Below are 57,671 nucleotides of genomic sequence, written 5' to 3' on the forward strand. Positions count from 1 at the left end.
AGAGAACCACAAAACGAAACAAAGTATACAGGATCAATTCCTTTTTATAATTGGCTGGAAAAATAAAGCGAGGACATGCTCCTCGCTTTTGTTTAGTAAGGAGTGTTTTGAGATGTTAAATAAACAACAAATAAATGAGGTTCTAAATATAATTGGTGATATGTTCCCCGATGCACATTGTGAATTAAACCATAAGAATCCGTTTGAATTAGTAATAGCGGTTGCTTTATCCGCTCAATGTACTGATGTTTTAGTAAATAAAGTGACAAAAAATCTATTTGAAAAATATAAAGAACCTCAGGATTATTTAAATGTTTCTTTAGAGGAATTACAAAATGATATTCGCTCAATCGGACTTTTCAGGAACAAAGCAAAAAATATCCAAAAATTAAGTGAAATGATTATAAATGAATTTAATGGAGAAGTTCCACGTACTAGAGAAGAGCTCGTAAAATTACCTGGAGTTGGTAGAAAGACAGCTAATGTAGTAATGTCAGTCGCATTTAATATTCCAGCAATCGCAGTAGATACTCATGTTGAGAGAGTTTCAAAAAGATTAGCTATATGCCGTTGGAAAGATTCTGTTTTAGAAGTAGAAGAGACCTTAATGAAAAAAGTTCCGATCGAAGACTGGGGAGTAACTCATCATCGACTCATATTTTTTGGTAGATACCATTGTAAAGCTCAAAGGCCGAGTTGTGAGGTATGTCCTTTACTTGATATGTGTAGAGAAGGAAAAAAACGAATGAAAGTGAAGAAAGTAAATGACAAATAGTATTTATAAGGATTTTATCGTTACGCCATTTTATAAAGACAATGCCAATGAACAAATAATCAATGAAGAAATTAAAATTAAAAATAAACCGTTTTTTTATGAAAGCAATCAGATTCTAGTTAATCAGAGCACTAACATTCCGAATGAAAGTGATGAAATTATTAAAGAGATGATTAATGAATGGAAAGAGGAATCTGAACATATTTCTAACTACTTTAAACAACGTAATCGAAAACTTGCGTGCGAGCCGATGATTAGAGGCTTAGCTAATTTTATATCAATACTTACATGGATAAATGGCCAAATGCTGCTTAATTTAAATAATTTATTACTTGAGTTAGATAAATTAAAGATTAAGCCAATCAATTTAGATGAACGTATTAGTTTTGTATTAAATCAACCAGATCACTATCACTCATTCATTCAACTTTCTGGCTTATATACGGAGTTGGAAAAACTTTATTATAAGCAAAAAATAACCTCCTCAAAATGAGGAGGCTTATTTAATACTTAGAGTAAATCCGTTATTCTTATGCTCAATGTTTAGATTAATTACATAGAAAAACCTCCTCAAAATAGAGGAGGTTTTTAATTTATGCAATAATATTACGTTCCAACTTATTAAATCGATTAGTAGAGTATGAATCTGTGTTATACGAAGTTGGATTCGTATTAGTTGGTTTTGATGGTTTAGTTGGTTTAGTTGGATCTGGCGTAGTAGGAGGTGTAGTTGGATTTGTATTACCATCTCCAGTTCCGCCACCATTGCCATCACCTGTTCCAGTACCCGTGCCGTCACCTGTTCCAGTACCCGTGCCGTCACCTGTTCCAGTACCCGTACCGTCACTTCCAGTACCCGTACCGTCACCGTTTCCAGTACCCGTACCGTCACCGTTACCGTTACCGTTACCATTACCGTTACCATTACCGTTACCGTTACCATTACCGTTACCATTACCATTACCGTTACCATTACCATTACCATTGCCATTATTATCAGCTGGTGGGGTAGTAGGCTCTTTGGTAGTAGTTAAATCGACTGTAACAGTAACCGCAGCACTCTTAGTTTCGCCATTAGTTGCCACGATTGTAATTTTTACTTTGTTTCCAGCTACGATACCATTAATTTTTGCTGATGTTCCATTTATTTTTTGAGTTTGGCCTTTAACACCGTTTATATCATAGTTTACTTCAAAAGTAGTAGAAGCAAGTAAATCAGAAGGATACTGCCAATTTAGCGAAACACTGCTCGTTTTTTCATCATATTTGGCTGTAACACTTTTAGCTGGATCTAATGTATCTGGTGTAGGTAGATCATCCATTTTTTCACCTTTAATATATAATTCGTCTTGTACTTTTACAACTGAACTTGGTTTATGGAACTCAGATGAAGGATCAGCTGTTGCTGCTAACATATCTCTAGCAATATATTTAGCTATATTTGTTGATGTTTTACTTAAATAATGACCTTGTTTATTTGTCTCATATCCAGTCCAAACCGAAATAGTTACATCTGGAGTATAACCAACAAACCAACTATCTCGAGTTGCGTTTGAAGGGAAGCCATATTTGTCTTTTACTTCTTGTGGGTAGTTTGTCGTACCAGTTTTACCTGCCATATCAAGACCAGGTACATTAGCTCTACCGCCCGTACCGCCTGGAGCCTTAACAACATCACGTAGCATATCTGTAATCATATATGCAGTGTAATCGCTCATTGCTTGTTTTGGTTCAGGAGCTAATACTTTTTCAGTTTTATCTTGGTAGATAATTTTTGTAACAGCATGTGGTTTTATATATACACCGCCATTACCGAAGGCTGCATATGCACCTGCCATATCCATTGCAGATACACCTGTAAATCCGCCGATTGCATGAGATTCATAAAAACTGTTTTTTTGGAAGTTAAATCCAAGTCCGTTACCAAATTCACGTGATTTATCTAATCCAACTTGCTGCATTGTTTTTAATGCAGGAATATTTCTTGATCCGATTAACGCCTTACGAATTGATAATTTACCTTTATATGATTTATCAGCGTTTCGAATAGGGGTCCCATCAGAATATTGATATGGCTCATCAACAAGTTGATGATTAGTAGACCATTTTAAATATTGTATCGCAGGACCGTAGTCTAGGATTGGTTTAATAGTTGATCCAGGTTGTCTTTTAATATCTGTTGCAAAATTTAGACCACCACTTGTTGTGTTTCTTCCAGCACCTACAGCTTTAATTTCACCTGTTTTAGTGTCAGTTAATACAAAACCAGTTTGGAAATCATCACTTGGATAAAAATCAGATCCACGATTAATAATTTCATCTGCTTTTGCTTGTGCTTTTGGATCTAAAGTTGTTTCAATTGTTAATCCATCTGTATTTATATCTGCATCACCGTATTTTTTTACCTCATCCATTACGACATCAATGAATGCTTGATACTTTGTCTGACCACTTTCATGAACTTTTACTAATGATTTTTCTGGAATTGCTTTTGCATTAGCATATTGTTCATTCGTTATAAATCCATACTTTTTCATCTGGCTTAATACAACATTTCTTCTAGCTTCTGATTCAGCTGGATGTTTTGCTGGATTGTAGTTGTTTGGACTTTGTACCATACCAGCAAGTGTAGCTGCTTCAGGTAATGTAATTTTCGATAAATCTTTACTAAAATATGTTTCACTTGCTTTTGCTACACCATAAACTCCTCGGCCTTTTAAACCATTTGAGAAGTAAACTTTATTTAAATACATTTCTAAAATTTGTTGTTTAGAATATTTTTGTTCAAGCTGGAATGATAAATACCATTCTTGTACTTTACGTTTAATTGTTTTTTGTGGAGACAAAAATGAGTTTTTAACAACTTGTTGAGTAATCGTACTACCACCTTGTGATCCAAATCCACCAGTAATATTAGCTAAAACTGCGCCAAGCACACGGCGAATATCAACACCTTTATGCTTATAAAAACGTACGTCCTCAGTAGCAATAAATGCATCTTCTACTACTTTAGGAATCTCGTTATATGAGATTTTCGTTCTTTGTTCAGTTCCTAGCTCAGCAATAACATTCCCATTTTTATCTAGAATCGTAGACGATAAAGGTACTTTAAGCTTTGATTCATCAAGTTTAGGTGCATCACTTACTAAATAATAGAAAGTTCCAACTCCTCCAAGAATACAAAGTACCGCTAATGTTAGTATTGATAAAGTAATCTTTTTCCATAAACCTTCACGTTTTTTTGGTTTGACATTTGAAGGCTTTTCCATTTCCATTTGTTTTCGTTCTTGTCGTGAACTATACTCTTTTGCCATTTTTTTGTTTCTCCTGCCTTTCAAATGAACTTAATGAAATTATTAAAATATTAAATTACAAAAAGTTCATCGATACATTTTAAGTAAGGAACTATTATTGGATAACTTGGTTTTAGTAACGTTCCATACTCTTTGCATTCTTCTCTAGAAATTGATTTTCTTCCACCATCTGTTTGCCTTTTCCAAAAGGTAAGAATATCAGTTGCTTTCATAAAATAAATTTCATTATATAATGAAAATTTTAATATGACAAACGATATTCCACCGTGATTCAGTACATTTTCCATATGCTCTATTTGGTGTAAATGGAAGTTTTGTAAAGGAAAACTAGTCTTATTATTGGTTTCCTTAGCTTCAAAATCAATATACTTCCCTTTATAGATGCCATTATAGTCGGTAGTTGATGGTTGCTTAAAATAGGCTTCTCTAATCACTGCAGCACTTCTTTTTGGGTAGTCTACTTTTACGATTTGTACAGGTGTTGGTTTTTTATGTATGTTTGCGATGTTATTTGATAAATAATACGTATTAGTAGCATTTAAATCATCTTCAAGGGACATTCCGCGATTACTATAAGTATTATTTGATTTTACTTGTATTTCGTTATTTTTTTGATTTTTTTGAACTACATTATTTCTTCGATTTGGGTAACTTATTGTCATAAAACCAACTCCACATTAATTTACATACAACTCGTATTATAGCACTAAAACAGATGTTCGTGTAAAAAAATACCAGATTGCTTGGGGTGAGTCAATGAATGCAAACCATGAAAGCTGGAAAGGTTTCATAAAAAAAAGAAGAGAAGATCATAATTTATCACATGAAGAAGCAAAACTTATTGATTTAATAAAGAAAGAAGCAGTTAAATATAATGCAGATAATATTTCCAGAACGATTGCATACCAAGAATATTTCTTAAGACAAAGTGAAATAGAGTGGTCTTTTCTTGCAAGTATGGTGTCACGTAATGCAGGCTACAACATGACTGATCTGGAAAACCCACTATTCGTGAATGGACTAAGTGAAAAACAAAGAAAACAGCTTTTTATGACCTATGAACGGGCAAATTGGATTATTTTTTTAGATGCATTTCCACAGTTGCTTCTTTTTGAATATTCAAAAGTGAAAAATAAGCCATTATTTTATTTATTGAAATATTTTTCAGTATCTAGTTTTATGGAAATTGAATGGGAGAAATATTGGACTGATCGTGATAAGAAAAGACTAGTCTATTCATTGATTATTAACGAACAAAATATGATAGAAAGACCAGTCATTCAAAATAAATTTTTTAAAAGTGAAGTTTTTAATTCTTTAGCATTTAAACTTCAGGAACAATTAAAACTTAGTTATGTTATATTTCCAACAAGAAATGGTGAACTATATGGACTTGGAGTTTATCAATTTGAGGATTTAACAAAAAGGATTCAAATTGGTAAACAATTATATTCAATTTTATTTCATGAAGATTTGCAAAATGAATTTATTGATTTTGCTGTGCAAACTATTCACACAGGCAGTAGAAGTGATTATGAAGGGTTAGTTGGAATTACAAGTTCAAATAATCCGAAATTAAGAGATGTTTATCCAATAATTCCTCATACACGAACTGTAGAGGATGATTGGTATATAGATAGTAAAATTTTAAATGAGTGGTATGAATATGAGGAAATTATTAATGGAGATAGTTTTAAGCAATCTTTTTTAATAAAGCAGGAGTTGCTTGGTTCATTGTTAAAATTGAAATCGATTTTTCAATAAAATGAGTCATAAAGTGAAAATCAACATCACTCTACTCCTTTTACGAAAATTTGGTAATTTAATTGACGAGGATGTTTTTCATCAGCGTGAAAAAAGCTAGCACAAAAATGCTAGCTTTTTTCTTTTTAATCGATTTTCATTAGAAAGGATGTCAATCAAAATCGAGTGGTTCCCAATATTTATGTAGCAGGGAAATTAGGTCCATCTAATTTTGGATTACCAGTTTGTTGACTTTTACTTTTTTCTTGTTTTTTCTTTTTTTCATTTTTGTTTTTTGCCATTTGAAACACCTCCATGTAATATACCTTTCCCAATTCTGTTCCACGTTACAAGTTTTTTTGTCGAAATTATAGATGAAAATACCTTTATTCACTTTGTTTAGCGAAATAGTTCTAGTTTTGTCACTAGGGAAGGAGGAAGGTGAACGGTTGTTGAATTTATTTTGTAAAGAAATTTAGAAAATTAGAAAGAGGAGTTGAACTGTATGGAGTTAATTCAAAGAGATGATTTTTTTCGAGCAATTGATGAATTTTTAAATGAGGTTGAATTTATTGAGCACTCCTTAGCTTTAAGAATTGATCAAAAATGTGATGAAGAAAAGAATTTACTTTTAAATAAGATCCAGTCAACAACAGTGCATCTTCATCATTTTGAAAAGAAAGTAAGCCAAGCAAAAGAGGGTGGTAGTTGGATCTCAACACCATTTTTAGGAAGACAGTTAGCATTTACTATTTAATAAATAGATAAGTTAAACATATTTGTTTTGAATGAAGGGATACGAGAATAATGGTATGAAATAAGCGATACACTTTTACAATTTAGTAAATGTGTATCGCTTTATTTCTTATAATATTATATATTCCCGATTACTAAATTGGCTTATAAGCACCAAATAGTTCAAGTTCTTTAACTAATTCTCTGTAATGTTGAATAGTAACCTCACCATTTAGGTAATTTTGTTGTAAAAAGTCCATTAATTGATTAAAGTCAGTTGGTTCGAAACTTTTTGATGAAATAAACTTGCTCTTTAGTTCTTGTAAAGTCATTATTACCCCTCCAACATTAAAATTTAATTAACAACTTGTATAACTAAATAAAATGTACCATAAATATTTAAGATTTAAATTTTTTTAAAAATTTAAACTTCCGACATATTATGACAATTAGCGTATAAGATAATAGAAGTAACAGAATAGGCTTATGTAACATATTTATAAATGAGAAAACTTATAATGGATGTGAGAAAATGAGATCTCAAATGTTTCCTCCAAATCATTCAGATAACAGCTTTGAATGGTTTAGAAAGCAAAATCAAATGATTGATGAGAATTTTAATTTTCCAGAAATGAATCAACTATCTAATGAAAATCAGCGTTATTATGGAAATACAATTCAACCTTTTTCCCAAAACCCTACTATGAATACACTACAACCGCCAGTTCAATCGCAACAAGCACAATCGACTCAAATAACACAACCAGTTCAAACAACACAATCAACTCAGCCAATCCAACAATCACAGATGATTGAGCCATCTCCTTATGGGGGGGCATCAATACAAGCTAGTAGTTATGATCAAAGTCAAATGCAGTATGCAGCACCACAACACTTTTCGATGCAGCATGCTACTGTTCCATATAACCAAGGGTATCAATACGATCCTAATTATTATGGAATGATGCAAAACCAAAATCCATATATGCCAATGTATCCTTCCCAATTTGGTAATCAAACGAACTATTTAAGCAGCCCTCAAAATCACCAGTATTCAATGCAACCTCAACATGCTCAAATGTTACAACAAGGTCCATTTACAACTCCACCAATGTTTGCGCCTAGTACTCCATATCCAACTCAACCAAAAAAATTAAACCAGCAAAATAATAATGGCCAATCTTTTCAGTTTTCATCAATATTAAATCAATTTAAAAATGGTTCAGGTTCATACGATGTCCCAAAAATGATGTCTACTGCAGGTCAAATGATGAATACGATGAATCAAGTAGGTGGACTTTTTAAACAAATAGGGGTTTTATTCAAATAAAAAAGCCAGGGTTGGTCTCCTGGCTTTTTTAAATCGTATAAAGAATTTACTTTCTATACGATTAATCATTTCTAGATAAAGAATGTACAAGCTTGTAGCGGTCTGCTCTATATACAGTCAGTTCGTATTCTAAAACTTTACCACTTCTTAAATAGGTTGTTCGATAAATTGCTAATACGGGACAATTCGGTGGAATTTGTAATAACTGAGCTTCTTCTTCAGAAGGCATTCTAGCTTGAATCGATTGATCTGCATATTGAATAGGATCTGGAATATTGGCATTTACATAATCAAAGAATGATTTTTCTAAAACACTTTGATTTAGGTTTGGAGCAATATCACATGACACGTGGATACTTTCAATCGACATAGGAATTGAGTCTGCTAAACGGACCCGTTTTATAAAATAAATAGGATCGTTTTCTTTTATCTTTAGTATATTGGATAGTGCTTTATCAGAATTTAAAATATCAAATTGAATTAATCTACTACTCGGTTTTAAACCTCTCTCAACCATTTCTTCAGTGTAACTATTTAATCTACTAATTTTTTTTTCAACTTTTTGACGACTAACAAATGTACCTTTACCTTTTTGCCTGTAAACAATTCCTTCTTGCACTAAATTATTTAATGCTTGTCGAACGGTCATACGAGATATTTGGAATTTCTCTGAAAACTCTCTTTCTGATGGAATCAATTCATCAGCAGGGTATTCACCTGAAGCGATTTTACATTTTATGTATTCTAATAATTGATGATAAATTGGTATTGGGGAATTTTTGTTAATCATTTTTTACTCCTTGAATTGCATTAATTATCTATATTTAAAACGATTTCATAACTCATTTTAAAGGAATAAAATGCTTTCGGCAATCATTGTGTATCCTCTCAAAAATCAGAATATTTAAACTTTTAATCATTATTAATTTTATTGTTGTGAAATATGTTCAAACCTAATAAAATAAAAAAGTTGACATTAAAGTATATTTAGGATATTGGAGAGGATAATTTTGAACAAAATACTTTTTTTATTTTTTTTCACAATTACATTAACATTAATTATTTTTACGAGTTTTAAACAAGCTTTGTATGTAATTTTATCATAAAATTTCGACGAAAAGATTTTAACAATAATATTCCTATCACAATAACTAATCTAAAGGGAATAAAATATCCTCTATTAGCAGCAATCAAGTATTGAAATATTGATCTTAATAGTTGATTTCCACTAAGCTTATGACTACTATGTAAAGTTAAATATTAGATTCCCTCAATATAAATTTCTACATTTGAATATTATTTAAATTAATGGTTTTTGCGAGATAAATTTATACTTACAATATTTATTTGTTTACGAAATAATTGAAATAAAGCAGAGTATTTAATAAAATAAAATTTAATTTGTGGAAGAACTTTTAGTTCTTCCTAATTTATTATTGTGAGGTAATATGAAGATACTACTTATATCTGGTTATAAGTCATTTGAATTAGGAATTTTTTCGAATAAACACGATGCAGTTAAGTACATAAAAAAAGCAATAAAAAATAAAATACTTTTATTTATAGATGAACTAGAATGGATTATTATTTCAGGGCAAATGGGTACTGAATTATGGACCGCAGAAGTAGTATTCGAACTTCAGCTTGATTATCCTGAATTAAAGTTAGGTATTTTTACACCCTACGAAGAACAAGAAAAAAATTGGAATGAAGCAAATAAAGAATATTATAATGAAATCTTAATTGGGGCAGATCACGTCGACTCAATTTCAAGAAAACCATACGAATCTCCTGTACAGTTAAAAGCAAAAAATGAGTTTTTAGTTCGTAAAAGTGACGGGTGTATTTTATTTTACGATAATGAAAAAGAAGGTAGTCCTAGATATTTATATGATTTAGCATACAAGAAAAATGAACTATATAATTATCCTGTAGAAATCATCACATTTGATGATTTACAAGTGATTGCAGAAGAGTCATTTGAGAATGATGACAATAAATATAGGGAATTATAGAATAGATAATTGACAATTTATGAAGAGTTTGAAAAAATAGAAGGTAAATATTTCTAAATGTTTTGGGGTGACACACATGGAATCAACAAAAATAAAACTAAGTATAAAAGATATCCTAAATAAAGAGTTTAAAGTTTCAATGCGAGGATATAATCAAGAGGAAGTGGATCAATACTTAGACACTATCATTAAAGATTATGAATCGTTTCAAAATCAAATCGTAGCCCTACAACAAGAAAATGCAAAGTATAAAAAATTGTTGGAGGACCAAAAGAATACTGCTACACCTCCACCATCACCTTTTAATAATACGAATACTGATGTTCTAAAAAGGTTATCAAATTTAGAGAAGCATGTTTTTGGTAGTAAACTATTCGAATAATTTTAACTTAATTTATATTTTAAGAAAGCATTGCAAATTTAAGTATAATTTACTATACTAATAAATGTTCGTTTCAATATGTTCGGGTAATCGCTGCAACGCTTGACGTTGTTGAGGAAAGTCCATGCTCGCACAGTCCTGCGATGGCTGTAGTGTTCGTGCCTATCGAAGTCATAAGATAGGGTAGCTGTGATAACAGCTAACGGCAGGGAACGGACCTAAGTCCTTTATGGATATGGTTCTACTACCTTTAAAGTGCCACAGTGACGTAGTCCTCGAAGAAATGAGAGGAGTGGAACGCGGTAAACCCCACGAGTGAGAAACCCAAATTATGGTAGGGGAATCCTTTCAAAGGAATTGAACAGAGAAAGGGACAGATTATTCTGTAGATAGATGATTACCACCTTGTAGTACGAGGCGAGAGCCGCTTGTAGTACGAATGGTACAGAACATGGCTTACAGAACATATGAAATGATGAAACTGTTTAAAAACTCTTCATTCTATGGAGAGTTTTTTGTAATTTCGACATAAATTGTTCATAATGAAAATAGGAATCAAAATGAAAATATGAAAAGAAAAGTTCATTCTTAGTTTGAATGAGATAGGTGGTTAAATTGGCGAAATATACATTAATTGCTACTGCTGCAATGGGAATCGAAGCACTAGTCGCTAGAGAAATAAAAAGCCTAGGGTTTGAAGATGTAGTAGTTGAAAATAGTCGAGTATTATTTAAAGCGGACGAAGCTGGAATTGTGAAAGCGAATTTGTGGCTTAGAACAGCTGACCGAGTAAAACTACGTGTTGGTGAATTTAAGGCAACCTCATTTGATGAATTATTTGAAAAAACAAAAGCCTTACCTTGGCATATGTTTATACCAAGAAACGGTCAATTTCCTGTGTCAGGAAAATCACATAAATCAAAATTATTTTCAGTATCAGATTGCCAAGCAATCGTCAAAAAAGCAATTGTTGATAAATTAAAAACAATCCAAAATATTCAAGGAATGTTAATTGAAGATGGTCCATTATTTCGAGTGGAAGTTTCTATTTTAAAAGATATCGTAACATTAACGATTGATACTACTGGTCGTGAAGGATTACATAAAAGAGGGTATCGCGTTGATCAAGGTGAAGCACCATTAAAAGAAACACTTGCCGCTTCATTAGTATTACTAACGAATTGGAATGCTGATTTACCTTTTGTTGATCCATTTTGTGGATCTGGTACGATTCCAATTGAGGCTGCATTAATTGGACATAATATCGCTCCAGGATCGTTTAGAAGCTTTGCGTCTGAAGATTGGCATTGGATCGGTAAAAAAAGATGGAATGAAGCAAGACAAGAAGCAGAAGACTTAGCAAATTATGATCAAAAACTTGAAATAATCGGATCTGATATTGATCATCGAATGATTAATGTTTCAAAAGAGAATGCTGATGAAGTTGGGCTATCAGATTCAATTGCTTTTAAACAAATGCAAGTAAAAGACTTTACTACTAGATCTGAGTATGGGTATGTTGTTACCAACCCACCATATGGTGAGCGATTAAACGATCGACCTTACGTTGAAAAGTTATATTCAGATATGGGGAATGTATTTACAAAATTAGATACATGGTCAGTGTATGTACTAACTAGTCATGAGGGATTTGAGCAATTTTACGGTAAACCAGCAACAAAAAAACGTAAATTATTTAATGGTTTCATTAAAACGGACTATTATCAATACTTTGGAAAAAGACCTCCAAGAAGAATCGAAGAGTAAAAAGTTAAAAGGGTGTTCCCAATTGTCTATTCAGACGATTGGGGCACCTTTTTATTTATATTAAGTTATTTCATAAAAGTTTTACGAACAAAAATTGTATTCGTTTTGTTAACATTATAAATTTATTGCAGGTACAATTCTAAATCCGTGATTTTTTTCGAGTAAATGTGCAACATGCCAATTCGTTTCTGCAGTACTTTTATATTGAGTGACTAAATCATGGAATTCATCATTAGAGAAACTCTTTTCATGCTGAAGTAAATAAAGGTCTCTTACAACACTTATATCATCATTTGTATCAAAATTAGTCTGAATTAAAGAATATAAGTACAAATAAACACCTCCAAACAACCATTTTTATCATTTTTTTAGATTTCCCGATAATTCGAATGTTATTGCCATTAGATTATTATGAAATAAAATCATTTTTCTTTTAAATGAAGAATGATAATTTGTTACAATAAATCTAGAAAAATAAGCCAATTTAAAGGACTGATCAAAAATGAAAAAACCACGTATTGGAATGGTAGGATTAGGCAATATTGCACAAAAAGCATATCTACCAATTCTTACAAAAGAAGAAAACTGGGATTTTATCGGTGCATATTCACCAAATAAAGAAAAACGTAAGAAAATATGCTCACAATACCGAATTCAAGATTTTGAAAGTTTGGAATTACTTGCAGAACAAAGTGACGCAGTATTTGTACATAGCTCAACTAGTTCACATTTTGAGGTAGTATCGTATTTATTAAATAAAGGTAAAGATGTATATGTTGATAAACCACTAGCAGCTACATTGCCAGAGTCAGAAAAATTAACTGAATTAAGTATGAAACTAAATCGAAAACTTATGGTTGGATTCAACCGTCGATTTTGTCCAATGTATGTGCAGGCAAAAGAACAGGCAAAGAATATAGCTGTAATTAGATTTGAAAAACATCGAGAGAATAAAATTGGCTCTAATTCATTCGAGTTTACGATGCTGGATGATTATTTACATTTAGTTGATACCATTAGATGGTTTGTAGATGGAGAAGTTAACCTTTTTAATGGTAGAGTCAAACTTACTCATACTAATCAATTAGAGTATGCTACTCACCAATATGAATCGTTTAAAGGAACAACTATTAATACAGTAATGCACCGAATGGCAGGAACAAATCTTGAGCGCTTAGAATTAATTACTGAAGGTTCGATTATAAGAGTAAAAAATATGAACAACTTTGAGGTAGAAAAAAATAATACAATAAATAATTCGTTTTCGTCATCATGGGACACAACATTAAAACAAAGAGGCTTTGAGGATTGTATTAACCATTTTATCAATTGTATATACTTTGACGAAAATCCAGCGATCAATGGAGAAGAAGCATTAAAATCTCAAATGATTGTTGAAGAAATGATAAAACAAGCAAAAGGCTGGTAAAGTTAACTAAGGAGAGATTAGGAGTATTAAGAATTGAAAGCTGGAACATTCAATTCGTTCCAATTTAAATTTCCCTTATTCTTTAAGTGATCATGCCTTATTTCCCTTGCCTTTCCCTCACATTTTTTGTATGATAGCGGGTAGAGACAATTTTTAAATAATATAATGGATCGAATAAATTTGCAAAATTAAAGTTCTCAAAAGAGGACTTTTTCTTTTTAATTTACATTTTGGGGGTAGCAATGAGTCATTCAACTAAATTACCTTTTGAGGTAGGAAAGCAAGACCAATTCATTGAAAAGTTAGGGGAATGGATTGGGGACGTTTTTTACGATTTATTACCAGATGCAGGCTATGAATTAAGAGATGAGCAAATCTTTATGGCTTATCAGGTTGAAAGAGCGTTTAAAGAAAAGAAAGTTATTTTTGCTGAAGCAGGTGTTGGTACAGGTAAAACGTTTGTCTATTTGCTATATTGTTTATGCTATGCAAGATATACAGGTAAGCCAGCTATTATCGCATGTGCTGATGAATCTTTAATCGAACAGCTTGTAAAGAAAAATGGGGACATTGAAAAATTATCGAATGCTTTAAATTTGTCAATTGATGTTAGATTAGCAAAATCAACTACAAACTATTTATGTTTAAAAAAATTAGATTTACAGCGCTCAGAAATTGATGTATCGGATGCTGTTTTAGGAGTTTATGAAAATTTACCAAGCTTTGTAAATGATTATGGAACACTCCAAAAATTTACTCCATATGGAGACCGTACTGAATATAAAGACTTAACAGATGAAGAATGGGATACAATTTCATATGATTATTTCCAGGACTGCTCTACTTGTGAACAAAGACATAGATGTGGACAAACTCTATCAAGAGAGCATTATCGTAAAGCAACCGACCTAATTGTATGCTCACAAGAATTTTATATGGAGCATATTTGGACGGTAGAATCTAGAAAACGTGAAGGTCAATTGCCATTACTACCTAATCCAAGCTGTGTAGTATTTGATGAAGGACATTTACTTGAATTTGCAAGTCAAAAATCGTTAACATATCGACTGCAACAAGAGACATTAAATACATTTTTATCATTTTTAATGCAATCAGGTACGCGTGAAAGCTTCCAACAGTTACTCGAAGATACATTAGAAACATACGATCAATTCTTTTTTGAATTAGATAATAATACTGAAGAAGTTGAAGGATCAAGACGTTTTAAACTGAATATGAATGATAGATTAATTAAGTTAGCAAGGAGATTAAAGTCTCAAATTAGTAGCATTGGTGATGAATTAGTCTTTGAAAGTGAAATGTATACGATTGATGAATATCAGCTAAATATTGTTGATGAGCATTTAGATGATGTTGAGCGTTGCTTAAATTTATTTATTAATGAAATTACTGCGATTCAATGGATTGAGTATAATCAAAGTGAATTAACATTAGTCATCATGCCAAAGGCTGTAAATGAGCTTTTACAAGAAAAAGTATTTAATCAAAAAATGCCGATTGTATTTTCATCTGCAACTCTTTCTCAAAATAGTTCTTTTGATTATATCGCAGGTAGTTTAGGGATTAAAGATTACTTATCATTTTCAGTTAATTCTCCGTTTGATTATGATGAACAGATGAAAATTGAGTTAAATCAAGTTGACCCAACCAAAATTAAGGAAAAAAATGAAAAAATTATTGAGAAGTTAAAGGATAATAACGGAAGTACATTAATTCTCTTCAATTCAACTCAAGAAATGAAAAAATTTAAACTGCAAGTTGAAAAAGAAAAATTAGACTTCAATTTATATTTTGAAGGTGAAGAAGAAATTAGTTCAATTGTACAAAAATTCCAAGAAGATATTAACGCGTCTTTATGTGCTGTTCATTTATGGGAAGGATTAGATATTCAAGGCATGTCACTAAGTCAAGTGATTATTCATGCGCTACCATTCCCGCCAAATGATCCTGTATTCCAGTCAAAACGTCAAAATTCACAAAACCCTTACTTCGAGATCGATGAGCCGTATATGTTATTAAGATTACGCCAAGGTATTGGTCGACTAATCCGTAGTCATGAAGATAAAGGAAAAATCGTTTTATTTATTGAGAATGATCTAAACAAAGAAACGAAAGAAAAAATCTTAAACAGTTTGCCTGTTAATCCATCATAAAAAGCTAGCATTCGCTAGCTTTTTTAATTACAAATTCCAACCCTAGATTTACTAAAATTGCATTCGAAAAATTCCTTAAATGCGAAAAAAGCAGTATCTCCAGTCGTAATTCGATGGCCATCAATTGGTAAATAATTCTTTTCAGCACGAATATTTTTAGATATTGGACCATCAGGTAAGTAAGTTGGGCAAACAATTGTCCAATTTAATTGACTTTCATTTAATATGTCATAAGCTTTTTCATGATCGGTTGCTGCAGTTGTTGATTTTCGTTTTGATTCAGAGCTTTTATAACGTAAAATGGTTGGATCTACTCTTGATTGTAAAATACCAGCAGTTCCAATTGTAACGATCCTACCTATTTGTTTCTTTTCAAGAAGAGGGATTAGTAGTCCCATCGTTTTTGATAAACTATTCTCACCACCAGTATTTAAGGCAGAAATTACTCCCTCAACTTTTTCTACAGCTAAAATTAAATCTTTTTCATTTAACGTATTTCCTTTTAATACTGTAAGAGCTTCATGATGAATCGTTATTTTTTGTTCATCTCTAACTAAAGCGATTACTTCACATTTAGCCTCTAATAATAATTCCACTAAAAAAGAACCGACTCTTCCAGTAGCTCCTAATAATAATATTTTCATAACATCACCTTGCTGTATTGTACAATATTTTTATTAATTATGTCTCTTATATAAACTTAAACATATGATTTCTGATAATGTAAGTGCTTTTTAAGCTTAATATTAATTCAATATAAAAGTTATGATAGAATGAAATGAACATCCTAAAATATAGAAATGAGGGGTAAATATGGCAATGACTAACATACAAGAACAATTTACTGACTATTTAAAGAAGATCGAAAATTATAATGAAGCAATTAATGTTATGTATTGGGACCTAAGAACGGGAGCGCCTAAAAATGGAGCTGAACAAAGATCAAATGTCATCAGTCAGCTTTCTGCAGAAGTATTTGAAATGACAACATCAAGAACGATGGAAAACTATTTAAATTTATTGGAAAAAGAAATAGGCACAGGAAACTTAAATGAAATCATTGAAAAATCGGTTAAGGAATGTAGAAAAAATTATGATTTAAATTGTAAAATCCCAAAAAATGAATATGCAGAATATGTAAAACTGTGTTCTTTAAGTGAAAATGCTTGGGAAGATGCTAAAAATGAAGGTGACTTTAGTAAGTTCCAACCATATTTAGAAAAAATTGTAGCAATGAAAAAGAAATTCATTGAATATTGGGGTTACAAGGATAAGAAATATGATACTTTATTAAGCTTTTATGAGCCTGGTATGACAACTGCGAAGCTTGATGAAGTTTTTGGTAAAGTAAGAGAAAGTCTTGTACCATTAGTTGCGAAAATTTCAAATTCGCAAACTAAATTAATTCGCGAAGAATTGACACAACCGATCTCAATTGATCTTCAAAAAGAAGTTAGTGAAGAGATACTTGTAAAATTAGGTTATAATTTCGATTCAGGTCGTTTAGATGAAACAGTTCATCCATTTCAGATTACATTAAATCCTGGTGATGTTCGTGTAACAACGAAATATATTGAAGATAATTTTATGAGTGCGCTTTTTGGAACCATTCACGAGTGTGGACATGCACTTTATGAGCAAAATATATCATCGAATATAATTGGGACACCATTATGTGAAGGTGCATCGATGGGAATTCACGAATCTCAATCACTATTCTTTGAAAATATGATTGGAAGGAGTAAAGAGTTTTGGGAAGCTCAGTATGAAAATTTAATTGCAAAAACTGGTGATTATTTTAAAAATTTATCGGTAGAAGAATTTTATAAAGCAATTAACCATAGTGAGCCTTCGTTAATTCGAATTGAAGCGGACGAATGTACATACCCATTACATATAATGGTTCGATATGAAATTGAGAAAGAACTGTTTGACGGTGATTTACAAGTAAAGGATTTGCCGAAAGTATGGAATGATAAAATGGAAGAATACTTAGGTATCGTTCCATCAAACGATCGAGAGGGCGTTCTTCAAGATGTTCACTGGGCAGGAGGAGATTTTGGTTATTTTCCTTCGTATGCATTAGGTGCGATGTACGCTGCACAGTTTAAGCATAAAATGAAACAGGATTTAAGCGATTATGAAACGATTTTAAAAAGCGGTGAAATTCATCAAATTGTTAATTGGCTAACCCTTAATATTCACCAATATGGAAAACTAAAAGAACCGAAAGAATTATTAGTAGATGTTACTGGTGAAGATTTAAATGTAAAATACTTTATTGAATACTTGGAAGATAAATACTCTAAATTGTATAATTTAGTATAATCTAATTCGTGTGGATGGAGGTTGTTAAGAACCTCCCCATACTCATTATTAAAGAAAACATAAATAAATGATTAATTCTAAGTTATTATTTTTTATGTTTTTTTAATAAGTTCAAAGAATAGACATATTTAGATATTTAATAAAATACTTTTTTATAGTATTATAGATAAAAATGAAAGCGTGTTCACAATTGCTTATTAAGATTAGTTGAATTTAATTAGGTGAAAGATTGAAGATCTAACGGAACTAAAATTAAGTTCGAAATTTATTCGCATTTAGAAAGTCTTAAGTTATTTTTTTATAGTATTATAGATAAAAATGAAAGCGTGTTCATACTTTTTTTGAAAAGGAGGTAATTTGAATGTTTTTTAGGACAGCCAGATATTTAGAACGAAATATTGAAGAAAAACGAATCAAGTTGCAAGAAGCTCAAAATCAAAATAATGACAATCATCAAGAAGTAGTAAAGATTCGTCATCAGTTGGACACTGATTTAAGAGAACTACAGAAATTATTGAAAACGGTTACAGTTAAACAATCAAAAATTAATATTAAACCAATATGAAACAATCGTAATAAGACCACAAATTATTTTTTGTGGTCTTATTTTTTTCTTAGGGGCTATTAGTAAACAAATACCTAAATTTATTTTTTATTAATAAGGTTTAAAGTTCTTTAATAAAAAATATTATTTATAGATTCTATTATAAAAATGGCTAGAACAAGGGTGGTTAGTACATATGAAGGAAGTTCATCGTTTGTTTGTAAACTGATCTTAAAAAATTAACAAACGATTTGTAGTGAAAAATGCTAATTATGTAGCTTGTTTAAAAAATTAAACCAACTAGTTAAAAATCACTAATCAAAATTAAAATCTCCTAAATATAATAGAGTATATCGATTAATATCCATTTTTTTATAAAAATGTGGAATGAGGTTCTAGATGGATTTCGAACTGGCAAGTCGTATTAGAAGATTGTTTGCAGCTTGGATCGATGGCTCATTAAATCTTTTATTTTCTAAACTAGGGTTACTAATACTTGGGTTAGAAAGTAAAGACATTTTAGATTTATTTATGTTTAGTAGTAAGCAACTGTTTTTATATTCAATTTGGTCGCTATTATATATTTTCCTATTTTATGTCATTGTACCTACTTATATTTGGAACGGACAAACAATAGGAAAAAGATTATTAAGTATTATGGTTGTGAGGGATACAGATGACTTAGTTGATTTTAAAACAATGACATACCGTTCGATATTTGCTTTTGGTTGTCAGCTGAATTTCCCAATATTTATAGAAGCAATTGGAATTTTGTATCTAATTGATCTATTTTATATCTTCCGAAAAGATCGGAAAACATTGCATGATTTAATCGCTAAAACGAAGGTTGTCTATTATTAATAGCATAAAAAAATACCCTTTAAAGCTATTTACAAGCTTTAAAGGGTATTTAACTATTTATCTTATAATGATGCTAAATATTCATCTAGTTGGTCAAACGTACCAGTAAAGCCTTGTTGCATAGAATCTTTATTTGCAATAAATGCAGCAACTTCTTCATCAGTAGCATTGATTGGAAAACCTTTTAATGTAATAGTTGTTTTACCATCATTTTCTTCTAAAGTTAAAGTGTTTTGAATTTCTAATGGCCAAACTTCAAAGAATGGAGCGCGAACCATATTACCCTCTTGATCGGAGAATGAATTAATAAATACAATTTTCTCAGGTTCAATAATTTCACCAAAAACAAATAATCCCCACATAACGAATCCTTCTGGTGATGCCATTTTATAGTGGAATTTACCTCCTGGTCTAAATTCTAACGTTGCTACATCCATTTCAAAGCCTTTTGGACCCCACCAGTTTTTAAGGTGTTCTGCTTCTGACCAAACCTTGAATACTAATTCACGAGGCGCATCAACAACCCTTGTTAAAACTAATCCTTGCTCATCGACATTAAACGTATTTTTGCTCATTATTAATTCCTCCATTTATTTTATTATTTAGAAAATTAGACATTATTTCCTCCTTTAAAATCTAGATACTTCTCCTTTCACTAATAGTTAGTACTAATTAAATTGTGTGCACTGAATTTGTTAAGATTATTTGCCTTGTAATTTTTTTAAATAATCGTCCAATTGATCGAATCTCTGTTCCCAGACGTGACGGAATGACTTAATCCACGAATCCATTTCTTTTAGCGGCTGGGGTCTTAGTTTATAAATTCTTTTATTGGCGATTGGTTGAACTTCGACAAGCCCAGCTTCACTTAGAACGCGAAGATGCTTTGAAACCTGTGGTTGTTTAAGTCCTAAGCTTTCAGCAATTTCACCGACAGATAGAGGACCGTCACGTAAGAGTTCGACAATCTGTAACCGGTTCGGCTCTGCAAGAGCAATTAAAGTCGAATTCATAAATTGAATATACCTCATGATGAATATTCCTGTCAAGGAATATTCGAATTGTAAATTTTTGTTGTCTAAAAAATACCTGAGTAGTATTAACGAAGTGATTAGACAATATTCAATTTGTCGAGAAATATTATTTGAAAAGTAAGATAATTCTTATTTATCCACATATTTTTTATGTTACTATTTAGCTGACTTATAAATTTGTTTTTAAAAGGTGGGAGTTTTGATGAGCTTAAAAGATTATGAGGCTTCGTTTTTAGGTTATGTAAGAAAAATGTTAAACATTGAAGAAGCAATTAGTGTTTTATATTGGGATCTTCGAACAGGTGCACCTAAAAATGCTGTAAGTCAGCGTTCAAATGTAATTAGTCAATTATCAGCTGATGTTTTTAAAATGAGTACTTCAAAAGATATGGCTCATTATTTAATAACAATGGAAGAAGCCATTAGTGCAGGTAAATGTTCACTAGAAGTTGAAAAAACTGTAAAATACTTAAGGAAGCAGTACGATCGAAATACGAAAATACCAGTTGATGAGTTTGAAGCTTTTATAAAATGCCAAGCAATTTCTGAGCGTGTTTGGGCAGAAGCGAAGGAAGAAAATAATTTTGCTAAATTTGAACCTTATTTAACTGAAATAATTGAGTATAAACGTAAGTTCGTTGAATATTTAGGATATAAAGACTGTAAATATGATACATATTTAGATCAATATGAACCTGGAATGACTGTAAATAAACTGGACGAAGTATTTTCAGAAGTAAGAAATAAATTAGTACCGATTGTAAAAGCTATATCGAATAGCGGGAAAAATTTTGAAAAAGAAGAGATGAAAGCATTCGTTTCGACGCAAAAACAAAAAGAAATATGTGAAAAACTATTAGCATCTCTTGGTTATAATTTTGATGCAGGAAGATTAGATCCAACTCCACATCCTTTTGCTACTGCTCTTAATTTAGGTGATGTTCGAGTTACAACGAAATATCATGAAAATAATTTTGAAAAAGCCATTTTTAGTACAATTCATGAATGTGGTCATGCACTATATGAGCAAAACATTTCCAAAGATTTGGAATGTTTACCAATCGCTCAAGGAGCGTCGTTAGGTATTCATGAATCTCAGTCACTTTTATATGAAAAGATAATTGGACAAAGCTATGAATTCTGGAAATCGAATTATCCAAAGTTAAAAGAGCAACTTAATGGAGTGTTAGATAATATTTCTCTAGATGAATTTTATAAAGTGATAAATAATAGTAAGCCTTCATTTATTCGTATTGAAGCTGATGAATTAACTTATCCTTTACATGTAATGATTCGTTATGAAATTGAAAAGGATTTATTAGATGGGAAAATTCAAGTTTCTGAGCTTCCTTCAATTTGGAATCAAAAAATGGAGGAGTATTTAGGAATAATTCCTGAAACTGATCGAGAAGGTGTTTTACAGGACGTACATTGGTCAATGGGGCATTTTGGATACTTTCCAACTTATGCATTAGGAGCAATGTATGCTGCTCAAATTAAAGCAACAATGGACAAAGAATTACCAAATTTTAGTGAATTAGTTGAAACGAATGATTTTCAAACAATTCTTGATTGGTTAAAAGTGAATATTCATCAATATGGTGCAATGAAGGAACCCCAACAAATTTTAAAGGATGTTACTGGTGAAGAATTAAATGTGAAATATTTTGTTGATTATTTAGAATCAAAATATACAAAATTGTATGAACTGGAAGAAGTAAATAAATCATAATTGTGAGTTAGAAATGTTGTGTGGTTTATTTTAGAAGCATTTTATTGGAAATAATTGCGAATGTAGATTTGAGTTAAATGAGATATACTAAAACTGCACAACAGAAAGAAACTCCTTTAAAACGATTAGACAATTCTTATTATTTGTTCATGGTCCTTGAATGAATAGTGAATTGTCTTTTTTTTGATTAAATTTTGGTGCAAATTTAATCTTACAAATTTGAGGATAAAATGTCAGTTTACTTCCACTATAGTATTTTTCATGTATTAAAGAATAATTTTCCAATTTAATACAAAAGGTAATGAATATAAGGAGTGGAAAATTATGCCTTTAATTCTATCTGTTGGGAAAGCTGTACCAAAATATAAAATCGATCAGGAAAATATTGTGCCTTTTATTCGAGAGCTTTTTTTGAAAAGATACCCTTCAATCGATCGCTTATTATCTGTATTTCAAAATGGTGAGATACAAAGTCGATATATTTCTAAGGAGCTTACTTGGTATAGCGAAGAGCATAGCTTTGAGCAAAAAATTCAGGCTTACACTGAAATCTCAATTGAATTATCAATTGAAGCTATTAAAAATTGTTTGACAAGTAATGAATTTCTATCTTCGGAAATTCAATATGACAAAATTGATGGAATTATTTTTGTCTCTTCAACTGGTATTTCAACCCCTACAATTGATGCTCATATCGCAAATATCCTGTCATTTAATTCTTCGATTAAAAGAATTCCCATTTGGGGCTTAGGCTGTGCTGGTGGTGCGAGTGGTATTTCTAGAGCATTTGATTATTGTAAAGCCCATCCAAAGTCAAATATTTTATTAGTTGCAGTTGAATTATGTAGTTTAACTTTTCAAAAAGAAGATCTTTCCAAAAGTAATATAATAGGAACTTCATTATTTGCTGATGGAGCAGCAGCGGTACTAGTTATTGGCGATGAGAGTGATTTGAAAAATCGAACGATACATAAATCTTTACCGTCAATTGAAGAAACTAATTCAACTCTAATGCCAAATTCATTAGACGTAATGGGATGGGATGTTCGGAATGATGGTTTATTTGTCATTTTTTCAAGGGATATACCATCAATCGTTAAAAATTGGTTACAACCAGTTGTTTCAAATTTTTTAACGGAAAATGAACTAACAATAAGGGATGTAACTCATTTCATTGCTCATCCTGGTGGAAAAAAAGTATTGGATGCTTATATCGATTCTTTAGAACTTTCCGTAGAGAAAATCGGAATTTCCTTAAATATTTTAAAATCATATGGAAATATGTCATCTTGTACTGTGTTATTTGTGTTAAGTGAGTATATGAAGTTAGGAAAAACGAATGAGTACGGTCTTCTTTGTGCTTTAGGTCCAGGATTTAGTTCAGAGTTATCTTTGTTAAAGTGGGTAGAATGCTAATGTTAAAGATTATTTTTTTATTCATCGTCATACAAAGAGTGATTGAGCTAGGTATAGCAAAGAATAATGAAAAAAAATTAAAAATGCGGGGCGCACTTGAATTTGGCCAAGAACATTATAAATTTTTTATCATCTTACATAGCATGTTTTTTATATCAATTCTAATTGAGAATTATTTCATTCATTATATAGAAATTAGATTTTTTACTTTTCTCCTAATCGTTTTTATCATCTTACAATTAGCAAGGGTTTGGGTTATTTCAACGTTAGGGGAAAGATGGAATACAAAAATCATTATTTTACCTAATGAAAAATTAGTAAAACGTGGGCTTTATAAATATATCAAGCATCCAAATTACATCATTGTTACAATTGAATTATTAGTAATACCTATTATGTTTCATGCGTATATTACAACTGTAATCTTTTCTGTTTGTAATTTAATTTTATTAAAAGTAAGAATCCGAGAAGAAAATAAAGCGCTCTTACAATCAATCGAATAGTTATTGACAAATGGAAAATAACTGATTATGATTACTGTAGAATGAAAATCATTATCAACTTCGAAAGGTTGTGCGTCAAATGGTTCTTGGATTTGTGTCAGCTACAATTCTTTTATACTTTTTATTAACTAAATATGTACTTAAACAAGTTCAAAACTAGGTGATGTTACCTAGTTTTTTTTATTTTATATGTATATGCCTATACATTCTTCTTCCAAATTAATATATATGGGGATAAAATAATGCTAGGGAAAATATTTGAGTATGAAATGAAATGGGGAAATCACGTTGCAAAACACTAAGATTAACAGAGGGGAATTACTGAATAAGGTTTCTTCAGGTATCAATTTACTTTCTGAACAAGGAAATTCGAAGGAATTATTTCAATTAAAAAAATTAGCATACAAAATACAAAATAAGGAAAGTTATTACGTATTTTGTGGGCATTTTTCTGCTGGTAAGTCATCTTTATTAAATGATCTTTTACAAGTAGAAAAACTACCTACAAGCCCAATTCCTACAAGTGCAAACGTTGTAAAATTAAAAAATGGCGAAAGTAAAATGTTAATTACTCTTAAAGATGGTGAAATGTATCAGATTCAAGAGGATATTCAAGTAGATGAACTAAAAAAATTAGCTTCTGATAGTGGTTCAATTATTGAGCTCGAGTGGGCACAAGAACTATTTAAAATTCCAACTGGATCTGTCTTAATTGATACTCCTGGAATCGACTCAACAGATATGGATCATTTAGAGGCCACAAACTCAGTCATTCATCTAGCGGATAGTATTTTTTATTTAATGGATTATCAACATGTTCATTCGAAAACTAATATTGATTTTATTCATAATTTAGTTGAAAAAAATAATAAAGTTTGTTTAGTTATTACATGTATTGATAAACACGATGAAACAGAATTGACGTTTGAACAATTTAAACATGGTGTAATTAGCAACTTGAAAAAACAAGGATTAGGCAACTTACAAGTTTTTTATATATCTACAAGAGATAAATCTGTAGATAATAACGAATATAACCAGTTTATTAATTATTTAAATGATTTATACAGTCATCAAGATGTAGTGCAAATTGAAAATGACTATGCAAGCTTTTTAACAATTATGAATGAACAAATACAACAACTTGAGAACGATTACATTGATCTCGATCAAAATGCTGATGAGATTAGATCGAAATATAACGATTTAAATAATGAAATTGAAGTTATTGAAACATCAGTTTCAACATTTGAGGAAAATTGTTTGCAATCTACGCAACAAGTTCTTACTAATTCAAACATTACACCATTTGAAATGAGAGAATTAGCATCAAAATATTTAGAATCAGAAAAGGCATTGCAAAATAAAGGATTATTTCAATCTAGAAAAAAACTTGAAAATGCTTTACATGAGTCTAAAAGTCAATTTATTCAAAAGGTAAAAGAACTAACAAATAAACAAATTGAGTATTTTGTAAAAGAAGCAGCAATTCGAGCTGTAAAACAAATTGAAAATAATAAAATTGATAGTAGTGATTTTGATAAAATCTTAGAACCGAATTTGAGTGAAGATGTAATTTGTCCAAAGCCATCTCATTTGATTGATACAGGTGGTAACTATTTATTACAGTATACGAAGGAAGTCAGTGAAGGAATTAAGGCGGTATATCGTAAAAGTATTGCTGAATTTATTTATACACTTTCAAAGGAACTTAAAGTACAAAATGAATCAACTATCCTAAAATTAATAAATCAAAAGAATGATTTACAATCGAAAATAGATGGATTTGCTGAATTAGAGTTTAATAATCAAAAAATTTCACATATGGTTTCACAAATTAAGACGATCTTAAATAATGATCAAGAAATGAATCAAGACCTACCAGAAATTAAGCCTACTTTAATATCAGTAAGTGAATTAATTAATCACAAAATCTTAACTGTTCAAGCTCCGGAAATAAAAGAAGAATTTAATACTGATATTGAACAAACTAATTCAAAGAAATATTCAAACGAAGAAATTCAATCTAAATATGAAGTTGCAGATTTTATATTAGACGAATTAACTTCAAATAAATTTATCCAGAGTAAAATCGGTATTTTAAAAGAAAAAAGAGAACAAATAAAATCAAACGAATACACAATTGCATTATTCGGAGCATTTAGTTCTGGAAAAACATCGTATATAAATACTTTACTTGGCGATCGTGTACTACCTGTTTCTCCGCACCCAACGACAGCGGCAATTTGTAAGATCAAACGCTCAACAGCTGAATCTGGTAATAAAAAAGCTGATGTGAGTTATAAATCAGAAGAATCTTTAAAAGAAGAATTTCTTGATTTCTTCAAAAAATGGGGTGTGGAAGCAAATGAAAAAGAGTGGTTTAGTACCCTTCAAAATTTAATTAAGAAACAAAAGGATAAAATTCCTACTGATGCTTTCGTTTATGCAGAAAGCGTATGTCAAAATTATGAAGAAATGAGAAGCCTACTAGGTACAACTAAGCGATATGACTTAAGTGAGTATGTAAGTGTTATAAGTGAAGAAAATAGAGCGTGTTTTGTCAAAGAAAGTACAGTTTATTTTGATTGTGAGATCACGTTAAGTGGAATCGTATTAGTGGATACGCCAGGGGGAAATAGTATCCATTCAAGACATACTGAACTAGCATTCGACTATTTGAAAAAGGCTGATTTAATTTTATATGTTGCACATTATCAACATGCCTTTACCCGTCAAGATGAGTCATTCTTAATGCAAATCGGACGTATGAGAGAAAGCTTTGATAGTGATAAAGTTTACTTTGTGTTAAATGCTACGGATTTAGCAAAGGATCAAAACGAAATCGAAATCGTACAAAATTTCTTTGTAAACCAATTAACGAAACTAGGAGTTCGTTTCCCATCTGTATTTGCTATTTCAAGTATGCTTCAGATGAAGGGATACGGTGATTCAGAGTTAAATTTAGAAATCCAGAATAATTATATGAAATTAAATACGAAAATCCAAAATTTCTTCCAATTTGAGATTGCGAATGAAGTCTTTAAAACATTCATTAATGACCTATTAACAATTGAAAAAATCTTACGTGATACCATTAATCGTTTTGAAAGAATAAAAAGTGAAAAAGATCAATTCTTCAACGAACTTGAACAAATTCAGAAAAAAGTTAAAGAAGCGATTAAAAATGCAGAACCTACTAATTTACCAAGAGCATTTATGAAAGAAAACGAACAATTAATTTTCTTTATCGAAAAGCGTATCGAATTAAGGATGCGAGATTTATTCCCTTATTTCTTTAATCCAAGTATTTTTAATAATACAACGAAAAATATTAAACAATTATTTGTAACGAAAATTCGTGAATTTATTTATGAAGTATTGGAAGAGATTTTAAAGGAATTAAGAGTAACTGGATTTAGATTAGAGAAGTTTTTAACGAATGAAATTTCAATGTCGCAAGATCGAGTAATAGGTGAAATACATTCGATTCAATCTGAATTTATCGTTCAAAAAAGTGAAATTAATGAGATTTTACCTGTTTCGATAAAAAATCCTGATCAATTTATTAATGTAGATCGTTTTGAGAGTTTAAAGAATTACTTCAAAAATCCAAAAAGCTTTTTTGTTGAAAACATGAAAGAAACGATGATTGATGAATGCATTAATGAGTTGAGAACACCATTAAAAGACTATTTAGCAAATATGAATAGCTTATTTACAGAGCATTATCACATTCAATATGTTAATGCATTAAATTCGGTATTGCACAACTGTAGCAATCAAATCGAAAATGATGTTCAACAAACAATTAAAGCAACTGAAAACTTAAATGAAGTAGTAGTAGATGAAAAAGTATTAAACTTATTCAAAAAATTAATTTAATATGAGGGTGGACAATTAAAATTGAAAAATATTATTGATGTAAACATTGCACATAAATTGCGCTTAAATAAAAATGTTGTATTTTTAGATTGTCGATTTCAATTGTCAAATCCTGAATATGGTTTAAATGAGTATCAGAAAAATCATATTCCGCTTTCTCGTTATGTTGATTTAAATAATGATTTATCTAGTCCAGTGCAAAAGCATGGAGGCAGACATCCGTTTCCTAATTTAAGTGATTTTGGAAATCTTTTAGGAAATCTAGGGATCGATCATGATACGATTGTTATTTGTTATGACGATGGTACGAATGATAATGCCGCAAGATGTTGGTTTTTATGTAATTTAGTAGGGCACCAGTTTACTTTTGTATTAAATGGTGGTTATAAAAAATGGTTGGAAAATGATTTTGAAGTAACTACTAAAATTGAAGAAGTTTTACCTAAAAAATTCGAGATTAGTGTTCAAGAGTATATGATTACTTCGATGGATGAAGTTAAAAAGAATGGTAAAAAAGAGGATTTCAATTGCATTGATTCTAGAGAATCTATTCGATATATTGGTGAATTTGAACCAATTGATCGAATTGCTGGCCATATACCTGGAGCCAAAAATTCATTTTGGAAAGATGTTTTAAATGAAGCGGGAGAATTTAAATCAAAAGAAGAATTACAAACTCTTTTTAAACCATTTAACTATAACAAAGAAACTGTTGTTTATTGCGGTTCAGGTGTCACTGGCTGTGTTAATTATTTAGGGTTAATTGAAGCTGGATATACAAATGTAAAACTCTATCCTGGAAGTTATAGTGACTGGATTTCTTATGAAGAAAATGTTGTGAATAAGAAAATATAATTATAGTTGCAAATTAGATTTAATTGGTATAGAATGAGAATACAAATTAACAAAACCTGCTGTGTGCGTTGTCAGTTTATGTCTTAAACCAATGATTTGTATACCGGAAGACCGATATTTAAGTAACAACATCGTGCCTACATATTGGAGGATGAGCGTTACTTGTGAGGACATCCACCTTGGAGTTCGGTTTACTTAGACATAAAAGGAATAACGGCATTTGCGGGAAAAAAAACCATTCACATTTTGTGAATGGTTTTTTCTTCTTTATATAATTGCTTTTTACTTTTGTTCTTTCTAATTTGAGTTACGATTGTAGAAACTAAAATCAAGCTACATCCGAATAAACCAATTTCTTGTAATCTTTCTCCACCATAATAATACCCAGTAATCGCTGCAAAAACTGGTTCAGTAGCGAGAATAATCCCTACTTCAGTCGCACTTATTGTACGTTGGGCAAACATTTGGATAAAGAAAGCTGCAGCGGTACAAAAAATGGCAGTAAATAATATTGAAAAAACAAAATATTTATTTGTCCATAATGCATGGTTGAAAATGACTTGCCAATCCTCAAAGATTAAAGCAAATGTCCATGAGGCTAAACCTACAAAAGTTATTTGTACAGTTGCCAGTTGTAATGAATTATAACTAGGTGAGTAGATCGTTGAATAAATAATATGAAGAGCAAACGCAATCGCACTGAAAAAGGAAATAATATCACCAGAATTAAACTTGGAATTTGTTGATAGTGTTAACAAAAATAATCCGATAAAGGCAATAATTGCACATACATTTTCCCGTAAAGTAAGTTTTTTCTTATATTTAAAGAATAAAAGAAAAGGAACAATCGCAACACTAATACCTATAATAAAACCTGATTTGGATATAGACGTGTAATGTAATCCAAATGTTTGAAATACGAAACCTAGAAATAAAAATAATCCTATAACGATTCCGGGGAAAATAAAACCAGCTTTACCGCGATATCTTTTATTATTTTTTCGATTTAATAAAGTTTGAACTGTAAATAATACAATTGCTGCTACAATAAATCGTAATGCATTAAATGTAAATGGTTGGACAAACTTAAGTGTTTCTTTAACAATGAAAAGCGAAGAACCCCAAATGAAGGACACAAAGAGTAAAGAAGAAAAAGCGATTAATTTATTTTTCATATCGTCCATTCCTTTTTTATTTTATAGCTTTTCGAGCAAGTTCATCTGCAACCTTATTTGCGCTTGATGGAATCCATTTTATAAAGAAAAGTTCAAGTTGATTAATCAACTTGAATGATTTCTCTAATAAAGGAATAAAGAGATCGTTTTTCGAATATTTCTTATCAATACTTTCTTCAACGATTTTTGAATCTGTACGGAATGAAACAATTGTTAAATTATTTTTGACACAATAATCTAGTGCAAGTAGCAATGCATGAAACTCAGCTTCATGATTAGACATCGAATCTAATGGAATACTTAAAAAAACAGGTTCTTTAATTCCTTTTATGAAAATACCTGCACCTGAGGGCCCGGGATTTCCTTTGGAAGCTCCGTCAATATAAACTTCAATCATAGCAAACCTCCAAAACTTATATATGTACCATTTTAGTATATATTCAAAAAAATGAAAACTTAAAATATGAAATGAAGTAATTTATATAAAAGCATAACAAGTCTAAAATTAACAATAGAAGAGGTGTGTCGGATGAAGCTAAAGATTAGTTGGAAGTATCAAACCAAAAAGAAATATCAAATTACACTTGAAACTGAATGGTTAGAAATAAAAGAAGCACTACTTTTAGCAGAAGATTTTGAAAGTACAGGTAGAACAAGAGAAATCATCTTTTTAGATCAATTCGACACAGAGTGGACTAAAAAACAAGTAATAAAATACTTAAAAGAACTCGAAGAAGAACCTCATAATATCTCAATATTTTTTGACGGTGGATTTGATCTAGCAACATCTATATCTGGAATTGGCGTATGCTTATACTTTAGTCAAAATGGTAAAAACTATCGAAAAAGGTTTAATGAAAAATTAGATGGGTTATTGACAAATAATGAAGCGGAGTTTGCTGCGATTGAAAATGCAATCTTACTGTTAGAGGAAATGAATATAACAGGACAAACAATTGTAATTAAAGGGGATTCACAAGTAGTGATTAATCAATTAAATGGAGATTGGCCTTGTTATGAAGAACAACATGAACGATTTATCAATCGAATTGAAAGAAAATGTAAAAACTTAAAATTAACCTTACAATTAGAACTTATTAAACGTAATGATAATAAAGAAGCTCATAATCTAGCAACGCAAGCACTTAAAGGGAATAAGATAATAAGTACGATTGAAGTTACATAAAGAGGTGAATTATGATATGGAACGTAAAGAAATCTTGGAGGAAATAGATACTTTAATAAAGACTTATTGCGATGGCTGTTTTGTCTATAAGCATTTTAGGAAAGACCATAGTCAAAAATTCGCACAATCATTTTGTATTAATAAATGTACAATTGGAGAAAAAATAAAAACAATCGGTAAGAAATTAACTTCAGACTGCTAACTAGCACTAACTTAATGAAAAAGAAGGTACTAATAAAAGTACCTTCTTTTTCATTATATCTGAGCTTCTCTTATTTGTTGCTCAATTTGCATTAAGTCTTCTTCTTGTTTCTTTAAAAACTCATCATCTAAATCAGTAGCAAGGCCTTTCATTTTTTCAAGCTGTTCTCTTGCTTGATTAACAGCTGTGGTTGCATCTGTTAATTGTTGCTCATCCATGCTCATTGTTGCATAGCCTACAAGTTTTTGAGCAGCTTTAACTTTCATTTCAACATCCTCAAAATTATTAAAGTTTGACATAAACACCCTCCTTATTTCACTTCGTAGTATTCCCAAATAAAATAGGAATCATGAAAAGCGATAGGATTTTTTTTTGTCTATGTATACTGAATAATTCCTAGTATGATCTTTTAGGAAAAAATAAAAAGGACTGATGGATCAGTCCTTTATGTAGTCAAGTTTATATTATAGCTTTACTACGTTAGCAGCTTGAGGTCCACGGTTACCTTCAACAATGTCAAAAGAAACTTCAGCACCTTCTTCTAAAGATTTGAATCCTTCAGTTTGGATTGCTGAGAAATGTACGAATACATCGTCTCCACCTTCAACTTCGATGAATCCAAAACCTTTTTCATTGTTGAACCATTTTACTTTTCCTTGCATTTTTCTTTTCCTCCTAAAACATTGCACATGAAGCGCGAAAGAATTTCCATTTATTAATATTTTTAATAAATGTTGAAATTAATATACAACTATTGAGATTATAAGTCAAGTAAGCGCTTAATATCAAAATATACATTCAATTGACTTAAAAATTTCATAAATAAAAAAAAAGTTAATACGAACTTGTGAAATAATTCACAAGTTGGGAAGTACATGATATACTACAACCATAGTAAGTAATTTAAATTACTAGTAAGAATCAATCTTGATTTCACTTTATAAAGAGACGGAGTGATGAAAATGATTCATTGTGAATGGATTGAATTTAATATTGAAAATGATTTAATCACAGAGGAAAAATTTGAAGAAATGATGAATGATACATTTCAAGCTATGATGGTTGATGAAAATAACTTTCCTCAATATATATGGACAGCTAACTATGTTGTCATTGTAACAAAACGAATTAAAATATTAGAAGAAGTAGAATTTATACAAATACCGCGTAATCCAGCGTGTAGTTAAGATTGTAAAATCAAGAAGAGAAGTAAAGGCAGTTCAAGAGAATGAATTCTTTTGGCACTGCCTTTTTCTGTTTCTTCCTGCTTTCCCTACCATTACATAAGTTATATAATAACTATATCTAACAAAAAACAAGAAACAAAAATTAGATTAAATTGTGAGGAAGAAAATGAAATTAATTATTGCCGAAAAGCCTGATCAAGGTTTAAAGCTTGCAGCCCCTTTTAAATTTCAAAAGAAAAAAGGGTTCTTAGTCATTCAACCTAACGAGTTTTTTCCAAAAGGTGCTTATTTAACTTGGGCAATTGGCCATTTATGTGAGTTATTATCACCTGAAGAATATGATGAAAAATGGAAAAAGTGGTCATTAAATACTTTGCCAATTATACCTAATCGCTTTGGGCATAAAGTATCAAAAGGAAAATGGGATCAATTTTCAATCATTAAGAATTTAGTCCATTTAGATGAGGTTAGTGAAATAATTCTTGCAGGTGACTGTGAACGGGAAGGAGAACATATCGTTCGCCTTATTTTAAATTTAGCTGGAAATAAAAAACCAATGAGAAGACTTTGGATTTCGTCATTAACAGAAAATGCTGTTAAAAAAGGATTTAGTCAACTATTGGATGAAAGTGAAACAAAAAGCTTATTCTTTGAGGCGTATAGCCGTGCATGTGCAGATTGGTTAGTTGGGATGAATGCATCAAGAGTATATTCATTACATTTACAAAAAAAAGGAATCCAGGATGTATTTTCGTTAGGAAGAGTTCAAACACCTACATTAGCACTTATTGTTAAAAGAGAACTTGAAATTGAAAGGTTTAATTCCGAACCTTATTGGGAGGTTTTTGCTACTTTTCAGTTTGATAAGCAAAAATTTTTTGGAAAATGGCATAACGAATTAGAATCTAAAATTATGTCAAAGGAATTAGCTGAAAAAATTGCTGGCTTCTGTGAAAATAAAAACGTAAAAATTACTGATATTGAGCAAGAAAGAAAAGAGTTTCAACCACCTTTTCTATATAATTTATCGGCACTCCAAGCTGATGCAAACAGTAAATATAAATTTTCACCTCAAAAAACACTTGAGATTGCACAAAAACTTTATGTCAAAGGGAATATTTCATATCCACGTTCAGACTCAAGTTTTATTACGAAAGAAGAAGCAATGATGCTCCCAGATATATTGAAGAAGCTTGAAAATATTGAGCAATTTTCAAAATTCTTTCCTCTGCCAAATCAATCGATATTAAATAATAGTCGCTACGTTAATGAGAAAAAGGTCACGGATCACTATGCAATTATTCCTACTGAGCAAGTACCAAATATCCAAAAAATGAATGATGAGGAATTGAAAATATATGAATTAATTGTAAATCGTTTAATTAGTGCACATTATCCTAATTCAGTTTTTGATTATACAACAATTCATACGTTAGTTGACGGACGAGCGACTTTTATTTCAAAAGGGAAAATAATGGTTCAGGAAGGTTGGCGTAAAGTCATATTCGAAAAATCAAAAGAAAAAAATACAGAAGAACAAAATTTACCCGTTGTTGAAACTGGGCAAGAAGGAATTGTAAAAAAAGTAGAGGTAAAGGAAAAGAAAACTCAAGCACCTAAGAGATATACAGAGGGACAATTAATAACATTAATGAAGTCTGCCGGAAAACATATTGATAATCCGGAATTAACAAAAATACTAAATAAAACTGAAGGACTAGGTACTGAGGCAACTAGGGCCGGTATTATTGGTACTTTAAAAAATAGAAAATATATTGAAGTTAAGAAAAATCAAGTTTTCGCTACGGATAAAGGGAAGCTTATAATCTATGCGCTAGGGGAAAATATTTTAACTTCACCTGAAATGACTGCAAAATGGGAACAGAGATTAAGTGAAATTGGTGAAGGAAAAGCAAGTAGTCTTGAGTTTATGGAACAAACAAAAAAATTAACTGAAAAAATAATTCTTGATGCATATGAAAATGAGAAGATATGGAATTTTTCAGAGTTTAAAATTGAAGAGATGCAAAATTCGAAGTTTGGTCCGAAGAAAAAATCAACTAGTGTTGGAAAATGTATTAAATGTGGTGGTAAAATGGTCGATAAAGGGTCATTTTATGGGTGCGATCAATTCCAAAAAACAAAATGTGAAGTTACAATTTCAAAAAAAATATTAGGAAAAACAATTACAAAGGCGTTAATAAAGCAGTTATTAAACGGTGAGACTACAGAAGCTATTAAAGGGTTTTCAAAGGATGGCAAAGAATTTGAAGCTTCTTTAAAATTTAATGAATCAGGGAAGATTATGTTTATCCAAAATTCCATTAAATAAAGTGGGGCATAATGAAATTTAACTAGTCAATTCTATTTTTTATTGCATATAATTATATACAATGATAATAGGAGGATTAGAGTGAAGGAATTCTATAGCAATGAACAAGTTTTTCTAACTGGTGGAATTGTTCCTTCCGTCTATTCATTATGTATAGACTGTAATCGGAAAATTGTACATGTACTTGACTTGGATCGAGTGGGCACTAGGCCGGTATGTGTTTCATTTTCTAACAGTTTTGCAGAAAATATTTTTGAACAAATAAGCTTGTCAACGTTAGGAAGTTACTTAGAATACCAATACTTAATTTATACTACAGAAGGTATTGTAACAAAATGGAATAATAACGAACTAGTAGCGTTAACTAATTTAGATGAATGTAAACCGGAATTCATTAGTTTAATGAAAGAAAGAAGAAATACATGGTCTAAATATAAAGCTTTATACAATCGAAAATAAATAAAAAGGATTACTCTTTGATTTAAGAGTAATCCTTTTTCATTTTGAGGACAAAATTTCATCATTGCCAGTCTAATGAGATCTTTTGAAGCGGCATATTCCTGTCTTTTCCTGTCTTTATTTGTTAAACTATCAACATATCATAAATTAGAAGGTGACAAAATGATTTGTTTTTTAGAAAATACCTTTCAAATAAAATTAGAAAAAAATGATAAAGGTGATTATCCGATTATTGTGACTGACGAAGGACTATTTAGCGAGATGAGTCTGAAAGATAAACCTAGCACGTATGTTAAGTTTATTATAAATGAATACGATGAGTTAACGATTGATTGGTATATCGAAAATGAAAATCGCTTCTCAGTAAAAAGCTTACAAGTTCATCAAATGATCTTAATAAACGATCATGATGAAAATTCAATTCAATTTGTATTAGAACGTTGGCAAAGTAGGATGTTTAAGATTCAATGGAAGCCAAAGTTACACATTGAATTTGGTTTATATTATGAAGTTTGTGAAGATTGCGATTAAGATGATTTTTTAGGTTTTAGTAAGGTTAGGATTACAAGGAAACTAATCCAACCGATAAGTGGATAAAGGAATGTTAATAATGGTCCATAGCCAATAATGCTAATAAACAAGCAACAAATTAATAATAAGATCACGACTACATTTGTATTTAATCGGATATAAGAATTAATTTGTCTAGACATCCCATATATATTTCCAACTAATGTGGTGAAAATTTCAGCTAGAATAACCATTAGGAAAAAGTAATAGAAAATTGGATGGATTTTTTTGATTACCTCTACCATTGGAATATCATACTGTTGAAAATTGGTTACACCTGAAACGTTCAGGTGAATTAGTAATAAAATAGTGCCCAATATTAAACCGCCTAATACACCGCCTTGAACAATAGAAGATTTTTCTTTGCATTCAAAACCAATCGGTACTAAAACTGCCTGGGCTAATGCCATATTTAAACAAACATAGGTTATTGGTTTTGTAAACACTGTATAGTTAAGCGTATTAATAGAAGGTAAAATATGGTCTAATGTTATTTCATGCATCGTAAATGGTAAATGTGAGTTGATGAAAACTGCGACGATAAAAGCACACATAATTGGGACTACCGTATTATTTAGACTGAATAAACCACTTGTCCCTTTTCTTAAAACCATAAAAGTCAAAATGATAAATAATAATGATCCGATAAATGAGTCAAAATGTAAGTAATTTTTAAATACAGCTCCCGCACCAGACAACATGACACTTGTAACGCCAATTAAAACAAAAAATAATAGCCCATTAATAATATTTCCTCCGAGTTCTCCAAACAATAGTACATTAAATTGCTGAGCAGAATTTAATTTATATGTATGAGCAATTGTCATAATTTTTGTTCCAAACCAACAAAATAATATAGTGGCAAAAAGGATCCCCATTGCACCATATACCCCGTTAATTGAAAAGAACTCTACTATCTCTTTACCCGTTGCAAAACCTGCTCCAATCACTGTTCCGACATACGTAAAGGCTATATTTCGAGCTTCTTTACTAAAGTTGAATTTCATAGGAAGTCCTCCTAAATGTAGTACTAAATTGTATGATACATTTAAGGAAAATAGACATGCTCCATTAGTAAAAGTTTATAAACAAATTAATTAAATGCATATTGTAATAGATTGCATATGAAGAAGGAAGTACCAATTAAAATTAAATTTACGCATTTTTTTAATTATGTTAAAGTGAGAAGGTTAGGGGGACGGACATCATGAATATACTTAAATGGAATTTTAATATGAAGATCAGGCTTGTTGCTGAGTTTTTCTTTGGATTGTTTTTTTGGATGTATTTACCATTTTTAGCCATTTATTTTGCTGAAGAATTAGGCAAAGTGACAGCAGGGATCTTACTTATGTGCTCTCAAGCTGTTGGTGTATTTGCAAATTTAATCGGTGGATATTTGGCTGATACTTATGGCCGAAAACGAATGATGGTAATTTCAGCTTTCATTCAAGCTGGAGGAATGATTTTGCTAACAATTGCAAATTTACCAATTTTAAATTCTCCATGGCTAACTTTTTTAGGATTTGCAATTATAAGTGTCACAGGAATGCTATATAATCCTGCAAGTTCTGCTATGGTAGCAGATACAGTTGAGGATAAAGATGAAAGAAACTTAGTCTTCGCTGTTTTTTATACGATGATAAATATTAATGTAGTGATCGGTCCAATTATTGGTGGTATTTTATTTTTCAAAGCAAGATTTTTATTATTTACTATTTCTTCATTGATCTTTTTAATTGTCGCTTTTATGATTCTACTATTAATAAAGGAATCATTACCAGACTCTTTAAGACAAGAAAAAGAAGCGTCTATTTCAAAAGTTTTAATTAAACAAGTAAAGAATTATCGTGTAATTTTTACTGATAAGGTTTTCTTCTTATTTGTAGCAGCTGGTATATTAATCTCTCAAACTTTTACTCAATTAGATTTATTACTAGCGGTTTATATAAAAGAAAGTATTCCGGTTCAAACATTATTTAGTTTTGGTAATCTTATTTTACGAACAAATAGTGAAACATTATTTAGCTGGGTCATAGCCGAAAATGGTTTAATCGTAGCATTATTTACAGTTTTAATAACGAAATTTGCCAATAAGTTTAATGAAAGATTTTTATTTTTTGCATCATCTGTTTGTTATGCTTTATCTATGTTATTGTTTGGATTCACCCTATCAGCCTATGTTATTTTTATTGCAATGGCACTCTTTACGTTGGGTGAGATATTGGTTGTAGGAAATCAGAACTCATTTATTGCAAAAATTGCCCCTGAAAATCAACGTGGACAGTATTTTGCAGCAGCAGGTTTAAGATGGTCACTCGGACGAACGATAGCACCATTAACGATTCCACTAGCTGGGCTAATTGGATATAAATGGACATTTAGCATAATTTCGCTCCTAGCCTTGATTGGAGCATATTTATTTGAATTGATGTTTAAAGAAATCAAGAAAAAACCTGAACCTTTTTCTGATCAAATGAAAGTAGGATAAATCGTAATAAAAGAGGACTCATCAAATTGAGCCCTCTTTTTTAACGGTTATTTAATGTCTTATCTAATGTGTCGATATTTTCTTGCATTAAGTCAAAATAATCTTTATGTTTCTTTAAATCATCTTCTGAAATAGTTGCTAGGTGATTAAGTCTTAAGATTTCAGCATGGGTTTCATTTTTTACAACTGTTGCTACTTTTGGTGTAGCAAATGTTTCGAACAATATATATTTGACATGATGTTCTTTTACAAAATCAACAACTTTCTTTAAATCCTTCTGTGATGGCTCTTGAGAAGGGGAAAGTCCTGTGATCGGGATTTGTTCAATTCCGTAATGTTGTTCCAAATATCCATAAGCTGCATGTGAAACGACAATATCCTTACGTGCAGAATGTAAAACTAAATTTCTTAATTCATTATCAAGTTCATCAAATTGATTTTCAATTTTATCATAATTTGCTTCAAAGTATTGTTTGTTTTTTGGCATTAATTTAACTAATTCATCTCTAATATTTTGTGCTTCAATTTTTGCACGAGATGGATCTAACCAAACATGTGGATCAACGTCATGATGATCTTCATCTTCCTCAATTTCTTCTTCGTTTGACTTTATTAATTCAATATTTTTAGTTGCCTCTAAGATTGCAACATCATTATTTTTAAGTGTATCTTTAATTTTATCTGCAAAAGGTTCCATACCTGCACCATTGTAAACAAATAAATCAGAGTTTGCGATTTTTACTATTTGTTTAGAAGTTGGTTCAAAATCATGAGTATCCACACCAGTAGGGTATATGGAATGTACATCAACGTATTTACCACCAATTTTTTCAGCAAAATCTTGTAAAGGATAAATGGTTGTATATATCGTTAGCTTATTTTTATTTTTTGTACTTTGCTGATGTGTGTCTTTATTGCAAGCTGACAGAACTGCACTTGTTACTAGCAAAGTCGTTATTGCCAATTTTTTTAATTTCATTTTTTTCTCTCCCTAAAAAATTAATCATTTTAGTATTTTTAAATGAGGTGGTTAATAAACGAATAAAGTTAAAATATTTTTATTAATTCGTAATCATTCCTTTTTAAGTTTTAAAAAAAAAGTAAGATAATTCTTATCAAACAATTAAATGCATAAATTTAATAAAATATTCAAAATCGTAATAAATACGATTTAATCCTAAGTCATTATAGAACAGTAATGATTAATGTGCAAGAAAAATGCGATTTAAAAAGAATAAATAGATAAAAAAAGTATGCTTTGATGAAAAACAATACATCAAAACATACTTTGTATTAAGATTTTCTTTTTAAACGGAATTTACGTGGTTTCTTATTTTCATTACTTGATTGTTTCTTTTTACTTTTGAAAAATTGAAAGAAAATAAAGAAGATGTAAAGCGGAATAGCTAAATAAATAAAGAATGGCCATTGTTCTTTTTTAGCATGCCATACTAGATATAATGCGTATCCTAAAAAAATCGTAATAATTGTAGCATATTTAGGAATAGGAATATCTTTAAAGCTTGGAATTTTAATTCTACTAACCATTAAGAATGCTAATGCAACAAAAACTGTTATGATGACTATTTGTGGTATTCGACTTCCAAATAATGTTAAAAAAGCAACAAGACCACCAGCTGCTGTAATTGGAACTCCAGTAAAATATTTTAGTGAAGTTGAAATCGGTGTAACATTAAATCTTGCTAATCTATATGCCCCAAACAGTGGGAATAAACCAGCAATTCCAAGACCAAAGATACCTTCAGTTGAAAATTGTGTACAATATACCAAATAGGAAGGTGCAACTCCAAACGTAACTATATCAGCTAAAGAGTCTAGTTCTTTTCCTAATTGTGATTGGACTCCTAAAACTCTAGCAACTCGACCGTCCATACTATCGAGCATCATTCCTATTAAAATAAGAATTGCGGCGTTTCTAAATTCTCCTTTAGCTGCAAAGCCGATCGATAGAAACCCACAATATAAATTCCCTAGAGTAAATAGGTTTGGAATACTTTTTCTTATCATACATTCACTTCCTAAAATTGATATAAAAAATAGTTATGTTCAAATTCAATAAGATATATTATAACCTAAAATTTAGTAATAATGGAATCTAATAATTAAGTTCATAAAATGTTTCTAGAATCGACATAAAGTCTTTGGAAATTGTCGTATTTTGGACCGATAAAATATGTGAATAGTCATACAATCATATTGAACTACACTAAAATTAATAAAAAATATGATATTAGAACTAGGAATTTGGGGGAATTTAATAAAAAATAAATTAAATATTAAAAAAATACTTTTTTTTCTGAAAAATATGTTGTATATTGAAAAAGTAAAAAGTGATTTTTCAGAAAAATAAGTAAATTATAAAATGAATAATCACTAATATTTGGAGGTGCTCTAATGAAGCGTAGATTAGCAACAACTGTTTCAAGTTTATTGGTACTAAGTACGGTACTAGCAGCTTGTGGCAAAGACACAGAAAAAACAGCAACTAACTCACAGAAGGATAAGAAGCAAACGTTAAGGTTAACTACAACTACTGAGATTCCTTCAATGGATTCAGCAAAAACTACTGATTCAATGTCATTTGAAGTTTTAGACAATGTAAATGAAGGTTTACTTCGTTTAGGAGAGGGTGACGAAGTAGTAGATGGAGTTGCTAAGAAAGATTCGGTTGAAGTTAGTAAAGATGGTCTTACATATACTTTCCATTTACGTGATACACAATGGTCAAATGGTGAACCAGTAACTGCTAATGATTTCGTTTATGGTTGGCAACGTGCTGTAGATCCAAAAACTGCATCTGAATATTCATTTATTTTATATTATGTGAAAAATGCTGAAGCAATTTTCAATGGTAAAATGCCAAAAGACCAATTGGGTGTGAAAGCACTAGATGATAAAACATTACAAGTAACGCTAGAACAACCAACTCCTTATTTCTTACAATTAACTACTTTTGGGACATACTTACCTGAAAATCAAAAGTGGGTAGAGTCTAAAGGGGATCAGTATGGTTTAGAAGCAAATACTCAATTATATAATGGTCCATTTACTTTAAGTGAATGGAAGCATGAGCAAAGCTTTACATTAAAGAAGAATCCAAAATATTGGGACAAGGATTCAGTTAAGTTAGATGAAATTAAATACAATGTAGTTAAAGATACTTCTTCGGCAGTTAACTTATATGAAAACGGCGATATTGATAAAGTAATGCTTGATTCTGAATACGTTGATAAATATAAAAATAACCCTGAATACAAAACTCAATTAGATGCTCGTTTAGTATTCTTCCGTTTTAATGAAAAACTGCCAATCTTTAAAAATGCTAAAGCTCGTAAAGCATTTGACTTAGCATATGATAAAGAAGCAATTACATCTACGATTTTAAATGATGGTTCTAAACCTGCATACTGGTTAGTTCCGTCTGAGTGGGTAAAAGGACCAGATTCAAAAGATTTCCGTGATCATAATGGTGACTTTAACAAATATAATGTCGAAGAAGCTAAAAAATTATGGGCAGAAGCTAAAAAAGAACTTGGTAAAGATACATTTGAGCTAAAAATGCTATCTTATGATGATACAACTCGTAAAAAAGCTGCTGAGTATGTTGCTGGTGAACTTGAGAAGAATTTACCTGGTTTAAAAATTACAGTAGCTCCACAACCGTTTGAAATTAAACTTGATAACGAGAAAAAATTAGATTATGACTTCTCATTCTCAGGTTGGGGTCCAGACTATCCAGATCCAATGACATTTATTGATATGTTCTTATCTAACAGTCCATTCAATGAAATGGCATACAATAATCCACAATATGATCAGCTTGTAAACGCTGCTAAGAAAGAAGCAGACCCACAAAAACGTTGGGATGATATGGTAGAAGCTGAAAAAGTAATTATGGATGAAGCTGGTATTTCACCAATTTACCAACGCGGCCGTGCATATTTACAAAAAGATTCTGTTAAAGGTATTATTGCGCACAAATTTGGCGGAGATTTCTCTTACAAATGGGCTTCTAACGAAAAATAATAGTATCAAACAAAAAGGAGAAGGGATCACCCTTCTCTTTTTTCGCTTTTTTCAGAGTGTTGAAAATAAAGTCGTCAATAGGGAAAACGGACTTTATATTCATTATTCCATTAATATAGAAATGATTTTTTTAGAAGTAAAAAATATTATGGACTTTTTTTAACACATTCGATTGTTTAGTTTAATAAATGTTCGATATTAATTGATCTCCAAGCTGATTAATATACAGCAGTTAGATTACTCTAAGTAAAGGCTATTAGGGTTTATCTCAATTTTTTTTGATGAATAAGTTGATTGGAGCGGATGTTTCTTGACTCCTATGGGATAAGCGGGAAGACTGAGACCCCCCGCAGGCTTGCCGAGGAGGCTAAGGAATGTCGCCCCATGGAAAGCGAGCATCCTGCAGTGGAATCAACATCACGCTACTCCTTTTACGATAATTTGGTAAATTAATTGACGAGGATGTATTTCAGCAGCGTGACAAAGGAGAAGGGATCACTCTTCTCTTTTTTAGAAAGTTTTATGTTAAAAACTCAAAGATTTCTTAACTTTTTTTGTGTATAAGAAAAAGTTTAAAAGTAAATGTTAAAAGGTGTCCAGATGATACTTTTTTAACTGGATTCTTTTAACTTACAAATGAAAAATTAAATTTTAAAACATGATTTTTTAAGAAATTTTAAAAAAATATACATATTTGTCCAACTTTAATCATTTATTGAAATTGTGGCAATTATTAATTGTTTTGATTTAATATGCAAAAAAGACTTCAAAATGGAGGTTTTAATTACAAAAAAGTAAAGATTTATTTAAATTTATTAATTTTTTTGAAAAAAATGTCGATTTTTTGTTGATAATTTTCTAAAAAGTATGTAAAATAAAAGTAAGTTAAAGGTTATTAACTATTCGGACAAAATAAATTGTTTGAATATTTTAATAGTTTTTAAGTCTAATTGTTTAATTTTGGGGAGGCAATCTAATGAAAAAGAAGGTATCGTATTTTCTATCTTTATCTGTTGCTGTGAGCATGCTTTTATCTGCATGTAACTCAGACAACTCAAATGATGGTAAAAAAGAAACAGCAAAAGCAAAACCACAAGTATTGAACTTACTAGGCGGAGCTGAATTACCAAGCTTAGATTCAAGTACTAGTACTGATGCTGAATCTTTCAACGTTTTAGGTAACATTATGGAAGGTCTAAACACGTTAGGTAAAGATGATGTTGTACAACCAGGTATCGCAGAATCTTTTGATAAATCAGCTGATGGTTTAACTTATACATTCCACTTACGTGATGCTAAATGGTCTAATGGTGACCCTGTAACTGCAGGAGACTTCGTTTACGGATGGAAACGTGCTGCAGATCCTAAAAATGCATCTGAGTATGCATTTATGTTGAATGTATTACAAAACGGTGAAGATGTTACTACTGGTAAAAAACCAGTTGATCAATTAGGAGTTAAAGCTGTTGATGATAAAACTTTAGAAGTTAAATTAGCAAAAGCTATTCCATATTTTGATTCTTTAGTAACTTTCCCAACATTCTTACCTTTAAATCAAAAATATGTTGAATCTCAAGGTAAGAACTACGGTTTAGAAGCATCTAATTTAATTTTCAATGGTCCATTTGAATTATCAGAGTGGAAACATGATGAAAGCTACAAGTTAGTTAAAAACCCTGACTACTATGATGCTAAAGACGTATCATTAAAAGAAATCAACTTTAAAATCGTAAAAGATCCACAAACTGGAGTTAACTTATATGAGTCTGGTGATGTTGACCGTGCTGGTTTAACTGCAGAGTTTGTTGACAAATATAAATCTAGCCCTGACTACGGAACAACTAAAGAGCCAACTGTATTCTTCTTACGTGTAAACGAATCGAAAAATCCAGCTCTTAAAAACGTTAACATCCGTAAAGCTTTAAACGAAGCATTTGACCGTGAAGCAATTACTAGCGTAATCTTAAATAACGGTTCAGTACCTTTATACGGTTTAGCTCCAAGTAACTTCTTAGATGCTAATGGTAAAGACTTCCGTGATGCTTCTGGACAACTTGTAAAATACGATCCAGCTGATGCTAAAACATTATGGGAACAAGGATTAAAAGAAATCGGTAAGAAAGATGTTTCAATCGAATTATTAGGTTCAGATACTGAAACTAACAAAAAAATCAGTGAGTACCTACAAGGTGAATTCACTAAAAACTTACCAGGTTTAAAAATTAACATTAAATCAGTTCCATTTGCACAACAATTAGACTTAAACTCTAAGAAAGATTATGACATCTCATTCGGCGGATGGGGTCCAGACTACAAAGACCCAATGACATACTTCGATATGTGGACTAGTCAAAGCCCATTCAACCAAATGGGATTCTCTAACAAAGAGTATGATAAGTTAATCTCACAAGCAGGTTCTGAATTCTTATTAGATCCAACTAAGCGTTCTGATGCATTCTTACAAGCTGAGAAAATCTTAGTACAAGACAATGCTGCAATTCTTCCAATTTACCAACGTGCTATTGCATACGTTATGAAGCCAAAAGTAACTGGATTAATTGAGCATGCATTCGGACCAGATTACACTTACAAAAACGTTGTAATTAAATAATTAAGAAATGATAAAAGGCTGTTCTAATGTCAGGTCACTGACTTGGACAGCCTTTTTTTATGAAATAATACTTTCACCAGTGTATTTCTTTATTTTGACATATTTTATCTTGCTATGTATTATCATTGTAGTACAAGTTGTTATAGAGAGGGGGATCCTATTGACAAATATCATACATCAAATATTAGAATTTTTTGCATCATTAGGATATTTAGGGGTAGCATTAGGATTAATGATAGAGGTTATCCCAAGTGAGATTGTTTTAGCTTATGCTGGTTATCTTGTAGCCGGAGGGCATATAAATTTTGTAGGTGCTTTAGTAGCAGGTGTGATTGGGGGAACTATTGCACAATTATTTTTATATTGGCTAGGTTATTTTGGTGGTCGACCAATCATTGAAAAATATGGTAAATATATTCTAATTAATAAGCACCATCTTGATTTGGCTGAAAAATGGTTTTCAAAATATGGCGTAGGAGTAGTATTTACGGCTCGCTTTATTCCAGTTGTTAGACATGCTATTTCAATTCCAGCGGGATTAGCAAAGATGCCAATAAGTAAATTTACACTTTATACAGTTCTTGCAATCATTCCTTGGTCTATACTATTTATCAAAATAGGTGAAAAATTAGGTAAAAACTGGGAAACTGCTAAATCTGTTTTAGCTCCATATACCCCAATGCTAATCATTATAGCGATCACTCTATTTGTTGTATATTTTTTAATAAAAAAATTAGTGGCAAAAGGCAGAAAATAAAATAAATATGATTTGTTTTACATTATATTACATATAATATGATAAATTTCAAATTGGAAGGATGAATTTTATGAATTCTATGTCGTATGATGCATTAAAATCTGATTTATCAAATACGCTATCAAATGTTCAAAATCAATTGAATACGGAAGATTATACATTACATACAAAAGAGCAATTACAAAGTCAGTTAGAAGTTTATCAATACATTGATGAATTAAGTGATATGTATTATTTTTATAAAAGCGGATACTAAAAAATAGGTCACTATAAGTGGCCTTTTTCTTTATTTGTGAATAGTATAAATGCTCACTAAAATAGCTGCAAAAAGCGTTTGATTATTAGAAAATGGACTTTCTTTTTAATAAAGGTTGAAACATATAAAAATGTTTCGTATGCTATTATTGTGTAGTTTTTGTTTTAGAATTAGAGGTGAATTAAGATGCTAAATTTTTATCTTTCAGATGCACAAGGGAAACTAAATCAAGTCGATGTTATTGAGAAAGGTTGTTGGATCAATGCGATCAATCCAACAGAACAAGAAATTCAATATCTAGTTCAAAAATTAGACTTAGATTTAGATTTTATTAAAGACCCACTTGATGATGAAGAACGTTCAAGGATAGAGGTTGAAGGGGAACACACTCTAATTATTGTTGATATTCCAATTGTAGCTCATGATGATAATGGGCACACAATTTTTGATACAATACCAATCGGGATGATTATTTCATCCAGCACTTTTGTCACAATCTGTTTAAGTGAAAATCCAATCTTTGAACGATTTATTTACCAAAAAGTAAAAGGCTTCTTTACGTTTAAAAAGACTAGATTTGCACTTCAACTATTGCATACGACATCATCATATTATTTACGTTATCTTAAACAAATTAATCGTAAAACAAATGAAATTGAAGCTGAATTACATCAATCCACGAGAAATCAAGAGTTATTTACAATGCTGAACCTTGAAAAAAGTCTTGTTTATTTTACTACTTCACTTAAATCGAATAAAATCGTCATGCAAAAAATCCTTAAAGGGAATATATTAAAAATGTATGAAGATGATGAAGATTTATTAGAAGATGTAATTATCGAAAATAAACAGGCAATAGAGATGGCAGAAGTTTATAGTAATATCTTAAGTGGTATGATGAATACATTTGCTTCAGTTATCTCAAATAATTTAAATATTGTAATGAAATTTTTAACTTCTATTACAATTATTTTATCAATCCCAACAATGGTTTCTAGTTTTTATGGGATGAACGTTGATAATATTCCATTAGCAAAAATACCACATGCGTTTTCAATGGTAATTGGTATATCTGCAATATTATCAACAACTATTGCACTAATATTTTGGAAAAAAAGGTACTTTTAACTCACAAAGCCGCCGGTCATTCGGAGGTTTTGTGAGTTTTCATTTTTAAAAAGTACATGGGAGAGAGATTATGAGTACGAATTTTTACCATTCGTTTTTACAAATGAATACGATCTTTATTTCGATTGTAGTAGAAGCATTGCCATTTATATTAATTGGTGTTTTTATATCGGGGATCATTCAAATATTTATTACGGAAGAAATGTTATATAAATTAATACCAAAGAATAGATATAAAGCAGTATTAGTAGCTATTTTATTAGGCTTTATTTTTCCAGGTTGTGAGTGCGGAATCGTACCAATTGTAAGTAGGCTGATTAAAAAAGGTGTGCCACACTATGTAGCGGTGGCGTTTATGTTAACAGGGCCAATTATTAACCCTATTGTACTGTTTGCAACATTTATTGCATTTGGTAATAATATAGAAATGGTTATTTATCGTGCTGGAGCTGCTATGATCATTGCTTATATAATAGGAATCGTATTATCATATTTAAAAATCGAGAATCCATTAAAACACGATCTAGTTACAATTCCAGTTGATCATTCAATTCCTGCAAGGAAAAAATTATGGAGTGTTTGTGTACATGCTATAGAAGAATTTTTCTCTATGGGTAAATTTTTAATTTTAGGTGCATTTATTGCAGCGTTCGTACAAACATTTATTCCAACTTCAACATTAATGCATATAGGTAATGGACAAGTTGCTAGTATTCTAGTAATGATGGCATTAGCGTTTATTTTATCTCTTTGCTCTGAGGCTGATGCATTCGTAGCATCTTCATTTCAAAGTACGTTTTCTTTAAACTCAATCGTTGCGTTTATGGTTATTGGTCCAATGATCGATATAAAAAATACATTAATGTTATTCCAACATTTCAAAAGTCGATATGTATTCATTATTATTGGATTAGTTATTGTATTAACGTTTTTCACAACATTATTCATTTAAGGGAGAATCAATATGGCAAGAGCATATGTACTATTAGGATTTACCTTCTTTTTAATGCAATTGCATATTAAAGGTACGATTTCAAAATATATTAATATGAAATACTCTTATTTATCTCTGACAGCTGGGATATTATTTGCATTTCTAACTTTAATTCAAGTAATTCATACTTTAAGAACTAGTCATGATGAAGATGAACAGCATAGCCATGATCATGACGACGGCCATAGCCACCATCATGATCATAATTGTGATCATACTTGTGTACATGGACATGTTCATAAAGAAGCAAAAGGGTTTAAAAAGTTTTTAAATGGTTTAGTTTTCATCTTTCCATTGTTTACAGGTATATTTTTGCCCGTTGCAACTTTGGACTCTACGATTGTACAAGCTAAAGGGTTTCATTTTCCAGTTTCAGAACCGGGTAATAATGATCCTTTTATGCAAAGGCAGTATTTAAAGCCAGATTTAAGTATCTACTATGGGCAAGAAGGGTATCAAAAATTAATTAAACAAGAATCAAAAGAATATATAAATAAGAAAAGCATTGTGCTAAATGATTATGACTTTCTTAAAGGAATGGAAGTTTTATATGATGAGCCTGGAAAATATTTAGGAAAACAATTAACATATAAAGGCTTTATTTATCATGAAAAAGGATTAAAAAAGAATCAGGTTTTCTTATTTAGATTTGGAATTATTCACTGTGTTGCCGATTCCGGTGTATATGGAGTGCTAATTGATTTGCCTGATGGGCAAACGTTTAAAAATGATCAATGGATTGAAGCTACTGGTTATATACAACAAATGTACTATCAACCATTTAAAGTAAACATTCCTTATTTAGACGTCACTAAAATTAAGGAAATTCAACCACCAAAAGATGAATATGTATACCGTAACAAGTAAAATGAGCCTAATTGGCTCATTTTTTTTTACTTTTAGGATAAACAACTAACTAATTCATATAAAAATGACTTTTTTAAAAATTTCATTTACCGTAATGGCATTAAAAATAGAAAAATAATATAAAAAACTTGTTCATATCTAGACATGTACACATTCAATATCTAAATTTCTACGTATGTTATAAATGTACAATAAATAATTATAGAGGTGTTCTTAAATGTGGGGATTTTGTGGTTGCAATCGTAGAAGAGAAGAAAGAGAAGAAGTATCTCCAGTAAGAGATATGAGAGAGTTTGTTGAAGTTCGTAGACCATGTAATGAATGTGATTGTCATAGAAATAATGACAATGACAGAGTAATGAGTGAAAATATGAATAATGGCCATTCGAATAGAAACAGAAACAGAAACATGAACGAAAACAGAAACATGAACGAAAACAGAAACATGAACGAAAACAGAAACAGAAACGAAAACAGAAACGAAAACAGAAACGAAAACAGAAACAGAAACGAAAACAGAAATATGAATAATAATAGACGTAGTGGATGTGGAAGAAATAGAAATATGAATAACAGTATGGTATCGCCAGCAACAAGCTCATTTTGTGATACTCAATTAGAAGCTGCAAGAAATAGTTGCGTTGTAAATCCGTTCACAGTATTCAATCGCTGTAATAATAATAATATGTAATCTATTTAAAAAAGAGCTTTTACACTAATTGAATTATGAACTTTTTTATGAGGTGTCTTTTACGGCATCTCTTTTTTTACAAATCAAAATTCTAATCATTTTTTCATTCTATTTTATAGGGCTTGTACATACGTTTTATTAGAGGTGATTTAATGAGACAATCAATATATATAAAATCTATTAATCTTAAACGTGTAACGGCAAGTGTCTTTGTAGGCATTGTCTTATTATTTTTGTTAGCGAGTTTATTTGTAACATCAATGAAAAATACTAAATCATATTATGTACATCAATGGTTTGAAAAAATGAGCTATGAAGGATTTATTAAAGCGTTTGAATATGAAAATGGTCATTTTAAGGTAGGAGACGATTCTACTAAAAATGGACAACCTATCGGTAATATACTTTTTTCATTCATTACAAATATTAGACTGTACGATCCAAAAAGTTTATTAGTGCATGAAATATCAAGTATGACAAAATTCGAAAATAATATCTTAGTTGCTGGAGAAGGAATTGATTTTACGAATCTTCCAATAGAATCAAGTTTAACACTCGACGAAATTAACCAAAATCCAACTGTTAAAGATCCAGTTAATGAACCAATTAAAAATCCAACAAATCCACCATCAAAAACTACAAATGGAAAAGATGTCTTTTTTATTTACCACACACATAGCTGGGAATCATTTTTACCTTTAATTCCAGGTGCAAAGTCGCCAAATCAAGCTTCTTCTCCAAAAGTAAATGTAAGCTTATTAGGTGAACGATTGAAAAAGAATTTAGAAGCAAATGGAATCGGTGCGATTGACGATAAAACAAATATTGGGGCTGAATTAACGAAAAGAAATTGGAATTGGGGAAGTTCATATAAAATGTCTAGATTGGTTGTACAAGATGCGCTTTCTCAAGATCAAGATTTGAATTATCTTATTGATATACATCGTGATGATCAAAGAAAAAATGTGACAACTACTGAAATTAATGGGCAAAAATACGCAAAGTTATACTTTATAGTTGGAGTAGAAAACAAAAATTATAGAAAAAACTTAGCGTTAGCTAAAGAATTAAATAATGAAATTATGAAATTTAACAAAGGTTTAACAAGAGGAATATTTAGTAAAAACTATAAACAAGGGAATGGCGTTTATAACCAAGATTTATCACCGCACTCAATATTAATTGAAGTAGGTGGAGTCGATAATACATTACCTGAACTTTATAGAACAATTGACTTGCTCTCAGATATCTTAAGTAAATACTATTGGGATCATCAATAGTAGTTACAAGATATAAAGAAGACCATGAAAAGAAAAAACTTTTCATTGGTCTTCTTTTTTCTTATTCAATAAAATTTCTATTCCCAAGTCATTTAAACTCTCTTTCATAACCATCAGTAAATTGTAAAGAATAGATACTAAGTAATTAGTTAAGACCTTAAGATGGAGGGTTAGAAATGAAAAAAGGAATTATTATCTTACTATTAATGTGCTTAATTGGGACATCAAAACCGGTCAATGCATTTGCGGTCCAAAATGAAGTATTAGAAGATGCAGTATTATCAATTCTTTTTCCTAGTATAAATGACCGTTTATATAAAATGTTCGGTCCAGGAGAACAATATAATTGTGCAACAATAACAAATATAAAAAAGAAATATAATGGTACATACGTATTCGGAGCAACAATTCAATTAATTGCATATAAACAAGATCAACAACCACCTTACACTCTTGTTAAATTTAATTATTCAAATGATGACGGTGAATGGAGCATTCGCTCTGTTACGAAAGAACCAATTCAAACAAAAACTACTTCTTTATGTAGGCCACCTGTCTAATATTATTTTGAGGTAGAGTGCGATATTTTGGTAAATAATGTAAAAAAATATTAGGTAAAAAGATTTAAATTTATCATTTTGGATGATAAATTTAATATAAAGTATGATATGATAAAGAAAAAAATTAAAGGTGGCAATATCGTTGGCGGGAATTGATTCAATAAAGGAGATAATCTATATTTATGGTGATAACCATAATCATTGCTTTATAACATCAGGTATTAATTATAAAGAGTTTGTTCAAGGACTTCCTTTTCCTCTTCAAAACATTCTTTTGCTAAAACACGATATTCAATGGTCCGAATTTAATTTAAATTCTTCTTTTTACTATGTTGAAAGAGAATATATTAATCAGTTTATATTAGAGCATAGTGAACATGATGACCTATGTTGGATCGACTTTGAAGAATTAGCAGATCTAGATGAGTTAGAGCCTAAAGAAATTGCAGAATTACTGTATCTTGCTCACAAAAAAGAACCATTACAAAAACCTTTTATACCAAGACTAAACAATTCTTTTGCATACATGAACATAAGTGATGGAATGTATCAAAAGGTTTATTATAAACGAACTAATGACTTTATTTTTATGCTTTGTAATGTCATTTCATCTAAAATTACACAACTTCAGAGAAGAAGTTTAAAAATATTTAATCGTTCAAAACAAATTAATCCAATAAATATTAAATTAATGTTGACACTATACCCTTTAATGGAGGATGGATTAATAATTGATCTAAGTGAAAGAGTTGAAAATAGAAAAGTAATCGAAATCCCAATTTTCCGAGTTGATTTTTATTCTGGTGTAGATGAAATTTTGGAAAATGTTGAAGAGTATCGTGACCTGACAAATCATATTGCAAATTTAACTTATTCAAAAAAAGATGATGAATGGTCTGTCGTTCAAGTTTAAAGATATTAAATGTACGGTTTGTGACGATTACTTATATTGAAAAGGTAAGTGAATGTTGGCGAGGAATTTAAATAGACCTTTAAGGTTCTTTCATTGTGTAGATGGAGACAAAAATTTTCTAATCTGAAAGGACCTTAAAGGTCTTTTTTTGCTTTTTTCAATCTATCCTTAAAGAATTGCACTTAGGACAATTAATAAATTATAGAAAATAGTAACAATTACCGAAAATAATCCAAATCCAATAGCTGTATAACCTAAAGTAGAATGACCTTTAGTTACAGAGTATATACCAAGCGCGATTCCAACGATTCCAAATAAAACAGGCATTAAAAATAACGAAAATAGTGAAAAAAATAGAGCTACGTATCCAATTACAATTCCAGAGGCATGAGATTTATCTGAAGTTGTTTCCGAATAAAACACATTCCTTGTGGGATAAAACTCTGCACTATATTCTTCATTTTGATCCTTTGGTAAATTGTGATTACGTTTATGTTCTTTATGCTTTTTATGACGATACATTTTATTACACTCCTTTCTTTTAATGCCTTATCTTTAGTATGTAACTTTGAATTCCATTGATAAGTAGAAAGTATTAGTAATTTTGAAGGATATGATTAAAGAATTTAGAATTTTTAAAAATGAATTATTTGTAAAATTGTGCTATAATTTTGATTATAATGAAGTGCAATTGGAGATGATTGAATGAGTCAAGTTAAGTCAGATTTAGAAATTGCTTTTGAATCAGAAATGAAAAAAATAAACGAAATTGCAGATAATTTAAATCTTTTTGATGAAGAAGTTGAAAACTATGGGCATTATAAAGCTAAATTGTCATTATCAATTTTAGACCGATTAAAAGAAAATGAAGATGGTAAATTAATCTTAGTTACTTCAATAAATCCAACTCCTGCTGGTGAAGGTAAATCAACTGTCACTGTTGGGCTTGCACAAGCTTTCCACAAAATTGGCAAAAATGCAATCGTAGCATTGCGTGAACCATCTTTAGGGCCAACAATGGGCGTAAAAGGCGGTGCAACTGGAGGAGGTTATTCTCAAGTTTTACCAATGGATGATATTAATTTACATTTTAACGGTGATATCCATGCTATTACTACGACGAATAATGCTTTAGCAGCATTTATCGATAATCATATCCATCAAGGAAATGAACTTGAAATTGATGTGCGTAGAATTGCTTGGAAGAGAGTAGTCGATTTAAATGATCGTGCTTTAAGAAATGTCGTTGTAGGTTTAGGCGGTCCATCTGGCGGGGTTCCAAGAGAAGATGGGTTTGATATAACGGTTGCTTCTGAAATCATGGCGGTTCTTTGTTTAGCGACATCAATTCAAGATTTAAAAGAAAGACTTAAACGAATTGTTGTTGCCTATACTATACATAAAACTCCAGTAACTGTTGGAGATTTAAAAGTAGAAGGTGCACTATCATTATTACTTAAAGACGCAATTAAACCAAATCTTGTTCAAACGATTGAACACACTCCTGCAATTATTCATGGTGGTCCATTTGCTAATATTGCTCATGGCTGTAACAGTGTTATTGCAACTAAAATGGCAATGAAATTAGGGGAATATGTTGTAACGGAAGCCGGTTTTGGTGCAGATTTAGGAGCAGAAAAATTCTTAAATATCAAAACTAGAGCTTTAGGTGTTACTCCTGATGCAGTTGTAATCGTTGCAACAATTAGAGCATTAAAAATGCATGGTGGCGTAAATAAAAATGAATTGACGAATGAAAACGCTTTAGCAGTAAAAGATGGAATTCAAAATATTGAAAAGCATGTGGAAACAGTTCGCAAATTCAATGTACCTGTTGTTGTAGCAATTAATAAATTTATTTCTGACTCAGAGGAAGAAATAAGTGTATTAAAACAATGGGGACAAGATAACGGCATAAGGATTGTCTTAACAGAAGTTTGGGAATATGGTGGTAAAGGTGGCGTAGAGCTAGCTGAATCTCTTGTTAGTATGTTAAAAGATCCTAAAGATAAATTTAATTATTTATATGAATTATCAGATTCTATTGAAAATAAAATAGAAAAAATTGCAAAAGAAGTTTATGGTGCAGACGGAGTAAATATTTCTCCTAAAGCAAAAAAACAAATTTTGGAATTTAATGAGAATGGTTGGGGCAACCTACCAATTTGTATGGCAAAATCTCAATATTCGTTATCTGACCAACCAAGTTTAGTTGGAAGACCTACTGGATTTAAAGTGGAAATAAGGGAACTAAAAGCATCAATTGGTGCAGGGTTTATTGTTGCACTAACAGGGAACGTAATGACAATGCCAGGTTTACCGAAAAAACCAGCTGCATTAAATATGGACGTAGATGAACTAGGCCGTCCAAAAGGATTGTTTTAATTAACTTAATCATTCTACTGAAAAAATATACTCGCATTTTATGCCAGTCAGAGTGTTGAAATATAAAATCGTCAATAGGGAAAACGGACTTTAAGTGAACATTTAATAATAATAAAATTAGCATTTTATGAATGATTTTTTAATGGTTTTAAATGTAAAAGTGTTTGAGCAATTTCATTTTCCAACAATACTAGTAATGATTTTTTTAGAAGTTAAAAATATTATGGGCTATTTTTAGGAAAATAAATTCGATTATTTAGTTTAATAATTTTTCGATATTAATTGATCTATAAGCTGATTAAATACAACAGTTAGATTACTCTAAGTAAAGGCTATTTGACTAATATTTATTGCAGACTTTTTTGATTGAATAAGTTGATTGGAACGGAGGGGTGATCGACTCCTATGGGATTAGCGGGAAGGCTGAGACCCCGCAGGCTCGCCGAGGCCACTGAAAAACAGTCAATTTTATTTACTGTAATCTATATATGATCTAAAAAAGGCGATTTTTCGTTCAGAATTGAACGGAAAATCGCCTTTTCCTTTATACATTTTTATTTTTCTTCCTTCATTAAGGTCAGTATTCGTTTTAAATTAACTGCGAATATGGCCATTGCCCCTTGCATTTCCATGCCTAATAGACCCGTGGAATTTGCTACATTGTACCCGTGTCTGTGTTTTAATTCACTATTTTTTGCTTCAATTTTATAGCGTTCTTTTGATTTCTCTTTGAAATATTCGCTTTCTTGAAATTGTGCATGCTCTTTGTGTTCAGTTGATTTAATTGTTACACTATATGATTTACTTTTGGCACCTTCTTTGTAACATCCTTCTTTAAAGGGACATTTTTTACATTTTTCAATATCAAAGTAATACATATCACGCGGATTTTTTTTCTGATTTTTTCTTTCTTGTCTTCTTTTTCGGATTGCCATATGACCTGCCTTGCAAACGTACATACCCGCATCCTTATTATATTGAAATTCATCTTCTTTTTTACGTGTTCCATGTGTAATCGTTGGGTTTAATTTCGAAACTAATTTTAATTCATTTTCATTTACGTATTGAAGATTATCAATCTCTGAATAAGCTGTATCACCAATGACTGTATCAATTTCCATTCCTGTTTCACAACTTTTTTCAATCAATGTTTGTAGGTACTTTCCATCATTTTTTTCACCAGTAGTAACCAATGCAGCTGTAATAAGACGCTCTTCGTTCATCGCAATATGTGTTTTATAACCAAAGAATGAGGTATCAGCTGATTTGTGACCAGTTTTTGCGTCAGGATCATGTGAAAATTCTAGGTTGCCCTCGTAATCTTCTACAATTTCTTTTAGATAGTTTAGTTTTTCTTTGACTTTTGGATATTCACGGATTGATTCTTCTTTTTCCACAGATTGGATGACTTTTTGACTATATTTAATTTCATCGATTAAATCATTCGTTGTTGGCTTTTCTGGAAATTTTCCTCTCATTCCCTCATTGATTTGATAAACAGCTTTTCGAAGAAGCTTTGACTTTTCCATTAAAAATTCTTTTGGTGATTTTTGATTATATCGAGATCTTGTATGAGTTGCATCAACTATAATGGAAGTACTTTTAATTAGTTCTTTTTCAAGTGCGATTTCGACTGTTTTATTGATCAACATGTCTAATAATTCAACATCTTTTAAACGAAGCTTACGAAATTTCGTTAAAGAACTTGAATTGATCACTGATTCTTCCGGAGCCATATCAAGAAAATATTTAAAAGACATATCATATTTTGATCGTTCAACAACATCAACATCTGATAAATCAAAGATCGATTTTAGTAACAAATATTTGAACATACGAATAGGCGGCACTGCATTCCGGCCGTTATCAAGGCAATATTTATTTTTTAATTCTTCTAAAACAAACGTAAAATCTACTAATTCATTTATTTGACGAAGTATATTATCTTTCGGAACAATTAAATCGTATAAAGCCATGAAAGGACTGAGAGTAAAAGATTCTTGATTTGAGATCATTCGATACACCACCGTTACTTGATACAACAATTATACAAGAAAAAAGTGAAGGCTTCCTCGATGAAATCGAGAAAGCCTTCACTTTTTTTAATCACAAGGACTTTTTCAGTGGCCTCGGCTCGCCGAGGAGGCTCAGGTCTCGCCCCATGGAAAGCGAGCACCCTGTAGTGGAAATCAACATCTCTACTCCTTTTACGAAAATTTGATAATTAATTGACAAGGTACTTTTTCAACAGCATGACTCGCATTTTATGCGAGTTTTTTCAGTATGAGTTGTGTTTTAAAAAAATACATCATAATAGGGGAGAGACTCATTTGATCAAGTTAGCTAAGTATTTAAAAGCATTTAGTACTAGTATAATTTTAGCTATATTATTCTTATTTGGTCAGGCCATGTGTGATTTGAACTTACCCAACTATATGTCCAAAATTGTAAACAATGGTATTCAGCAAAATGGTATATTGAATGTTGCTCCAGATGCAATTAGTCAAAAAGGTATGAAACTAATGACAACCTTTATGACAGATCAGGAAAAAGAAATAATATTTAAAAATTATGATTTGAAATCCGTAAATGACAAAAATTCAAAAGGAAATAAATACATAAGTATATACAAAAAAGCAGATCAAAGCATTTACGTAAAGAAAAAATTGAATAAGAATGTAGAAAAACAACTTGATCAATCATTTGCTGCTTCCACATGGACATTATTTAATATAATCCAAGAAGAAGCTACTGGAAA

56 protein-coding genes and 2 other RNA genes (2 of these 58 cut by a window edge) are annotated in these 57,671 nt (G+C 30.7%); 41 read left to right on the forward strand and 17 right to left on the reverse strand.

Going from position 1 to position 57,671, the window contains the following annotated elements:
• The 3 genes in view from MY490_RS09225 to MY490_RS09235 are tightly spaced (at most 46 nt apart) and all read left to right on the forward strand, a layout consistent with a single transcriptional unit that may run on beyond the window.
• Positions 1-66: the 3' portion of a DnaD domain-containing protein gene (locus tag MY490_RS09225; RefSeq protein WP_432707048.1), read on the forward strand. 651 nt of this gene lie to the left of the window's left edge; the window shows 66 of its 717 coding nt (coding positions 652-717); its start codon lies off the left edge, out of view; the stop codon is at positions 64-66.
• A 46-nt stretch (positions 67-112) separates the two neighbouring features.
• Positions 113-775: an endonuclease III gene (nth, locus tag MY490_RS09230; RefSeq protein ID WP_248268922.1), complete on the forward strand. Its 663-nt coding sequence runs from the start codon at positions 113-115 to the stop codon at positions 773-775.
• Positions 765-1,268, forward strand: coding sequence for a YpoC family protein (locus MY490_RS09235; RefSeq protein WP_248268923.1), 504 nt, complete (start codon positions 765-767; stop codon positions 1,266-1,268). Before nth ends, MY490_RS09235 begins: the two co-directional genes overlap by 11 nt.
• Positions 1,269-1,368: 100 nt before the next feature.
• On the opposite strand, the gene MY490_RS09240 is transcribed toward MY490_RS09235, so the two are convergent.
• Both MY490_RS09240 and recU read right to left on the reverse strand, forming a co-directional pair.
• The gene (locus MY490_RS09240) at positions 1,369-4,089 is read right to left on the reverse strand and encodes a transglycosylase domain-containing protein (RefSeq protein WP_248268924.1); all 2,721 of its coding nucleotides are present in this window, start codon (positions 4,087-4,089) and stop codon (positions 1,369-1,371) included.
• A gap of 50 nt (positions 4,090-4,139) precedes the next feature.
• A complete protein-coding gene (recU, locus tag MY490_RS09245) occupies positions 4,140-4,751 on the reverse strand; it encodes a Holliday junction resolvase RecU (protein ID WP_098429784.1) in 612 nt (203 codons plus the stop codon).
• A 94-nt stretch (positions 4,752-4,845) separates the two neighbouring features.
• On the opposite strand from recU, the gene MY490_RS09250 reads away from it, so the two are divergent.
• Together MY490_RS09250 and MY490_RS09255 are read left to right on the forward strand one after the other, a co-directional pair.
• Positions 4,846-5,853, forward strand: coding sequence for a DUF2515 family protein (locus MY490_RS09250; protein ID WP_248268925.1), 1,008 nt, complete (start codon positions 4,846-4,848; stop codon positions 5,851-5,853).
• Positions 5,854-6,337: 484 nt separating this feature from the next.
• Positions 6,338-6,589: a hypothetical protein gene (locus MY490_RS09255; RefSeq protein ID WP_248268926.1), complete on the forward strand. Its 252-nt coding sequence runs from the start codon at positions 6,338-6,340 to the stop codon at positions 6,587-6,589.
• Positions 6,590-6,722: 133 nt separating this feature from the next.
• On the opposite strand, the gene yppF is transcribed toward MY490_RS09255, so the two are convergent.
• Positions 6,723-6,899 carry a YppF family protein gene (yppF, locus tag MY490_RS09260; protein ID WP_248268927.1) on the reverse strand — a complete coding sequence of 59 codons (177 nt, stop codon included), beginning with the start codon at positions 6,897-6,899 and terminating at the stop codon, positions 6,723-6,725.
• A gap of 200 nt (positions 6,900-7,099) precedes the next feature.
• Here yppF and MY490_RS22310 point away from each other — a divergent pair, with 200 nt between their 5' ends.
• On the forward strand, positions 7,100-7,897 hold the full coding sequence (locus MY490_RS22310) for a YppG family protein (RefSeq protein WP_432707049.1): 798 nt from the start codon (positions 7,100-7,102) through the stop codon (positions 7,895-7,897).
• A 61-nt stretch (positions 7,898-7,958) separates the two neighbouring features.
• Here MY490_RS22310 and MY490_RS09270 read toward each other — a convergent pair whose 3' ends face one another.
• A complete protein-coding gene (locus MY490_RS09270; protein ID WP_248268928.1) occupies positions 7,959-8,687 on the reverse strand; it encodes a GntR family transcriptional regulator in 729 nt (242 codons plus the stop codon).
• Positions 8,688-9,345: 658 nt separating this feature from the next.
• Here MY490_RS09270 and MY490_RS09275 point away from each other — a divergent pair.
• From MY490_RS09275 to MY490_RS09290, 4 genes are all read left to right on the forward strand, one after another.
• The gene (locus MY490_RS09275; RefSeq protein WP_248268929.1) at positions 9,346-9,912 is read left to right on the forward strand and encodes an SLOG family protein; all 567 of its coding nucleotides are present in this window, start codon (positions 9,346-9,348) and stop codon (positions 9,910-9,912) included.
• 76 nt (positions 9,913-9,988) lie between these two features.
• Positions 9,989-10,294 carry a cell division regulator GpsB gene (gpsB, locus tag MY490_RS09280; protein ID WP_088010652.1) on the forward strand — a complete coding sequence of 102 codons (306 nt, stop codon included), beginning with the start codon at positions 9,989-9,991 and terminating at the stop codon, positions 10,292-10,294.
• Positions 10,295-10,372: 78 nt separating this feature from the next.
• Positions 10,373-10,758: RNase P RNA component class B (gene rnpB / locus MY490_RS09285), an RNA gene on the forward strand.
• Positions 10,759-10,909: 151 nt separating this feature from the next.
• Positions 10,910-12,061: a THUMP domain-containing class I SAM-dependent RNA methyltransferase gene (locus MY490_RS09290; RefSeq protein WP_248268930.1), complete on the forward strand. Its 1,152-nt coding sequence runs from the start codon at positions 10,910-10,912 to the stop codon at positions 12,059-12,061.
• A gap of 114 nt (positions 12,062-12,175) precedes the next feature.
• Here the strand turns inward: MY490_RS09290 and MY490_RS09295 are convergent, their stop codons facing one another.
• The gene (locus MY490_RS09295) at positions 12,176-12,394 is read right to left on the reverse strand and encodes a hypothetical protein (protein WP_069031943.1); all 219 of its coding nucleotides are present in this window, start codon (positions 12,392-12,394) and stop codon (positions 12,176-12,178) included.
• Positions 12,395-12,563: 169 nt separating this feature from the next.
• Between MY490_RS09295 and MY490_RS09300 the strand changes: the two genes are divergently transcribed.
• Complete coding sequence (locus MY490_RS09300) at positions 12,564-13,490, forward strand: Gfo/Idh/MocA family protein (RefSeq protein ID WP_248268931.1); 927 nt, start codon at positions 12,564-12,566, stop codon at positions 13,488-13,490.
• Positions 13,491-13,732: 242 nt separating this feature from the next.
• The gene (locus tag MY490_RS09305; protein ID WP_248268932.1) at positions 13,733-15,664 is read left to right on the forward strand and encodes an ATP-dependent DNA helicase; all 1,932 of its coding nucleotides are present in this window, start codon (positions 13,733-13,735) and stop codon (positions 15,662-15,664) included.
• Between the two features lie 23 nt (positions 15,665-15,687).
• Here MY490_RS09305 and MY490_RS09310 read toward each other — a convergent pair whose 3' ends face one another.
• Complete coding sequence (locus MY490_RS09310; RefSeq protein ID WP_248268933.1) at positions 15,688-16,308, reverse strand: NAD(P)-dependent oxidoreductase; 621 nt, start codon at positions 16,306-16,308, stop codon at positions 15,688-15,690.
• 169 nt (positions 16,309-16,477) lie between these two features.
• Here MY490_RS09310 and MY490_RS09315 point away from each other — a divergent pair, with 169 nt between their 5' ends.
• The 3 genes from MY490_RS09315 (at position 16,478) to MY490_RS09325 (ending at position 19,397) form a co-directional block, all read left to right on the forward strand.
• Positions 16,478-17,992 carry a carboxypeptidase M32 gene (locus MY490_RS09315; RefSeq protein WP_248268934.1) on the forward strand — a complete coding sequence of 505 codons (1,515 nt, stop codon included), beginning with the start codon at positions 16,478-16,480 and terminating at the stop codon, positions 17,990-17,992.
• A 361-nt stretch (positions 17,993-18,353) separates the two neighbouring features.
• The gene (locus MY490_RS09320) at positions 18,354-18,557 is read left to right on the forward strand and encodes an aspartyl-phosphate phosphatase Spo0E family protein (RefSeq protein WP_248268935.1); all 204 of its coding nucleotides are present in this window, start codon (positions 18,354-18,356) and stop codon (positions 18,555-18,557) included.
• A gap of 378 nt (positions 18,558-18,935) precedes the next feature.
• On the forward strand, positions 18,936-19,397 hold the full coding sequence (locus tag MY490_RS09325; RefSeq protein WP_248268936.1) for an RDD family protein: 462 nt from the start codon (positions 18,936-18,938) through the stop codon (positions 19,395-19,397).
• A 62-nt stretch (positions 19,398-19,459) separates the two neighbouring features.
• On the opposite strand, the gene MY490_RS09330 is transcribed toward MY490_RS09325, so the two are convergent.
• Positions 19,460-19,972 (reverse strand): SRPBCC family protein, encoded by a 513-nt coding sequence (locus MY490_RS09330; protein WP_248268937.1) that lies wholly within the window; start codon positions 19,970-19,972, stop codon positions 19,460-19,462.
• 126 nt (positions 19,973-20,098) lie between these two features.
• A complete protein-coding gene (locus MY490_RS09335) occupies positions 20,099-20,410 on the reverse strand; it encodes an ArsR/SmtB family transcription factor (protein WP_025671541.1) in 312 nt (103 codons plus the stop codon).
• Between the two features lie 223 nt (positions 20,411-20,633).
• Between MY490_RS09335 and MY490_RS09340 the strand changes: the two genes are divergently transcribed.
• From MY490_RS09340 to ssrS, 6 genes are all read left to right on the forward strand, one after another.
• Positions 20,634-22,163 carry a carboxypeptidase M32 gene (locus MY490_RS09340; protein ID WP_248268938.1) on the forward strand — a complete coding sequence of 510 codons (1,530 nt, stop codon included), beginning with the start codon at positions 20,634-20,636 and terminating at the stop codon, positions 22,161-22,163.
• 324 nt (positions 22,164-22,487) lie between these two features.
• Positions 22,488-23,579: a type III polyketide synthase gene (locus tag MY490_RS09345; protein WP_248268939.1), complete on the forward strand. Its 1,092-nt coding sequence runs from the start codon at positions 22,488-22,490 to the stop codon at positions 23,577-23,579.
• A complete protein-coding gene (locus MY490_RS09350) occupies positions 23,579-24,082 on the forward strand; it encodes an isoprenylcysteine carboxyl methyltransferase family protein (protein WP_248268940.1) in 504 nt (167 codons plus the stop codon). Before MY490_RS09345 ends, MY490_RS09350 begins: the two co-directional genes overlap by 1 nt.
• Before the next feature lie 288 nt (positions 24,083-24,370).
• Positions 24,371-27,967 (forward strand): dynamin family protein, encoded by a 3,597-nt coding sequence (locus MY490_RS09355; RefSeq protein WP_248268941.1) that lies wholly within the window; start codon positions 24,371-24,373, stop codon positions 27,965-27,967.
• 21 nt (positions 27,968-27,988) lie between these two features.
• Positions 27,989-28,822 (forward strand): sulfurtransferase, encoded by an 834-nt coding sequence (locus MY490_RS09360; protein ID WP_248268942.1) that lies wholly within the window; start codon positions 27,989-27,991, stop codon positions 28,820-28,822.
• A 50-nt stretch (positions 28,823-28,872) separates the two neighbouring features.
• Positions 28,873-29,055, forward strand: a non-coding RNA gene (gene ssrS, locus MY490_RS09365) — 6S RNA.
• A gap of 6 nt (positions 29,056-29,061) precedes the next feature.
• Here ssrS and MY490_RS09370 read toward each other — a convergent pair.
• Both MY490_RS09370 and MY490_RS09375 read right to left on the reverse strand, forming a co-directional pair.
• The gene (locus MY490_RS09370; RefSeq protein WP_248268943.1) at positions 29,062-29,997 is read right to left on the reverse strand and encodes a DMT family transporter; all 936 of its coding nucleotides are present in this window, start codon (positions 29,995-29,997) and stop codon (positions 29,062-29,064) included.
• A gap of 16 nt (positions 29,998-30,013) precedes the next feature.
• Complete coding sequence (locus MY490_RS09375; protein ID WP_248268944.1) at positions 30,014-30,394, reverse strand: reverse transcriptase-like protein; 381 nt, start codon at positions 30,392-30,394, stop codon at positions 30,014-30,016.
• 132 nt (positions 30,395-30,526) lie between these two features.
• Between MY490_RS09375 and MY490_RS09380 the strand changes: the two genes are divergently transcribed.
• Positions 30,527-31,183, forward strand: coding sequence for a reverse transcriptase-like protein (locus MY490_RS09380; protein WP_248268945.1), 657 nt, complete (start codon positions 30,527-30,529; stop codon positions 31,181-31,183).
• Between the two features lie 16 nt (positions 31,184-31,199).
• The gene (locus MY490_RS09385) at positions 31,200-31,385 is read left to right on the forward strand and encodes a zinc-finger domain-containing protein (RefSeq protein WP_248268946.1); all 186 of its coding nucleotides are present in this window, start codon (positions 31,200-31,202) and stop codon (positions 31,383-31,385) included.
• Between the two features lie 53 nt (positions 31,386-31,438).
• On the opposite strand, the gene MY490_RS09390 is transcribed toward MY490_RS09385, so the two are convergent.
• The gene (locus MY490_RS09390) at positions 31,439-31,684 is read right to left on the reverse strand and encodes a DUF2564 family protein (protein WP_098231404.1); all 246 of its coding nucleotides are present in this window, start codon (positions 31,682-31,684) and stop codon (positions 31,439-31,441) included.
• A 165-nt stretch (positions 31,685-31,849) separates the two neighbouring features.
• A complete protein-coding gene (gene cspD / locus MY490_RS09395) occupies positions 31,850-32,047 on the reverse strand; it encodes a cold-shock protein CspD (RefSeq protein WP_098846788.1) in 198 nt (65 codons plus the stop codon).
• Between the two features lie 300 nt (positions 32,048-32,347).
• Here cspD and MY490_RS09400 point away from each other — a divergent pair, with 300 nt between their 5' ends.
• The 4 genes from MY490_RS09400 to MY490_RS09415 all read left to right on the forward strand — a co-directional run bounded on the left by MY490_RS09400 (position 32,348) and on the right by MY490_RS09415 (position 35,894).
• Positions 32,348-32,572: a hypothetical protein gene (locus MY490_RS09400; RefSeq protein ID WP_248268947.1), complete on the forward strand. Its 225-nt coding sequence runs from the start codon at positions 32,348-32,350 to the stop codon at positions 32,570-32,572.
• 166 nt (positions 32,573-32,738) lie between these two features.
• The gene (locus MY490_RS09405; RefSeq protein WP_248268948.1) at positions 32,739-34,904 is read left to right on the forward strand and encodes a DNA topoisomerase III; all 2,166 of its coding nucleotides are present in this window, start codon (positions 32,739-32,741) and stop codon (positions 34,902-34,904) included.
• An 81-nt stretch (positions 34,905-34,985) separates the two neighbouring features.
• A complete protein-coding gene (locus MY490_RS09410) occupies positions 34,986-35,363 on the forward strand; it encodes a hypothetical protein (protein ID WP_248268949.1) in 378 nt (125 codons plus the stop codon).
• A 162-nt stretch (positions 35,364-35,525) separates the two neighbouring features.
• A complete protein-coding gene (locus tag MY490_RS09415; protein WP_248268950.1) occupies positions 35,526-35,894 on the forward strand; it encodes a DUF3979 family protein in 369 nt (122 codons plus the stop codon).
• Here MY490_RS09415 and MY490_RS09420 read toward each other — a convergent pair.
• Positions 35,891-36,940 carry a YkvI family membrane protein gene (locus MY490_RS09420; protein WP_248268951.1) on the reverse strand — a complete coding sequence of 350 codons (1,050 nt, stop codon included), beginning with the start codon at positions 36,938-36,940 and terminating at the stop codon, positions 35,891-35,893. The two genes, MY490_RS09415 and MY490_RS09420, sit on opposite strands and share 4 nt — an antisense overlap.
• A gap of 200 nt (positions 36,941-37,140) precedes the next feature.
• Between MY490_RS09420 and MY490_RS09425 the strand changes: the two genes are divergently transcribed.
• A complete protein-coding gene (locus MY490_RS09425) occupies positions 37,141-38,424 on the forward strand; it encodes an MDR family MFS transporter (protein WP_248268952.1) in 1,284 nt (427 codons plus the stop codon).
• Positions 38,425-38,464: 40 nt separating this feature from the next.
• On the opposite strand, the gene MY490_RS09430 is transcribed toward MY490_RS09425, so the two are convergent.
• Positions 38,465-39,403: a metal ABC transporter substrate-binding protein gene (locus tag MY490_RS09430; RefSeq protein WP_248268953.1), complete on the reverse strand. Its 939-nt coding sequence runs from the start codon at positions 39,401-39,403 to the stop codon at positions 38,465-38,467.
• Between the two features lie 314 nt (positions 39,404-39,717).
• A complete protein-coding gene (gene pssA / locus MY490_RS09435) occupies positions 39,718-40,452 on the reverse strand; it encodes a CDP-diacylglycerol--serine O-phosphatidyltransferase (RefSeq protein WP_248268954.1) in 735 nt (244 codons plus the stop codon).
• 387 nt (positions 40,453-40,839) lie between these two features.
• Here pssA and MY490_RS09440 point away from each other — a divergent pair, with 387 nt between their 5' ends.
• From MY490_RS09440 to MY490_RS09490, 11 genes are all read left to right on the forward strand, one after another.
• A complete protein-coding gene (locus MY490_RS09440; protein ID WP_248268955.1) occupies positions 40,840-42,471 on the forward strand; it encodes a peptide ABC transporter substrate-binding protein in 1,632 nt (543 codons plus the stop codon).
• Between the two features lie 976 nt (positions 42,472-43,447).
• Positions 43,448-45,082: a peptide ABC transporter substrate-binding protein gene (locus MY490_RS09445; RefSeq protein WP_248268956.1), complete on the forward strand. Its 1,635-nt coding sequence runs from the start codon at positions 43,448-43,450 to the stop codon at positions 45,080-45,082.
• A gap of 154 nt (positions 45,083-45,236) precedes the next feature.
• Entirely contained in the window at positions 45,237-45,839 is a 603-nt protein-coding gene (locus MY490_RS09450; RefSeq protein WP_248269347.1) for an undecaprenyl phosphate transporter UptA, read from the forward strand.
• Between the two features lie 70 nt (positions 45,840-45,909).
• Positions 45,910-46,095, forward strand: a complete 186-nt coding sequence (locus MY490_RS09455) for a hypothetical protein (RefSeq protein WP_248268957.1) — start codon at positions 45,910-45,912, stop codon at positions 46,093-46,095.
• 186 nt (positions 46,096-46,281) lie between these two features.
• On the forward strand, positions 46,282-47,223 hold the full coding sequence (locus tag MY490_RS09460; protein ID WP_248268958.1) for a magnesium transporter CorA family protein: 942 nt from the start codon (positions 46,282-46,284) through the stop codon (positions 47,221-47,223).
• A gap of 70 nt (positions 47,224-47,293) precedes the next feature.
• Positions 47,294-48,175 (forward strand): permease, encoded by an 882-nt coding sequence (locus MY490_RS09465; protein WP_129688768.1) that lies wholly within the window; start codon positions 47,294-47,296, stop codon positions 48,173-48,175.
• Positions 48,176-48,187: 12 nt separating this feature from the next.
• Positions 48,188-49,084 carry a TIGR03943 family putative permease subunit gene (locus tag MY490_RS09470; protein ID WP_248268959.1) on the forward strand — a complete coding sequence of 299 codons (897 nt, stop codon included), beginning with the start codon at positions 48,188-48,190 and terminating at the stop codon, positions 49,082-49,084.
• A gap of 217 nt (positions 49,085-49,301) precedes the next feature.
• The gene (locus tag MY490_RS09475) at positions 49,302-49,775 is read left to right on the forward strand and encodes a hypothetical protein (RefSeq protein ID WP_248268960.1); all 474 of its coding nucleotides are present in this window, start codon (positions 49,302-49,304) and stop codon (positions 49,773-49,775) included.
• 152 nt (positions 49,776-49,927) lie between these two features.
• Positions 49,928-51,055, forward strand: coding sequence for a stage II sporulation protein P (gene spoIIP, locus MY490_RS09480; protein ID WP_248268961.1), 1,128 nt, complete (start codon positions 49,928-49,930; stop codon positions 51,053-51,055).
• 176 nt (positions 51,056-51,231) lie between these two features.
• Positions 51,232-51,615, forward strand: a complete 384-nt coding sequence (locus MY490_RS09485; RefSeq protein ID WP_248268962.1) for a DUF3888 domain-containing protein — start codon at positions 51,232-51,234, stop codon at positions 51,613-51,615.
• Between the two features lie 142 nt (positions 51,616-51,757).
• Positions 51,758-52,528, forward strand: coding sequence for an oxalate:formate antiporter (locus MY490_RS09490; RefSeq protein WP_248268963.1), 771 nt, complete (start codon positions 51,758-51,760; stop codon positions 52,526-52,528).
• Positions 52,529-52,696: 168 nt separating this feature from the next.
• Here the strand turns inward: MY490_RS09490 and MY490_RS09495 are convergent, their stop codons facing one another.
• On the reverse strand, positions 52,697-53,050 hold the full coding sequence (locus MY490_RS09495; RefSeq protein ID WP_097979382.1) for a permease: 354 nt from the start codon (positions 53,048-53,050) through the stop codon (positions 52,697-52,699).
• Between the two features lie 183 nt (positions 53,051-53,233).
• Between MY490_RS09495 and MY490_RS09500 the strand changes: the two genes are divergently transcribed.
• On the forward strand, positions 53,234-54,913 hold the full coding sequence (locus MY490_RS09500; protein WP_248268964.1) for a formate--tetrahydrofolate ligase: 1,680 nt from the start codon (positions 53,234-53,236) through the stop codon (positions 54,911-54,913).
• Between the two features lie 554 nt (positions 54,914-55,467).
• Here MY490_RS09500 and MY490_RS09505 read toward each other — a convergent pair.
• Entirely contained in the window at positions 55,468-56,928 is a 1,461-nt protein-coding gene (locus tag MY490_RS09505; RefSeq protein WP_248268965.1) for an IS1182 family transposase, read from the reverse strand.
• A gap of 315 nt (positions 56,929-57,243) precedes the next feature.
• Here MY490_RS09505 and MY490_RS09510 point away from each other — a divergent pair, with 315 nt between their 5' ends.
• Positions 57,244-57,671: the 5' end (the start) of an ABC transporter ATP-binding protein gene (locus MY490_RS09510; protein ID WP_248268966.1), read on the forward strand. 1,807 nt of this gene lie beyond the right edge of the window; the window shows 428 of its 2,235 coding nt (coding positions 1-428); it begins with the start codon at positions 57,244-57,246; the stop codon falls past the right edge of the window.

The sequence above is a fragment of the Gottfriedia acidiceleris genome, assembly GCF_023115465.1.
Classification (GTDB): Bacteria; Bacillota; Bacilli; order Bacillales; family Bacillaceae_G; genus Gottfriedia; species Gottfriedia acidiceleris_B.

Excerpts from the sequence above, each read along its gene's own strand:
- MY490_RS09300 (WP_248268931.1), top strand. The coding sequence starts at position 12,564 with ATGAAAAAACCACGTATTGGAATGGTAGGATTAGGCAATATTGCACAA.
- MY490_RS09255 (WP_248268926.1), top strand. The coding sequence starts at position 6,338 with ATGGAGTTAATTCAAAGAGATGATTTTTTTCGAGCAATTGATGAATTT.
- MY490_RS09400 (WP_248268947.1), top strand. The coding sequence starts at position 32,348 with ATGATTCATTGTGAATGGATTGAATTTAATATTGAAAATGATTTAATC.
- MY490_RS09460 (WP_248268958.1), top strand. The coding sequence starts at position 46,282 with ATGCTAAATTTTTATCTTTCAGATGCACAAGGGAAACTAAATCAAGTC.
- MY490_RS09250 (WP_248268925.1), top strand. The coding sequence starts at position 4,846 with ATGAATGCAAACCATGAAAGCTGGAAAGGTTTCATAAAAAAAAGAAGA.
- MY490_RS09485 (WP_248268962.1), top strand. The coding sequence starts at position 51,232 with ATGAAAAAAGGAATTATTATCTTACTATTAATGTGCTTAATTGGGACA.
- MY490_RS09330 (WP_248268937.1), bottom strand. The coding sequence starts at position 19,972 with ATGAGCAAAAATACGTTTAATGTCGATGAGCAAGGATTAGTTTTAACA.
- MY490_RS09430 (WP_248268953.1), bottom strand. The coding sequence starts at position 39,403 with ATGAAATTAAAAAAATTGGCAATAACGACTTTGCTAGTAACAAGTGCA.
- MY490_RS09445 (WP_248268956.1), top strand. The coding sequence starts at position 43,448 with ATGAAAAAGAAGGTATCGTATTTTCTATCTTTATCTGTTGCTGTGAGC.
- MY490_RS09470 (WP_248268959.1), top strand. The coding sequence starts at position 48,188 with ATGGCAAGAGCATATGTACTATTAGGATTTACCTTCTTTTTAATGCAA.
- nth (WP_248268922.1), top strand. The coding sequence starts at position 113 with ATGTTAAATAAACAACAAATAAATGAGGTTCTAAATATAATTGGTGAT.
- cspD (WP_098846788.1), bottom strand. The coding sequence starts at position 32,047 with ATGCAAGGAAAAGTAAAATGGTTCAACAATGAAAAAGGTTTTGGATTC.
- MY490_RS09455 (WP_248268957.1), top strand. The coding sequence starts at position 45,910 with ATGAATTCTATGTCGTATGATGCATTAAAATCTGATTTATCAAATACG.
- MY490_RS09415 (WP_248268950.1), top strand. The coding sequence starts at position 35,526 with ATGATTTGTTTTTTAGAAAATACCTTTCAAATAAAATTAGAAAAAAAT.
- MY490_RS09420 (WP_248268951.1), bottom strand. The coding sequence starts at position 36,940 with ATGAAATTCAACTTTAGTAAAGAAGCTCGAAATATAGCCTTTACGTAT.
- MY490_RS09370 (WP_248268943.1), bottom strand. The coding sequence starts at position 29,997 with ATGAAAAATAAATTAATCGCTTTTTCTTCTTTACTCTTTGTGTCCTTC.
- MY490_RS09310 (WP_248268933.1), bottom strand. The coding sequence starts at position 16,308 with ATGAAAATATTATTATTAGGAGCTACTGGAAGAGTCGGTTCTTTTTTA.
- pssA (WP_248268954.1), bottom strand. The coding sequence starts at position 40,452 with ATGATAAGAAAAAGTATTCCAAACCTATTTACTCTAGGGAATTTATAT.
- MY490_RS09380 (WP_248268945.1), top strand. The coding sequence starts at position 30,527 with ATGAAGCTAAAGATTAGTTGGAAGTATCAAACCAAAAAGAAATATCAA.
- MY490_RS09425 (WP_248268952.1), top strand. The coding sequence starts at position 37,141 with ATGAATATACTTAAATGGAATTTTAATATGAAGATCAGGCTTGTTGCT.
- MY490_RS09465 (WP_129688768.1), top strand. The coding sequence starts at position 47,294 with ATGAGTACGAATTTTTACCATTCGTTTTTACAAATGAATACGATCTTT.
- MY490_RS09375 (WP_248268944.1), bottom strand. The coding sequence starts at position 30,394 with ATGATTGAAGTTTATATTGACGGAGCTTCCAAAGGAAATCCCGGGCCC.
- MY490_RS09315 (WP_248268934.1), top strand. The coding sequence starts at position 16,478 with ATGGCAATGACTAACATACAAGAACAATTTACTGACTATTTAAAGAAG.
- MY490_RS09350 (WP_248268940.1), top strand. The coding sequence starts at position 23,579 with ATGTTAAAGATTATTTTTTTATTCATCGTCATACAAAGAGTGATTGAG.
- gpsB (WP_088010652.1), top strand. The coding sequence starts at position 9,989 with ATGGAATCAACAAAAATAAAACTAAGTATAAAAGATATCCTAAATAAA.
- MY490_RS09235 (WP_248268923.1), top strand. The coding sequence starts at position 765 with ATGACAAATAGTATTTATAAGGATTTTATCGTTACGCCATTTTATAAA.
- MY490_RS09305 (WP_248268932.1), top strand. The coding sequence starts at position 13,733 with ATGAGTCATTCAACTAAATTACCTTTTGAGGTAGGAAAGCAAGACCAA.
- recU (WP_098429784.1), bottom strand. The coding sequence starts at position 4,751 with ATGACAATAAGTTACCCAAATCGAAGAAATAATGTAGTTCAAAAAAAT.
- MY490_RS09335 (WP_025671541.1), bottom strand. The coding sequence starts at position 20,410 with ATGAATTCGACTTTAATTGCTCTTGCAGAGCCGAACCGGTTACAGATT.
- spoIIP (WP_248268961.1), top strand. The coding sequence starts at position 49,928 with ATGAGACAATCAATATATATAAAATCTATTAATCTTAAACGTGTAACG.
- MY490_RS09495 (WP_097979382.1), bottom strand. The coding sequence starts at position 53,050 with ATGTATCGTCATAAAAAGCATAAAGAACATAAACGTAATCACAATTTA.
- MY490_RS09505 (WP_248268965.1), bottom strand. The coding sequence starts at position 56,928 with ATGATCTCAAATCAAGAATCTTTTACTCTCAGTCCTTTCATGGCTTTA.
- MY490_RS09240 (WP_248268924.1), bottom strand. The coding sequence starts at position 4,089 with ATGGCAAAAGAGTATAGTTCACGACAAGAACGAAAACAAATGGAAATG.
- MY490_RS09320 (WP_248268935.1), top strand. The coding sequence starts at position 18,354 with ATGTTTTTTAGGACAGCCAGATATTTAGAACGAAATATTGAAGAAAAA.
- MY490_RS09405 (WP_248268948.1), top strand. The coding sequence starts at position 32,739 with ATGAAATTAATTATTGCCGAAAAGCCTGATCAAGGTTTAAAGCTTGCA.
- MY490_RS09275 (WP_248268929.1), top strand. The coding sequence starts at position 9,346 with ATGAAGATACTACTTATATCTGGTTATAAGTCATTTGAATTAGGAATT.
- MY490_RS22310 (WP_432707049.1), top strand. The coding sequence starts at position 7,100 with ATGAGATCTCAAATGTTTCCTCCAAATCATTCAGATAACAGCTTTGAA.
- yppF (WP_248268927.1), bottom strand. The coding sequence starts at position 6,899 with ATGACTTTACAAGAACTAAAGAGCAAGTTTATTTCATCAAAAAGTTTC.
- MY490_RS09385 (WP_248268946.1), top strand. The coding sequence starts at position 31,200 with ATGGAACGTAAAGAAATCTTGGAGGAAATAGATACTTTAATAAAGACT.
- MY490_RS09325 (WP_248268936.1), top strand. The coding sequence starts at position 18,936 with ATGGATTTCGAACTGGCAAGTCGTATTAGAAGATTGTTTGCAGCTTGG.
- MY490_RS09340 (WP_248268938.1), top strand. The coding sequence starts at position 20,634 with ATGAGCTTAAAAGATTATGAGGCTTCGTTTTTAGGTTATGTAAGAAAA.
- MY490_RS09390 (WP_098231404.1), bottom strand. The coding sequence starts at position 31,684 with ATGTCAAACTTTAATAATTTTGAGGATGTTGAAATGAAAGTTAAAGCT.
- MY490_RS09345 (WP_248268939.1), top strand. The coding sequence starts at position 22,488 with ATGCCTTTAATTCTATCTGTTGGGAAAGCTGTACCAAAATATAAAATC.
- MY490_RS09500 (WP_248268964.1), top strand. The coding sequence starts at position 53,234 with ATGAGTCAAGTTAAGTCAGATTTAGAAATTGCTTTTGAATCAGAAATG.
- MY490_RS09440 (WP_248268955.1), top strand. The coding sequence starts at position 40,840 with ATGAAGCGTAGATTAGCAACAACTGTTTCAAGTTTATTGGTACTAAGT.
- MY490_RS09475 (WP_248268960.1), top strand. The coding sequence starts at position 49,302 with ATGTGGGGATTTTGTGGTTGCAATCGTAGAAGAGAAGAAAGAGAAGAA.
- MY490_RS09270 (WP_248268928.1), bottom strand. The coding sequence starts at position 8,687 with ATGATTAACAAAAATTCCCCAATACCAATTTATCATCAATTATTAGAA.